The sequence below is a fragment of the Rhizobium sp. CNPSo 3670 genome (assembly GCF_057784555.1).
In genome coordinates this window covers 1-56654 of the sequence record NZ_JBXSOL010000022.1, presented here as the reverse complement: position 1 = coordinate 56654, position 56654 = coordinate 1, and the positions used below count along the sequence as shown (strand labels likewise).

The window sequence follows — 56654 nt, the reverse complement described above, 5'->3', positions numbered from 1 at the left end:
TGGCCGACCACGTGGTAGTGATGCGCGACGGCATCATCGAACAGCAGGGCGCGCCGCTTGACCTATACGACCGTCCGGCCAACCGCTTCGTCGCCGGCTTCATCGGCTCGCCGGCGATGAATTTCATTCCCGCCATCGCTGCCGAAGACGGCAAGAGCCTTGTATTGGATTTCGGAGCGGTGAAGCAGAGGCTTGCGATAGCACGCGTGGTCGAACCTGGACGTAAGCTCGTCGCCGGCATCCGGCCGGAGCATATCGAGGTGGTCGCGCCCGGGCAGGGCAGCTTCGACGTGCCGATCGCCTTTGTCGAGTCGACAGGCTCCTCGACCTTCATCGTCGCAGCGACGCAGCCGGAACTGACGATCGTCGAGACGCGGCGCGACAAGGTCAGACCAGGAGAGATGATCGGACTTTCTGTCGAGCCGGTCCAGGTCCATCTCTTTGACGCATCGACCGAGCGCCTGATATAAGACCCGTCAGGCGCGGACAGCTTCAAAAAACCCTCACCGGTCTCTGCGAAGGGAGTGGCTCCGCACGATTCACTTCGTTCATATCTGCAGCATCCGGATTTTCTTCATGGCATCCTCCCCGACATCAGCGCGCCTTTCCCCGAACGCGTCGCCCCGCCTCATCGTGCTTGCCGAAACGGTGTTGAAGGCGGGCGAGACGGCCCGAGCCTCCCTACGGCGGCGGACATCCGGGGAAATGCTGGCCAAGGCGCCCCGCGATTACCAGACCGAGATCGATGTAGCGGTCGAGCGTATCATCGTCGAGGAGCTGACGAAGGCCTTTCCCGATTATGCCATCCAGGGCGAGGAGGCTGTCGGCAACCGCACGGCCGGGCCGGAGACGCCGATCATCTACATCGACCCGATCGACGGCACGACCAATTACGCCTGGGGCCTCCCGCATTTCGGTATCACGATCTCGATCGCCGAAGGCAGCAGGCAGGTGGTCGGCGTCGTCTATGATGCCATGCAGGACGAGCTCTTCAGCGCCGAGATCGGCGGCGGCGCCTATCTCAATGGCGAGCGCATCCGTTGCGCCGATGTCGGCGACATCGAGAACGTGCTGATCGGCGCCGGCCTGCCCATCCCGGGCCAGGTCAAGGCGGTGGCGGAAGACACCTATTTCGAAGCCATCAAGCGCCTTATGGCGAATACGGCAGGCGTGCGTCGCCTGGGCTCGGCAGCGCTGTCGATCGCCTATGTCGCCTGCGGCCGGCTGGACGGCTTCTTCGAGGACGGCCTCTCGATCCATGATTTCGGCGCTTCGGCGCTGATGGTCGAAGAGGCCGGCGGCATAGTCACGCGTTTTTCCGGCGCGACAGTCGACGGCGCTGGAGACATCCTAGCCGCCAGCAGGGCGCTGCATCCCTGGCTCAGGGAGGGTTTCCGGATTAGGACATAGCCGCCGCCTGCAGATTTCCATCTTATGGAAATCGGCGACGTGAGACACTATCTCATGGCAAACAAGGAGACCTCCAATGACCGAAGAACGTGCAGTGCTCGCCGGCGGTTGCTTCTGGGGCATGCAGGACCTCATCCGCCGCTACAAGGGCGTGATCTCGACCCGCGTCGGTTATACCGGCGGCGATGTGCCGAATGCCACTTACCGCAACCACGGGACCCATGCCGAGGCGATCGAGATCATCTTCGACCCCGCCCGGATCAACTACCGCGAAATCCTCGAATTCTTCTTCCAGATCCACGATCCGACCACACGCAACCGCCAGGGCAACGACGTCGGGACGAGCTATCGCTCGGCGATTTTCTACACCAGTCCTGAGCAGGAGCGTGTCGCCCGCGATACGATCGCCGACGTCGATGCTTCGGGCCTGTGGCCCGGCAAGGTCGTCACCGAAATTGTGCCGGCCGGCGATTTCTGGGAGGCCGAACCCGAGCACCAGGATTATCTGGAGCGGATCCCGAACGGCTATACCTGCCACTTCGTCCGGCCCGGCTGGAAACTGCCGACCCGCCAGAAGATCGCCTGATACCGCTCATGGATGCCGGGAGGAACTCCGGCATTCTCATCAAACCGATGATCGAAGCTCACGCGAAGCAGAGTCAGTGTCATGGCGTTCGATCGTGCCGATTTTTACGATGCAGAATTGGCGCGCCATAACCGGCACCTTCGGGATGCTGCCGATGTCGGCGCGGATGACCGGGTGCTCGATATCGGCTGCGGTGCGGGGCAGACGACGCGTGAAGCCGCCCGCGCCGCGTCTCAAGGAGAAGCGGTCGGTGTGGATATTTCCGTAGAAATGCTCCAGATCGCAAGGCGACGGAGCGCTGCGGAGGGTTTGCGAAATGTGATGTTCGAGCAGGCAGACGCGCAATTCCACGCCTTTCCGGCTGCCAGTTTCGACCTCTGCATCAGCCGGTTCGGCGTGATGTTTTTTGCCGATCCGGCAGCCGCCTTTGCCAACATCGGTCGGGCTATGCGTCCGGGCGCGCGCCTTGTGTGGATGGTGTGGCAAAGCGCGGAGCGCAACGAGTGGTCCGGCGCCATCCGCCGAGCCTTGGCGGCCCCGATTGCGGTTTCTACGGATACTCCGGATCCCTTTTCGCTCAGTGATCCCGCTGTTGCTACCGACCTTATGCGCGCAGCAGGCTTTGCCTCGATTGACTTTATCGACGTGCGAGAGCCGGTCTTCTATGGACCAGATGTCAATGCGGCGTCTGATGCGCTCGCCGGCCTTTATCTTGTGAAGGACGCGCTTGCGCATACCGGTGAACCGCCTGGCAAAGCGCTGCAGCGACTGCGCGATTTGCTCGAGGCGCATATGACGCCGGAGGGGGTGTTCTTCGACTCCCGCGCCTGGATCATCACAGCTCGCCGAGCAGGCGTCGATACGTCTCAATAGCGCGGTGCGTAATCCAGGCCGCCGTCGATCCGGGCCGGGCGCCCATCCAGGAAAAGCTCGCCGATGCGCGGCGCCGAGCGGGCGACGACCTTGCCGCGGCGGATCACCGTCAGCCGGTTCGGCTTCAGTCGCAGCGCTTCCAGCGGGTCGCTCGCCTGCAGGATGACGAGGTCGGCGTTGCATCCCGTCTCCAGACCGTAACCTTCCAAGCCCATCGTCTTCGCCGAGTTGACGGTCAACGCGTCGAAGATCTTCCTCTTGTCGTCGATGCCGGCCATCTGCGCGACATGGATCGCCATGTGGCCAACCTCGAGCATGTCGCCCGATCCCATCGAATACCACGGGTCCATAACGCAATCGTGCCCGAAGGAGACGTTGAGCCCGGCATCCATCAACTCACGCACGCGGGTCATGCCGCGGCGTTTCGGATAAGTATCGTGCCGGCCCTGCAGCATGATGTTGATCAGTGGATTGGGGATGACGTTGATTTCAGCCTCCGCCATCAGCGGGATAAGCTTGGAGACATAGTAATTGTCCATCGAATGCATCGAGGTCAGATGCGAGCCGGCGACACGTCCCTGCAGGCCGAAGCGGATGGTTTCAGCCGCCAGCGTTTCGATATGGCGCGACAGCGGATCGTCGGTTTCGTCGCAATGCATGTCGACGGGCAGGCCGCGATCGGCGGCGATGCGGCAGAGCGCCTCGACCGAGGCCGTCCCTTCGCCCATCGTCCGTTCGAAGTGCGGTATGCCGCCGACGATGTCGACGCCCATGTCGAGGGCGCGGTTGAGTGCGTCGATTGCACCCGGCGAGCGGTAATAGCCGTCCTGCGGAAAGGCGACCAGTTGCAGGTCGATATAGGGCGCGACCCTTTCGCGGACCTCGATCATCGCCTCGACGGTCACCAGCCTGGGATCGCTGGTATCGACATGGCTGCGGATGAAGAGCAGGCCTTGCGTCACGGCCAGATCGCAATAGCGCAGGGCACGATCGACCAGCTCTTCCCTCGTCACGATCGGACGCAGCTCGCCCCACAGCGCGATGCCTTCGAGCAGGGTACCGGAGACGTTCATGCGCGGCAGGCCGAGCGACAGGGTAGCGTCCATATGAAAATGAGGATCGACGAAAGGCGGGCTGACCAGCCTGCCGGTGGCGTCGATTTCTTCGCCCGCCTGAGCTTTGAGATTACGCTCGACGGCAGCGATCCTGCCGCCCTGAATGCCGATGTCGATGCCGCTGCGGCCATCGGGAAGATTTGCGTTTCGGACGATCAGATCGAACATCGGAGCCTCGTTGGATGTGGTGGTTTTAGCGCTCGCCGCGGCGATAGGGCTGCATCAGCGCCTGCGGAACGCGGGCGCGGCGGGCCATCACGGCAAGCGCGGCAATGGAGAGGATATAGGGCGTCATCAGGAAGAGCTGATAAGGCACGAGCCCGCTCAGCACGGTTTGCAGCCGAAGCTGAAAGGCATCGAAGAAGGCGAAGAGCAGGGCGCCGAAAAGCGCGCGGCCCGGGCGCCAGGAGGCGAACACGACGAGCGCGATGCAGATCCATCCGCGCCCCTGCACCATGGTCGGGAAGAAACTGTTGAACGCCGACAAGGTCAGGAAGGCGCCGCCCATTCCCATCAGCGCGCTGCCGGCGATGACCGCGCCGTAACGCACCTTCATCGGATTGACGCCCTGGGCTTCCGCCGCATGCGGGTTCTCACCGGTCATGCGGATCGCAAGCCCCACGGGCGTGCGGAAGATGATATAGCCCATCAAGAGCGCGATCACGATCGCAAGATAGGTCGGCGCGGTTTGGGTGAAGAAGGCGGGGCCGATGAAGGGTAGCGTCGAGAGGCCGGGAATGGCGATCGGCTGGAACGGCGCGATGGTCGGCGGAGTGTTGGCAAGCGGCACGATCAACCGGAAGACATAATAGCTGAAACTTGACGCAAAGAGCGTGACGCCGAGGCCGGAGACATGCTGCGAGAGGCCGAGCGTCACCGTCAGCCCCGCATGCAGCAGGCCGAAGACGCCGCCGGCTATCGCGGCAATCAGCAGGCCGGTCCAGAGATCGGCGCCATGATAGACGGATAGCCAGCCGATCATCGCCCCAAAGGTCATGATGCCTTCGATGCCGAGATTGAGCACGCCGGCCCGTTCGCACAGCAAGGCGCCGAGCGTGCCGAAGATCAGCGGCGTGGCGATCCGCAGGATCGCCGCCCAGATGCCGGCGGAGGCGATAATGTCGAACAATTGCGTCATCGCCGGATCCTGTACTGGGTGAAGAACAACGCGATCAGCATCGTCAACAGCGACAGCGCCACCGTCACATCGGCGATATAGGTCGGAATGCCGAGGCCGCGGCTCATGCCGTCGGCGCCCACGAACATGGTGGCCGCAAAAATCGCGGCGAAGACGACGCCGAGCGGATTGAGGTTGGCGAGCATGGCGACGACGATGCCGGCATAGCCGAAACCGGGCGACAGATCGGTCGTCACGTAACCCTTGACGCCCATCACCTCGATCGCGCCGGCGAGCCCCGCCAGCCCGCCGGAGAGACAGGCGACCTTCACCAGCGTTCTGCCGAGCGGCACGCCTGCGAAGACCGCGCCGGCAGGATTGAGGCCCGCAGCGCGGGACTGCATGCCGAAGACGGTGCGGGACTGGACGAAATGGACGACGACGGCAAGAGCGATCGCGATCGCAAAGCCGATATGCAGGCGCGATCGGGCGAGCAGTTTCGGCAGCATGGCGTGATCGCTGACGGATTGCGATTGCGGCCATCCGAAGGCGAGCGGATCCTTGAGAACGCCGTCGATCAACATCGAGACGAAAAGCACGGCGATGAAGTTCAGGAGCAGGCTGGTGACGACCTCATCGACGGAAAAGCGCAGCCTGAGCCACAGCGGAACCAGGATCAGCACCATGCCGGCGGTGGCGCCGATCAGCAGCAGGAGCGGGATGAGGATGGGCGCGGGGAGATTGCCAAGCAGCTTCGAACTCGCCGCAGCGACGGCGATGGCGCCGAGGTAGAACTGGCCCTCGGCGCCGATATTCCATAGCCGCGCCCGAAAGGCGACGGCGGCCGCAAGCCCGGTCAACATCAGCGGCGTTGCCCGCGTCAGTGTTTCGGTCGCCGAAAGCCGCGAGCCGAAGGCGCCGGTTAGGATGCGCCGGTAGGCATCGAGAACGGGCGCGCCGGCAATCGCGATCAGGATGCCCGCCAGAGCCAGCGCTGCGATGACCGCAACGACAGGCGTGAATATCAGCAGGGAAAGCGGGCGGTGCTCGCGGCGCTCAAATCGCATGGCCGGCCCCTGGAGTTTCCTGCCATTCACCGGCCATCATCAGCCCCAGCCTGCGGGCGTCGGCGTCTTCAGCCTCGACGGGCGGCGACAGGCGGCCGCCGACGATCGCCTGTATGCGGTCTGCAAGTGCGATCACCTCGTCGAGATCCTCCGAGATCAGCAGCACGGCGGTTCCCTGCCGGCGGGCTTCGAGCAGGCGTGCGTGCACGGTGGCGACTGCACCTTCGTCGAGGCCGCGGGCAGGCTGGGCGGCGATCAGGATGCGCGGCCGCCGATAAAGGCTGCGCCCGAGAATGAGCTTTTGCATATTGCCGCCGGAAAGCAGCCGGGTGCGGATGGCCGGGCCGCCGCCGCGAACGTCGAATCCGTCAATGATCTCCCTGGCGAAGGCCATGCCGGCCTTGCGGTTGACGAGACCACGGCGCGAAAAGGCCGGCGAGGTGATCCGCTCCAGCACGGCGTTTTCCCAGATCGCCATTTCGCCGATCACACCCTCGTGGTTGCGATCCTCGGGAATGCGGCCGATGCCGGCTTCGACGATATCGGCGACACCGAGATTGCCGATGGTTTCCCCGAACAGCTTGAGCTCGCCGGCGCTGCGCGCCAGCGTACCCGACAGAACATGCGCCAACGCCGCTTGGCCATTGCCGGAAACGCCGATAATGCCGAGGACCTCTCCCTGATGCAGCCGAAAGCTGATCGATTTCAGCCGGTCGACCCCGCCCGTGCGCACCGTTACACCGTCCGCTTCGAGGACAACGGCGCCGGGTGTCGATGGTTCGCGCACGGGCCGTGTCACGCGGCGTCCGACCATCAATTCGGCAAGCTCCACCTTGCTGGTGTCCGATGCCCTGCGTTCGGCGACCATCTTGCCTCCGCGCAAGACGACGATGCGATCGGCCGCCGCCATGACCTCATCGAGCTTGTGCGAAATGAAGATCAACGACAGGCCCTGGCGGGCCATCTCCTTCAGCGTCGTGAACAGTCGCTCGGCCTCGATGTTGGTCAGCACCGCCGTCGGCTCGTCGAGGATCAGGATGCGGGCGTCGTTGTAGAGTGCCTTGAGGATTTCCACCCGCTGCTGCTCGCCGACCGACAGATCGCCAAGGCGGGCTTCCGGATCGACGGTGAGGCCGAAGCGTTCGGAAATCGCCAGGAGCTTCTTGCGCGCCGCCGATGTTGCCGACCGCCAGGACCACAGTTTTTCAGTGCCGGTCATGACATTTTCGATGACCGTCAGATTGGGGGCGAGCGAAAAATGCTGGTGCACCATGCCGACACCGGCGCGGATCGCCGCGCGTGGCTTTCCCTGCGGCACCTCCGCGCCCTCGATCAGAATTCGCCCGGTCTCCGGCATGTAATGGCCGAAAAGGATGCTCATCAGCGTCGTCTTGCCGGCACCATTCTCGCCGAGCAGGGCCACGATCTCGCCCCTCGCGAGCGTCATGGAAATATCGTCATTGGCGAGATTGTCGCCGAAGCGTTTGCTGACACTGATAATTTCCAGAACAGGCCCGGTCATGTCGCCAATCCTGCGACCGGAAAACGGTGCTGCCATCGCGCCTCGGCCTCCAGGCGTGCCGCCAGCGACAGGAGGCGTGGCTCCTGGCCCATCGACGCTATGAGTTGCACCGGCAGCGGCATGGCGTGCTCATCCTGTCCGAAAGGGAGCGTCAAAGCAGGGAAACCTGAGATATTGGCCAGACAGGCAAGCGGCGCAAATGCCGCCATGCGTTCGAGATGCCGATCAGTGTCGGCATGATCGGACGGAAAGGAGCCGATCGCAAGGGGCGCTGAGGCAAGCATCGGCATCAGGATGCAATCGATCCCGTCGAACAATGACCAGAGACGATGGCTGACCAGGACGGCATCGCTCAGCGTATTCCAGAGCATGGTGGCCGACACCGCCCGCCCGCGGGCCGCGAAGGCCTGCGTAAGAGGCTCGGCTCTGCTTTCCTCAAGACCCGCTGCCTCGATGAGTGCGGAAAGGTTGACGGAAACGATATCGGCAAAGGCGCGGCCGCTGGCGGCGACGCTCCATTCGAAATCGGCCCACGCCAAAGGAACGATGACGTGTCCGTCGCTCTCCAGCATGCGCGCCGCGTCTTCGACGGCGGCAAGCCGGCTAGCCTCGGTCGAATAGGTCGGCCCGGTATCGGTCAGCAGGCCGATCCGCAGACGGCCGTTGTCGATATCGGTGGGGGCGGGATCCGGAACGGGTCCGCGGGAATTGCCGCTCAACCGGTCGAAAATCAGCGCCGTATCCCGCACCGAGCGACAGACCGCCAGTTCGCTGGCAATACCGCCGAGGTGGTTGCCGAAGGATGGACCGCCGGGAATGGCGCCGCGGGTCGGCTTCAGTCCGACGAGGCCGCAGCAGGCGGCGGGCACACGGATCGAGCCGCCGGCGTCGGTGGCATGGGCAATTGCGACGATCCCGGCCGCAACCGCTGCCGCCGCACCGCCGGAGGAGCCGCCGGCGGTGCGGGCCGGATCGAGCGGATTGCGGCAGATAGGCCCGATCGCCGGTTCGCTGGCGAGCGAAAGACCGAATTCCGGGCTCGTCGTCAGGCCGAACAGGCAGAAACCGGCATCGCGGAACCGGGAAGCGATATCGGAATCGGCTTCGCCGCCCTTTCTTTCGAAGAGGCGGGAACCGGCCGTGACCGGCAGCCCGGCAAAGGGACCGCCAAGATCCTTCGCCAGGGTCGGCACGCCGGCAAAGGGCCGCGCAGAGAAATGATCGGGCGCGCTCCGCCGCTCCCGGTCGCACGCATGCGCTGCGGCGAGGCCCATGGCGGCATCGAGATAGGCGATCGCGCCAAGCGGCTCATGCCGCCCAGCCATAACGATGGAGGCCTGCATCGCTTCCGCAGCGCTCAGGCTGCCGCGCCTGATCGCTGCCGCCAGTTCCGTCGCGTCGCCTTGCATGGACGAACTACTTCGGCTCATCCATCATCTTCGGAACTTCGAAGGTGCCGGCCTTGATCTCCGCGCGCTTGGCTTCCATCGCGGCTTCCGCCTCGGCGGGCGCCACACCCTTGACGAAGACGATATCGCTGCCGCCTTCCTTCATCAGGCCGTAGGATGTGTAGTTCCGGCCCACCGGCTTGCCGGCGGCGACATCGGCGATCGCGGCATTCAGGATCGGACGGAAGTACCACATGGCGTTGGCGAAGACCGTATCCGGATAACGCGGCGTATAATCGATCAGCGAGCCGACCGACCTGATGCCGCGTTCCTTGGCGGCGTCGGCCGTGCCGATGCGTTCGCCGAACAGGATGTCGGCGCCGGCGTCGATCTGGGCAAGGCCAGCTTCACGGGCCTTCGGCGGATCGAAGAAAGTGCCGATGAATGCGACGAGGTGTTTTGCATCAGGGTTGACCGCCTTGACGCCGGCGGCGAAGGCGTTGATCAGCATGTTGACCTCGGGAATCGGAATGGCGCCGACTGAACCGACGATGTTCGACTTGGTCATCTTGCCCGCAAGCATGCCTGCAAGATAGGCGCCGTCGTGATTCCAGGTGCCGAAAACACCGAAATTATCGCCGGCCTGCTCGCCGCTCGAACCCAGCACGAAAGCCGTATCCGGATAATCGGCCGCCACCTGGCGGGCCTCCTTCTCCACGGCATAGGCCTCGCCGATAATCAGCTTGTTGCCCTGTTCGGCATATTCGCGCATGGCGCGGGGATAATCGGTGCCGGAGACGCCTTCGGAGAAGACATATTCGATGACGCCGTCCTTGGCCGCGTCCTGAAGGGCCTTGTGGAGACAGGAGTTCCAGGCATTTTCAACCGGCGACGCATGAATGCCGGCAACTTTCAGCGGCGCGGCAGCCTTTGCGAGCGGGGCGAAGCTGCTCACTCCGAGCGCAATGCCCGATGCGATCACTGCCCGGCGTGAAATCAACATGTCTTTGGTCATTGATTGTTCCCCTTTTTTTACCAGCTGGTTCAAAAATCATAGTAGCGCCTAAAAACGTGTCAAGCAGTGAACCGGCTCAAAAATCAGGCTAATCGGCCGCAGCAGCCTGGCTGAATGAACGAGACGTCCTAGGTCTGCATGCCCGGTGCCGCCGTGCTTCTCGAGCCGGGTCTGCAGGGCTTGGCGCGACGACTCCGGCAGGCTATGCATAGAACTATTGGGTTGGGGAAATTGAAATGGGTGAAGAAGAAGACGCCTCGCGGCGGCCGATCGCGAGCCGGTCGTCGTCCTGGGCGATCGCCCTCGTCCGTCGCCTTCTCGTGCTGTTCGTGCGGATCATGGTCGGCGCCCGAAGCGAGTGGCGGGGCTGTACGCCCGACCTTCGCCGCCGCATCTATTTCGCCAATCACAACAGCCATGTCGATACTGTTGCCGTCATGGCTGCCCTGCCGTGGCCGGTGCGACGGCTGACCCACCCGGTCGCGGCGCGCGATTACTGGGGAACGAGCGCCTTTCGGCGTTTCATTGCCGAGAAAGGACTGCGCGCCGTCCTGATAGACCGCAAGCCTCTGCCCGACAGCAACCCGCTGGAGCCGGTCGAGCGCCTGCTGGAGGAGGGGTGCTCGGTCCTGATCTTCCCGGAAGGAACGAGAAGCTCCAGCGAGGAGATCGCCCCGTTCCGCAGCGGCATCTATCGTCTTGCCTGTCGTTTCCCCGATGTCGATCTCGTGCCGATCCATCTCGACAATCTTCAGCGCATCCTGCCGAAGGGAAGCTGGCTCATCGTGCCGATCACCTGCACGGCCCGCTTCGGCAAGCCGCTGCGCGTCGAACCGGGCGAAGGGAAGGACGCATTCCTGGCCCGCGCCCGTGCAGCAGTCATCGAGTTAGCGGACGGAAAGCACATCGCATGAGCAGCTTTTTCTCCATCGTGCTTGCCGCAATCCTCGGCCTGCTGGCCGTCGCCTCCGCTATTGGTTTCATCCTTCAGCGGCGCGCGACCGAGCCCGGATCCGTCGCCACCGTGCATAACCTCAATGCCCGCATCCGCTCATGGTGGATCATGGTCGCGATATTCGGCGGTGCGATCCTGCTCGGCGACACCGCTGTGGTCGTCCTGTTCGCATTCCTGTCCTTCATGGCACTGCGCGAATTCTGGACGCTGACGCCATCGCGACGCGGCGATCACCTGGCGCTGTTCCTGTCCTTCTTCGTCGTCCTGCCGGTGCAATATGTGCTGCTCGGGACGCTATGGTACGGCCTCTTTTCGATCTTCATCCCGGTCTATGCATTCCTAATCCTGCCGGCAGTGGCGACCCTGACGGGCGACGTGAACGAATTCCTGGCGCGCACCGCCAGGGTGCAATGGGGATTGATGCTGACGGTCTATTCGATCAGCCATGCCCCCGCGCTCCTGATGCTGGAGACCGGCACGCCGCCCGCCCTGCTGCTCGTCTATCTCGTCATCGTGGTGCAGCTCAGCGACGTCTTCCAGTATGTCTGGGGAAAGCTCCTGGGGAAGCACCGCTTCTCGCCGAACATCAGCCCATCGAAGACGCTCGAAGGCCTCTTCGGTGGCGGCGCATCGGCCATCCTGGTGGGAACGCTGCTCTATCGCCTGACGCCGTTCTCGCCTCTGCAGGCCGCAGCCGTCAGCACCGTCATCGTCGTCGCGGGCTTCTTCGGCGGCTTCGTGCTCTCGGCCATCAAGCGCGATCTCAACGCCAAGGACTGGGGTTATGTGATCGAGGGCCATGGCGGGGTGCTCGATCGTCTCGACTCCATCACCTTTGCCGCGCCGCTGTTCTTCCACATCGTCCGCTACTGGTTCACGACATAGACACGAGCTGCGGCCTCGTCAAAACTGTTCGAGATCCTCAAGACATTCTAACAACCGCCGCTGGACATCGCGTTCCTGCCTGGAGATGGCGGTCATCAGCTGACTCATTGTTCCCCTGATCCCATGAAGCTGATCGACCAGATCCATGACGACATCGACGCCGGCTTCGTTGACGCCCATATTGCCCATGAGATCCAGAATTAACCGGGCGCGGGCGACATCGGCATCGCGAAACTGTCGCTTTTCGCCTGAGGTCTCCGGGATCAGCCAACCCTGTTCGACCCAGAAATCGAGCTGGACCACATCGATTTTCAAGTAAAGACGGAACTCATGATCATCCATGATCAGGCCTCCATGTTCTTCCTCGGATCGTATGGATGCGCCGCCGCCCACTCCTTCACCAGGGACGGCAGCCGTTCGTCAGGTTGGTCGGGCAACACGATCTTCAAGGTGACGTAGATGTCACCATGCCCGCCGCCGCGTTTCGGAACGCCCTTGCCCTTCAGGCGCAGGACTTTCCCCGTGTTCGAATGAGGCGGCAGCGTCAGATTGACTGGGCCGGAAGGCGTGGGGACGCGAAGCTTGCCGCCGAGCACCGCTTCGCTGAGCGAAATGGGCAGCTCGAGGCGGATGTCGTCGCCGTCGCGCGTGAAGAAACGGTGCGGGCGCACATGAATTTCGATGAGCGCATCGCCCGCCGGCCCGCCGCCGATGCCCGATTCACCCTTGCCGCGCAACCGCAAAGTCTGGCCGTCGCGCGTTCCCGGCGGGATCCCGACCTCGAGCGCGGGGCCATCGGGGAGCTTGACCTCGGTTCTGGTGCCGTTGATGGCCTCGAGAAAATCGACCTCCATGGAGAAGCGCCGGTCCTGGCCCTGGCTGCGCGCCCGACCGCCGCCGGTACGGCGCGAAAAGAAGCTCGCAAAAATGTCATCGGCATCGCCGAAGTCGGCAAAGCCGGCGCTGTTGCGATAGGGATTATCGGCGCCGCCGGCCGAGGCATAGTCGCGATAATAGTTGCGCTGCGCCCGCTCGGCGCCTGTCATATCGATCTCGCCGCGGTCAAAGCGTCCGCGCTTTTCTTCGTCGCTCAGAATCTCGTAGGCGGTCGAAATTTCCTTGAAACGTTCCTCGGCCTTCCTGTCGCCTGGGTTCAGGTCGGGGTGCAATTTTTTGGCAAGTTTACGGAACGCGCTTTGAATATCCTTTTGCGACGCATCCCGTTTCACGCCCAGAAGCTCATAGGGATCCTGGCTCATGCATGTCTCCGCTCAGGCAGCCAATTCTGCCGTTGATTTGGCTGTGATATAGGTTGTCAAGGCGCCGGCGGGGAGGGGAGGCCCTGAGACTCAGAAAACGGCTTCGTCTTCCTGCGGCTGATCGGGACGCCGATCGATGAGGACCGAGCATCCCGCGCGACGCACGACCTTTTCGACAATCGAAGAAAAGACGTAGTCGGTGATATCGGTGACATGCGATGACAGCAGGATGAGATCGGCCGATTTTTCAGCGGCGGCCGATACGAGCATGGAGGCCGCAACGCCAATGCGAACCTCGATCGTTGCCGGAACACCCAGTTCCCTGCAGAGCGATACGAGCTTCTTTTCAGCCTCGGCCATCGCCGTCGTTTCGAACTCCTCCGGAAGATCCATGAGGTGGCGGTGCGGAATGTTCTCGATGACATGCAAGACGACAATGTTGCCGCCGTGGTCCAACAGCGCCGCCGCCCGACGCAGGAGGCGGATTGCCGTTTCCCGGGAACCCATGCCGATGCCGCAGATGATCGTTCGATACATTGAAACCGATATCCCGAATGCGAATAGCCGCACCGATCATACCGGCACCGGCGACCTCCGTTTTGACCGATATCAAACACAAATGCCGCAGCATCGCAACGCAACGGCGGTCGGCTTCGGAATGGGCTCGCGGCTGATCGTTCAGTTGGCGGCATGGCCGTCGGCAATAGTTTTACCGCGATGTCGTCAACCATCGAGATTCACATGCCGGTGCCCCACAACGAGGCGCCGGCGGCTGGCATGCGGCCGGTCTAACCGCGCTTATATCCTGGCGAAGTCCTCGACCTGCGCGCGGATGGCGACCTCGGTCGGCAGCCGCTCCATCGAACTTGCGCCGTAGAAACCGTTGCATCCCTTGCAAAGGGCCAGCACGTAGGCCGCATCCGCCGGCATGGCGATCGGGCCGCCATGGCAGAGCACGATGACGTCGTCGCGTACCGACCTCGCGGCATCCGACCATGCGTTGATCTTCTCCACGCATCCGTCGAGCGTCAGCGCCGTTTCGGCGCCGATCACGCCTCCCGTGGTCAGGCCGAGGTGGCAGACGACGATATCGGCACCGGCCTTGGTCATGGCGGCGGCGTCATCGCTGCCGAAGACATAGGGTGTCGTCAGCATATCCTTAGCGTGCGCACGGGCGACGATGTCGATTTCCAGCTCAAAGCCCATGCCGGTCTCTTCGAGATTGGCGCGGAACGTTCCGTCGATCAGCCCTACCGTCGGAAAATTCTGGATGCCGGCAAAGCCCATAGCCTTCAATTCGTCGAGGAAGTGATCGGGCAGCATGAAGGGATCGGTGCCATTGACGCCGGCAAGCACCGGCGTGTGGCGCACGACCGGCAGCACCTCGCGGCCCATTTCTTTGACGATTTCGTTGGCATTGCCGTAGGCCAACAGGCCGGCCAGCGAGCCACGCCCGGCCATGCGATAACGGCCGGAATTATAGATCACGATCAGGTCGATGCCGCCGGCCTCCTCGCTCTTGGCCGAAAGGCCCGTGCCGGCGCCGCCGCCGATGATCGGCCGGCCCTCGGCGATCTTGCAGCGAAGCTTGTTCAGAATGTCGTTTCTATCAATACGGGACAAAACTCTCTCCTCAGGCAGGGATGTCGTGGAAGCTGGCGACGAGTGCTGCGGCAAATTCTGGACTGTTGATATGGGCATCTATCTCGACGAGGCGTCTGTTTGGCGCGTCGCGCCAGCCGGTCCGGATGGCGGAAAACAGCGCGGCGTCGGCTTCCGGATCGTGGAACGGCTGACCGACGGCGTCGATTGCCGAAACGCCCTGAAGCGGCAGCAGGAAGCGGACCGGGCCCTGCATGCGGTTGAGCCGTTCGACGATGAAAGCGCCGATCCTGCCGTTTTCCTCCGGCGTGGTGCGCATCAGGGTCACCTGCGCATTATGAACGTGAAGCCTGCGGTCGCGGAAAGCCGCCGGCACCGTTTCCCGCGCGCCGAAATTCACCATGTCGACGGCGCCGACCGAGCCGACATAGGGCAGGCCGGTGCGGATGATTGCGCCGAAGCGATCCTCGGTCGCGGGAAAGACGCCGCCGACAAGGAGATCGGGAACCTCGGTCGTCGTCACGTCGATCACGCCCTGCAGCAGACCTGATTCGGCGAGCTTCTCCATCGATTGGCCACCGACGCCGGTCGCATGGAAGACGTAGACTTCATGGGTCTTGCCGAGCATCTCGCGGACCTGGGTCACGCAAGGCGTGGTGACGCCGAACATGGTCATGCCGATGCCCGGCCGATCATCCGTGGAGGCGGGAACGGGGTTGCGGGCCATGCCGGCCGCGGCATTGGCCGCATTCCCGATCACTCTGCGTGAAATCGCATTCAGACCGGCGATGTCGACGACCGAATACATCATGGTCAGATCATTCGGGCCGACATAGGGCGCCACATTGCCTGAGGCCACCGTCGAGACCATCAGTTTCGGCAGGCCGATCGGAAGCGCCCGCATCGCCTCGGTCACCAGCGCAGTATTGCCGGTACCGCCGAGGCCGAGCACAGCGCCGATATCGTTGCGTGATTTCAGGAAACCCGTCAGCGCCTTGGCCATGGCCGAAACCGCCGTTCCCCGGTCAGTCTGCCCGAGCACGGCCGCAGCACCATCCGGATGAAATGCCGCGACGTCGCGCGCTGGAATATCGGCGCCCGCACCCTCACCAAGCGTGCCGACATCAATCAGAACGGCCTCGGTTCCGGCTGAAAGAACCACCTCCCTGGCGTAGTTCAGTTCAGCGCCCTTGGTGTCTGAGGTGCCGACGATATAGACCTTTCCCATTGGTTTTCCTCCCCTTTTTGGTCCAGCTCCCGCTGATTTTCCAACAAAATTCCCGGTTTTGTATTTTCCATATTGTATATTCTTTCGTATATTGCATACTTAAATCGCGAATACCAGACGGAAGTGGAGACCATGAACGCACCGCGCCACCTGACCCTTCGAGAGCGGATCTACGAGGAAATCGTTCGGCTGATCGTTTCCGGCGAACTGCCGAGCGGCGTCTCGATCGACGAAAAGGAACTGACGGAACGCCTGCAGGTCAGCCGCACGCCATTCCGCGAAGCGATCGGCACGCTTGCCAAGGAAGGGCTGATCGAGATCAAGCCTTATCGCGGCTTCTTCGTACGCAGCTTCACGCCCAAGGAGATCGACGACCTCTACGAGCTGCGCAAGACGCTCGAGTGTTTCGCCGTCGAGCTCGCCGTTCCGCAGATGAGCGACCGGCATATCGCCGGTTTCGAACGTATTCTGGATGAGGCAGTGGCGGCGCTGCGCCGCGGCGACATGGCGACCTACGGCATCCGCGACAAGGAATTCCACGAGACGATTGCCGAGCTTTCGGGAAGCGCCCCGTTGGTCGAAACGTTGGCACGGCTCGCGCTGCAAATCCAGATCTGCCGCTCGATCGCCAATGAGAGCCGCGATCTCGCCGAGCGGGCAGCCGAGGAGCGCGATCAGATCCTGCAGGCTTTCCGGTCGCGCGATATAACCCGCGCCAAGGCACTGATGCACGCGCATATCAGCGACGTCCAGCAGGCCGTCATGGCACGCTTTCAGAAGGAAAAACGGCGATTTGACGGATGAATGAAGGAGAGGGAGGTCTCCTCTCAACAAGCGAAAAACGTGGCCGAGGAGCGGCCCGGAGGAGGGAACAATGCTGAAATTTCTTGCCCGCGGAACGGCACTGGCAGCGATGATCGCCGCAAGTTCGCCGGCGCATTCCGAGACCCTGAAGATGTGGGGTCCGGAACAGATCACCGAACCACTGGTCGCCCAGTTGTGGAACGGCATCAAGGCCGATTTCGAAAAGGCCAATCCCGGTGTAGCCGTCGAATTCATGCCGCCGACCGGGACGATCAGCAACGGCGCGGTGCAGGCGGCGATCCAGTCGGATGCCGGCCCCGACGTCATCCTCACCAATTCGGGCATCGGCCGCATCAGCGTCGTCAAGAACGCCAAGCAGGTCATGCCGCTCACCGAACAATATGAAAAGCGCGGCTGGAAGGACGAGATCTATCCGTGGCTGTACACCGAACTGAAGGGCCAGTTCGGCGGCGAAATCTACGAAGTTCCCGATGGGCTCGACGCTCTCGGCATCTGGTACCACAAGGATCTTTTCGAGCAGGCGGGCTGGAAGATCCCGGCGACCTGGGCCGAGTTCGAAACGCTAATGAAGTCGATCGAGCAAAGCGGCCTGCAGCCGATCGCCATCGGTCCGCGCACGCCGGGCAGCGCCGGCCATCTCTTCGGCAATCTGCTGCAATCGGCGAGCGGCAAGGACGTGATCGGCAAGGCGCTGCGCCGCGAGATCGCCTTCGATGATCCTTCGGTCGCCGCCGGCGCCGTCCGGCTGCAGAAGCTGGTCGAGGCGGGCTACATCAAAAAGGAAATGGCGGGTCTCGACCTCGACGGCGCCTCGCGCCTCTGGTTCAACAAGCGCGCCGCCATGTTCGTTGCCGGCCCCTGGTTCACCGCCAATGCCCGTAAGGCCGGCTATGACCTCGCCAACGCCGGTTATGCGCCCATGCCTTCCGACGTCAAGGGGGCGGCGATACCGACCGGCGGCGTCGGCTGGAGCTGGCTGGTGCCTGTTAACTCAAAACAGCCGGAGCTTGCGATGAAGTGGATCGACTTCATGCTGTCGGATGCTGTGATGAAGAAACGGGCGCAGGATCCGGCAAGCACGATGATCTATCCGCGCGAAATCCCAGGCGTAGAACCACCGACCCCTGTTCTCAAAGACATCTTCGCGGCTGCCGCCGGTGGTGTCGGCTACAATCCGAGCGTCTATCTGCCCGGCCCCGTACTCGACACCTACTTCCAGGTCATCCAGGGTCTCATCTCCGGCCAGATCGGCGGTGAGGACGGCATGAAGCAGATCCAGACGAAGATGACAGAGGCGAAATAGTGGCCATTCCAGAAACGCCGGGAAGCAAGGCCGTGGCTCCTCTCAGCACTGCACCTGCCATGGCGGGGCATACGGGCGGCAATCCCGCCCGTATGTCCATACGCCGGACGGCAGGCTCGGCTTGGCCCGATGGCGATACCGGCACCGCATTCTGGCTGATGGCGCCGGCGCTCGCTCTCTATGCTGTCTTCACGCTGCTGCCGATCGCTGCCACCTTCTGGCTGAGCTTCAACAGCTCCGCCGGCTTCAACACGTCCGCGAGCTTCGTCGGTGTCGACAACTACGCCAAGGCGGCGCAGGATCCGATCGTCTGGAAGAGCCTCGGCCATACCTTCATCTGGCTGGCCTACCACGTGGTGATGGCAGGCGGGCTCGGCCTTCTGCTGGCGCTTGCGGTCAGCAGGCTCAAGGTCACGCAGGTCTTCTTCCGCACCGCTTTCTTCCTGCCGCATCTGGTCTCGCTTGCCGTCGTCGGCGTCATCTGGGCGAATATCTACGATCCGTTTTTCGGCCTGCTGAATACGGCGCTGACGCGGATCGGGCTCGGCGCCTTCACGCAGGGCTGGCTTTCCGATCCCGCGCTCGTGCTGTTCTCCGTCAATGTCGCAAGCTCGTGGCAGGGTTTTGGCCTTTACATGCTGCTCTTCATCGCCGGCCTGCAGAATATCGACCACTCGCTTTACGACGCGGCCGAAGTGGACGGCGCCAACGCGTTCCAGAAGCTGATCTATGTGACGCTGCCGGGGCTTCGCGAGGTGACGACCTTCGTGGTCTCGCTGGCAATGATCAACGGCCTGAAGGGTTTCGCCACGGTCTTCGTCATGACCAATGGCGGGCCATTCTATCAGAGCGAGCTGATCACGACCTATATCTACCGGCTTGCCTTCCAGTCCCAGGATCACGGGCTTGCGGCAGTGCTTTGCATCCTGCTCAGCCTGCTTGCGATTGCCATTACCATCGTCTTCAACCGCTGGCGCGCGAGGCTTTCCCAATGAGTGTGCGCAATCGCGAATGGCCGGTGGCGCTGGCGCTCACCCCGGTCTTGATCCTGATCCTCGCCCCCTTCGTCTGGCTGCTGATATCGAGCTTCAAGACCGAGGCCGAGATCGGCCAGGCCGATCCCTTTGCCTGGCCCGCCGACCTGATGTGGCGGAATTATCTCGACGCCTGGCAGATTGGCGGCTTCGGCGAGCTCGTCGGCAACAGCCTTATCAACGTCGTCGGCGTCGTCCTTCTGTCGCTCGTCACCTGCGCGCCGGCCGGCTATGCGCTTGCCAAGATCCGATTCCCCGGCCGGGAATGGCTGTTCTACGCCTTCATCCTCGGGCTGACCGTGCCGGTCCAGGCGATCGTCATCCCGCTGTACCAGGTGCTCTTCGGGCTGAACCTCGTCAACACGCTTGCTGGTATCGTACTGGTGCAGGTCAGCAACGGCATTCCCTTCGGCATTTTCCTGATGCGCAGCTTCTTCATCGGCGTGCCGGACGATCTGATCGAAGCCGCCAAGATCGATGGCGCCTCGCATTTTCAGATCCTCACCAAGGTCTTTCTGCCGATCTCGACGCCGGCGGTCCAAGCGCTCGTCATCATCAGCGCTCTCTCCACCTGGAACGATTTCTTCCTCCCGCTGATCGTGCTGATCAGCCGCGAAGTGCAGACGCTGCCGCTCGGGCTGGTGCGTTTCGCCAGCACCTATGCTTCCGACTACCGCCTGGTCTTTTCGGGAACGGTCATTTCGTTCCTGCCGATCATTCTTCTCTACATCCTGATGCAGCGCCGTTTCACCGAGGGGCTGACGCAGGGAGCAATCAAGGGCTGACTATGTCGCACCACGTCCAGCGGGAAATCCGCTACAATTTCGAATTCGATCACCGCATCAAAGCCTGCTTCATCGGCGCCGGCGGCCATGCCTACCGCAATGTCTATCCGGCGTTGCGCTATGCGCCCGTGGACCTCGCCGGCATCTGCGATCTCGATATCGGCCGCGCCGAGAAATTCGCTAAACTCTTCGGCGCCGGCAAAGCCTATACCGACCATCGCGAGATGCTCATGCGGGAAAAGCCGGACCTGGTCTTCCTCGTCACCGCCTATCATCCCGACGGCCGGGTGCAGGCGACCGACCTTGCGCTCGACGCACTTGCGTCGGGCGCCCACGTCTGGATGGAAAAGCCGACAGCGGCGAGTCTCGAGGATATCGAAAGGCTGCAGGCGGCAAGTGCGGCGGCCGGGCGCATGGTGATGACCGGTCTCAAGAAGACCTTTTTCCCCACGATCGAGAAGCTCAAGGACCTGATCGGCTCGCCCGGATTCGGCAGGCTGACCTCGATCAACGTCCGTTATCCCCAGAGCCTGCCGAGACCGGAAGACCGCGCCGATCTCGTCAAGATGCAGAGTTTCCTCGACCATATCTACCATCCGGGCGCGATCCTCAATTTCCTCGGCGGCGAGATCGAGCGCGCGGGCTATGAATGGGAGCCGTTGACGGGCGCGAGCGTCACCAGCCTGCGCTTCCGCTCCGGCGCGATCGGCACGCTGCATTTTGCCGCCGGCCAATCGGGCGGCAGCATTTTTGAACGGGTCGAGATCGTCGGGGAAGGCGCCAACGCCATTGTCGAGAACGGCAGCCGATTGACTTATTTCCGCAAGGCGGACCTGCCGTCCTATGGCCGCGCCGCAAGCTTCATCCAGCCGGACGAGAATGCGGCGCTGTTCTATGAGCCCGAACATTCGCTCGGACAGCTCTATAACAACAACCTCTTCTATCTCGGCTATGTGCCCGAAATCCTGCACCTGACCGACGCGATCCTTGCCGGCGCGCAGATATCAAGGGGCACGCTCGAAATCGCTCGCGAGATCATGAAGCTCTTCGAATTCTACAGACGCACGGATGCCGGCGTCACTTCCTATCTTTGACCGGAGGCGCAGTATTGAACGAGACCGACATCATTTTCAGGAAAGCCGGCGGCGAATTCATGCCGACCTCCTGGGGCGAACTCAACTGGAAGATCACCGGCGACGGCACACCCGGCGCCGAGATGACCTTCGGCACCTGCCGCATCAATCCCGGCGAGCGCAACCAGCTGCACTCGCATCCCGATTGCGAGGAGATTCTCTACGTCGTCTCCGGCAGCTGCGAACACAAGCTTGGCGACGCCCTTTATCGGCTCGAAGCCGGCGATGCGATCCGCATTCCCCGCAATGTCAGGCACTGGGCGCGCGCGCTCGGCAGCGAACCGCTCTTCGCCCTGATCATGTTCTCCTCCGGCACCAGGACGGCAGTCAACCATGAAGGCGAGGGGGCGGCCTGAACCGGTCGTTTTCCGCAACTTTGCCAAGCTCTGACGTTTGCGTGAAACCATTCCGATAGCTGTGACAAACCCTCATCACCTCTGCTATGTCAGGAAAAATGCGGCGACCCAACAGGCGTCGCGCTCTGTCCGATCAATGCCAGGAGTTTGAAAGATGAGCGGTACCTCCGACTATATCCCCCCGAAAGTCTGGACCTGGAACAAGGCGAATGGCGGCCAATTCGCCAATATCAATCGCCCGATAGCGGGACCGACACATGAGAAGGAGCTTCCGATCGGCCGCCACCCGCTGCAGCTCTATTCGCTCGGCACGCCGAACGGCCAGAAGGTCACGATCATGCTCGAGGAGCTGTTGGCGCTCGGCCATAGCGGCGCGGAGTATGACGCCTGGCTGATCAAGATCGGCGAGGGAGACCAGTTCGGCAGCGGCTTTGTCGCCGTCAATCCCAACTCCAAGATTCCGGCTTTGATGGACCGCAGTGGTCCGAAGCCGATCCGCGTCTTCGAATCCGGCGCCATCCTCACCTATCTCGCCGAGAAATTCGGCGCTTTCCTGCCGACCGAGCCGGGTGAGCGCGCCGAATGCCTGTCATGGCTATTCTGGCAGATGGGAAGCGCGCCCTATCTCGGCGGCGGCTTCGGCCATTTCTACGCCTATGCGCCTGTCAAGATCGAGTATGCGATCGATCGTTTCGCCATGGAAGTGAAGCGTCAGCTCGACGTGCTCGATCGCCGCCTTGCCGAAAGCGAATATGTGGCAGGCAGCCAATATACGATCGCCGATATTGCCATCTGGCCATGGTACGGCGGCCTGGTGAAGGGCTGGAGCTACGGGGCGGCCGAATTCCTGCAGGTCGAGGACTATAAGAACGTGTTGCGCTGGGCCGACACTATCTACAGCCGGCCCGCCGTGCAGCGCGGCCGCATGGTCAACCGCCTCTCCGGCGACCCGTCGAGCCAGTTGCACGAGCGCCACGACGCCAGCGACTTCGAAACCAGAACGCAGGACAAGCTCGCGGCTGCCGAGTAAGCAAGCCGATCATTCACTTGTCACGGCAATGAGCGAGGCTCCGCCGCCGTTAAGGCGGCGGAGCCTTTGCATGCTGCACGAACTCAGTTCTTGACCGTGTCTTCCAGAAAGAAGCGGCCGAGCGGGTTCTGGTGGAAGTTCTCGATATTCTTGCGCGAGACGTTGATGTAAGGGCTATAATAGAGGTCAATCCAGTTGACGTCGTCCTTGGCCATTTTCTGCAGATCGACATACATCGCTTCGCGCTTCTTCGGATCGAGCTCGAGACGCGCCTTGGCGACCAGTTCCTTCACTGCCTCGTTCTTAAAATTGGTCAAATAGTTGTTGTTGGAATCGTGGCCGAGGACGAAGGTGGTCTTCTGGTCCGGGTCGAGAATATCGTTGGTCCAGTAGTTGACCGAGATGTCATAGTCGCCGGCAACGAGCATATCCCATTCCTGGCTCGGGTCGACCTTCTGCAGATTGGCGGTGATGCCGGCCTTCTGCAGCTGCTGCTGGACCAAGACGGCCGTCTGCTCGTCGACTTCGTCGCCGGCCCGCACCACGTAATTCAGCGTCAGGTCGGAGGCTCCGGCAGCTGCCAGCAGCTCCTTCGCCTTTGCGGGATCATAGGGCCGCTGCAGGTTGTCGGCGTAGTAATAAAGCGCACCCTTCGGAATGTAGGAATTGGCGACGGTGCCCTGGCCGAAAGTGACGGTGTCGACGATTGCCTTCTTGTCAATGGCAAGGTCCAAGGCCTGGCGAACTTCCTTCTTGCCGAGCGCGCCATGCGCGTGATTGATCAGCAGATGGTCCTCGCGTGTCGATGCGTCGATGTCGACATTCAGATTGGCATCCTTCTTCAGCTCTTCCACGCGGGAGAAGGGCACGAAAATCGCAGCATCGAGCTCGCCGGCCTGAACGTTCAGCATGCGGGTGTTGTCATCGGGCACCGAAATCCACTCGACGCCGTCGAGCTTGACGCGGTCGGCTTCCCAGAAATTCGGGTTTTTCTTGAGGATGACGCGGTCGCCGCGCCGCCATTCGTCGACCACGAAGGCACCGGATGCGATCGGCTTCTCGCCATACGCATCGGGCCCTAGCGATTCCATGCCCTTCTTGGAAATAACCGAGGCGTTGGGCAGTGCCAGCGTCGAGAGGAACGGCGCGGACGGATTCTTGAGCTTGATCGTCAGCGTATGCGCGTCGGTCGCAACCGCCGTGTCGATCACCTTGTAGGAATCGCTCCAGAGCGAGGTAGGGTCGTCGCGGATGCGCAGCAGGCTGTAGGCCGCGTCTTCCGCCGTCAGCGGCGAACCGTCGGAGAATTTCGTGTCGCGGATCTTGAGCGTATAGGTCAGCCCGTCATCCGAGGCGGTCCAGCTTTCGGCCAGCCCCGGCTCCAGCTTCGTGCCTGTCTTGTCGACGCGGATCAGCACATCGTAGACATTCGAGAACACCCAATTGTCGATGTTCTGCGCGGTCTTGATCGGATCGAATGTCGTCGAATCCTCGCGGCGGCCGATGGTGAGCACACCGGCGGCCTCGGCATAGCTTGCACTCAGCGTCAGGCCAGTGAGCATGGCGGCGAGCCCGATTGATTTCCACCTGTTTGTCATCAGTTCGTTCCCTTCTTTGTTATGGCATGCGTTTGATGGATATGGATTGCGGCTCTTCCCTGCGGCCGGTGCCTTGCAGCAGCGGCTTGTCGGGATCGATGTCGGGAATGGCAGCCATCAGCGCCGCGGTGTAGGCATGCTTCGGCCGCGCGAAGACCTCGTCGGAGCGGCCCTCCTCGACGATCTCGCCGCGATACATCACCACGACGCGTTGGCAGAGATTGCGCACGATCGCCAGATCATGGGCGATGAAGACCAATGTGAGGTTCATTTTCGCCGTGAGCTCGCGGAAGAGCTCGATGATCTGCGCCTGGATGGTGACGTCGAGGGCTGCCACGCATTCGTCGGCGATAATCAGCTTCGGCTCGACGGCAAGGGCGCGGGCGATGCCGGCCCGCTGACACTGGCCGCCGCTCATGCTGCGCGGTTTGCGGCGGGCGAATTCGCGTTCGAGACCGACGAGATCGAGCAGCGCGTCGATCCGCGCAGGAATATCGGCCTTCGCCAGCTTGCCCTGCACCTTCAGCACCTCGGCCAGCATCTGCCCGATCGTCAGCCGTGGATTGAGCGCATTATAGGGGTCCTGGAACACCATCGCCGTTTCGCGCCTGAGCTTTGCCAAGCCCGCGCTTTTCTGCAGCGTAAGATCGACGCCGTCGAAGGTCACGTGACCCGAGGAAAGCGGTGTGAGGCCGAGTATTGCGCGGGCAAGCGTGCTCTTGCCGCTGCCGGATTCGCCGACGATGCCGACCGTCTCGCCCGGCATGATCTGCAGACTGACGCCGGCAACGGCACTGATCGTCTTGGCACTGCCCTTGAACAGGCTGCCGCCGGCTCTGAAGCGCACGTGCAGATCGTCGATTTCCAGCAAGGGTCTCGCCGGCCGCCTGACCTCGGCAAGCTCGAGCGTCGGTGCGGCTATCCCGACCGGCAGGGAAGGATGGCTGTTGATCAGGTTGATCGTATAGGGATGCTGCGGCCGCGCCAGGATTGCCCGCTTCGGCCCCTCTTCGATGAGCTTGCCGCCGCGCAGCACGGCGATGCGGTCGCAGGTCTGGGCGACGATGCCGAGATCGTGTGTGATCAGAATGATCGACAGGCCGCGCTGGTCGCGAATGTCGATCAGCAGCCGCAGGATCTGCGCCTGGATAGTGACGTCGAGCGCGGTCGTCGGTTCGTCGGCGATCAGGATCTTCGGGTTGCAGGACAGGGCGACACCGATCATCGCCCGCTGGCGCATGCCGCCGGAAAATTCATGCGGATAGCTGTCATACTGGCGGCCGGGGTCGGGAAAGCCGACCTGCGCGAGAATTTCCACCGCCGCGGCGCGAGCCTCGCGGGCGCCGAGGCCCTGATGGTAGCGGATGCCCTCGGCGATCTGGTCACCGATCCGCATGACCGGATCGAGATGGCTGGTCGGGTTCTGGAAGATCATGCCGATCTCGCCGCCGCGCACCTTCAGCATCTCGCGATCGTCGACCGGCGTCAGGTCGCGCCCTTCGAGCAGCACGCTCCCGCTTTCGATCTTCAGCAGCGAGGAGGGCAGCAGGCGCACCAGCGAGCGGCAGAGCAAGCTCTTGCCCGAGCCGCTCTCGCCGACGAGGCCGAGAATTTCACCGCGGCCGAGGTCGAGCGAGACCGCATCGATGAGCGTTCGCGGGCCGGAATCGAGATGCGCCCTGACGGTGAGATCGCGGACTGACAGTACGGAGCCGCTCATTCATGTACTCCCAGCAATTCGCCGAGCGCGTCGCCAAGCATACTGAAGCCAAAGGCGAGGCAGACGATGGAGAGGCCGGGAAACAGGGTGATCCACCAGGCTGTGGTGATGAAGCTCTGCCCTTCGGCGACCATGACACCCCATTCGGCGATCGGCGGCTGGACGCCGAGGCCGAGATAGCTGACGGCCGCACCGCTCAGCAGCACCAATGTCGCATCGGACATGGAAAAGACGATCGAGCCGGCGATCGCGTTCGGCAGCAAATGGCGGAACATGATACGCGGGCGGCTGAAGCCGAGGCTGACGGCAGCAACGGCATAGTCGCTGCTTTTCAGCACCAGCATCTGCGCCCGGATGAGCCGCGCATAGGAAACCCAGCCGACCAGCGCCATGGCGATATAGAAGCTGCCGAGGCCCGGGCCGAGGATCGCGATGATCGACAGCATCAGCACGAGAAAGGGAAAGGCAAGAATGATATCGACCAGACGCATGAACAGCGCGTCGACGACGCCGCCGAAAAAACCGGCGATCGTGCCGACCGTCGTGCCGATCAGAAAGGGGAAGAGGACGCCGATCAGCGCCATCTGCAGATCGATGCGCGCACCCCAGATGACGCGGGAAAGGATGTCACGGCCGAAATTGTCGGTGCCGAAGGGGTGAAGCAGCGAAGGCGCCTGCAGGCGCACCTCGGCATTCTGCATGATCGGGTCATAGGGCGCGATAAGAGGCGCGCCAAGCGCCAGCAGGATGAAGAACAGCAGCACGCCGGCGCTAACGGCAAACATCGGCCGCCGGCCGAGAAGGCGGCGCCAGCCAGGGGACGCGGGTGCTGTCGCCTCGATGCTCATAGCTTCACCCTCGGATCGACGGCAACGGTGACGATGTCGGCGATGAAGTTGATCAGCACGGTGGCGCAGGCAAAGACCATGGCGACGCCCTGCACCACCATATAGTCACGCGAAAAGATCGCCCTGACGAGGAGCTGCCCCATGCCGGGCAGCGCAAAGACGCTCTCGACCACAACCGTGCCGCCGATCAGCCAGCCAATGTTGACGGCGAGCAGGTTGATCGTCGGCACCAGCGAATTCGGCAGCACGTGCCGCCAGAAGACGATGCCTTCGGGCATGCCGCGGGCGCGCGCCGCCGTCGCGACATCCGATTTCAGTGCGTCGATCATTGCCGCCCGCAGGCTGCGCGTCAGGACGGTCGACAGCGCCAGCGCCACCGTCAGGCTCGGCAGCACCAGATGCGAAAGCTTGTCACCGATGGTTGCGCCATAGCCTGAAACCGGCAGCAGGCCGAACTCCACGCTGAATAGGATGATCAGCATCAGTCCCAGCCAGAAAGGCGGAAAACCGATACCGAAGGTCGAGACGATGCGCACCGCATGGTCGGCCGCACCGCCCGCATTGCGCGCGGCGATCGCCGCCATCGGTACCGCGATCAGCACCGAAAGGACGACGCTTGCGGCAACGAGCGCCAGCGTCGGCTCGATGCGTGTCCCGATCAGTTTCAGCACGTCGATCTTGTAGAGGATCGATTTGCCCATCTCGTCATTGGCAAGGTTCTTGAGAAAATAGACATATTGCAGCCACATCGGCTGGTCGAGGCCGTATTGGGCACGGATATTGGCAAGTGCCTCCGGCGTCGCCCGCGTGCCGAGGATATTGCGTGCGGGATCGCCAGGGATCAGCCGAACCAGAATGAAGGTGATGACGCTGATGCCGAAAATGACCGGCAGGAACTGCAGCGGTCGGGTCAGAACGAATTTATAGCGATGCATGACGGCGCTCGCCCCTCTGTCTTCGTCCGGTTTGAGCCGCTTTCATTTGCATCAGGCTGCCTTGTGCCGGTCGAGGAAATCGAGAAGCGCCGGATAATAGTCCGCTGGGTTCTCGTAGAAGGGCATGTGGCTGGCATTGGCGAACACCCGTAGCTCGGCATTCGGCAGCGCCAGCTTCATCCTGAGCGCGCAGGCCGGCGTCAGCTCATCATGCTCTCCCGTGGTGATCAGCACGGGCAGCGTCAGCCGCGGCAGATCCGGGATGCGGTTCCAGTTCTTGAGGTTGCCGATGTAAAGAAACTCGTTCGGGCCCTGCATCGTCGCATAAGGCGCCATGTTCCAGTCGTCGAGCGATCGGCGTATCGGCGCCGGCCATTCGGCCAGGCGGCAGACATGGCGGTAGTTGAGGATAGTGATGGCGGCGAGATATTCGGGATGATCGTACGTGCCCTGCGCCTCGTGCTTCTGCATCATCGACACTGTTTCGGGTCCGAGCGCTGCGCGCAATCGTTCCAATTCCGAGATTAGATGCGGCATGTCGGCGACGGTATCCTCGAGGATCAGCGTCTTGAGGTTTTCGGGATAGGTCAGCGCATAGTCGATCCCCAGCCACCCGCCCCAGGAATGGCCGAGCATGTGGACCTTTCCGAGCCCGAGCGCCTTGCGCACCGTTTCGGTCTCCTCGACATAGCGGCCGATCGTCCAGAGCGACAGATCGTCCGGCCGGTCGGAGGCGCCGGTGCCGAGCTGGTCGAAGGCGACGACGCGGTAGCCTTTGTCGATCAGGCAGGAATGCGCCTCGCGCAGGTAATCACAGGGCAGACCCGGACCGCCGTTCAGGCAGAACACCGTCTCGTCCCCGGTCCCGAAGCTGTAGGCAACCACGCGATAGCCACCGACATCGATCTCAAATCGCGCGTCTGGCTGTATTTCACGCCACATTGATTGCTCCAGCAGAAAATACCCCTTGCTCAATATTTGGGCGTGGTTAATTTTTAGCGTAAATCGCGTTCGGTGCCAGCTATAAGAAGTGATAGGGTAGGGCGCCACGCCGAAACCGGGAGCAGCCCATGCTTGACGACATCGGAACGATCAGACGGCAGTTTACAGCGCATGAAACGCTGGACGGCCGGATCGACCAGGCCTTCGAGGCGATGAAGCAGTTGGGCTTCGAGGCTCTGATCTACGACTATACGCCGGTGCCCTACGACGTCGACGGTGCGATCATGATCCCGTCGCTGCTGAAGCTCCGCAACATCGCCGACGACATGCACGACTACTGGTTCGATCGCGGTTATTTCCGCATCGACCCGGTCCAGCAGGTGGCGCTGCGCAGCAGCGCGCCGTTCTTCTGGAATTACGACACGAATGCCGACACGCTGATCAACCGCTTCATGAGCGACGACACAGCACCGGTGACGCGCTATCTCCGCGAACGCGACATGTCGACCGGTGTCACCGTGCCGGTGCATATGCCGGGAGGCGATTATGCGACGGTCACCGGCATTCGTTTCCGCGGCGACCGCGATTTCGAACGGCATACGTTGCGTGCTATCGCTGACTTCAACCTGCTTGCCCACGTCTTCCATGAGACCGCCTATTCGCTTTTCGACACCAAGGCTCGAAGCGTCGGCAGCATCCGCCTGACCGAGCGGGAGCGCGAATGCCTGCGCCATTCGGCGGAAGGCTATTCCGCCAAGGAAATCTCGCGCATCATCGGCCGTTCCGTCCCGACCGTGGTCATGCATCTCAACGCCGCGGCCAAAAAACTCGGCGCCCGCAATCGTACGCAGGCCGTCGTACGCGCCACCCATTACCGCCTGCTCGACGAGCATGGCCGATCATTGCCATCCTATAACTTGTGATAGCTGCCTTCGCCGCTGCCGCCGCGTTATGGTTTCCAAACTTCCGAGGAATGGAGATGTCGGTGGCCGAAGTCGCAACAAGTGAAGCCTATCTGCCCTTTCGCGATTATCGCACCTGGTACCGCGTCACCGGTTCGCTGGAAGGCGACAAGCTGCCTCTCGTCGTTGCGCACGGAGGGCCCGGCTGCACGCATGACTACGTCGATTCCTTCAAGGAAATCAGCGCCCTCGACGGCCGCCCGGTCATCCATTACGACCAGCTCGGCAACGGCAATTCCACCCGCCTTCCGGACCAAGGGCCGGATTTCTGGACGGTCGGCCTCTTCCTCGAAGAGCTCGACGCGCTGCTTGCCCATCTCGGCATCCAGCATCGTTACGCTTTCCTGGGCCAGTCCTGGGGCGGCATGCTCGGCGCCGAACATGCGGTGCGCCGGCCGCAGGGCCTGAAGGCGCTTGTCATCGCCAACTCGCCGGCCAACATGCACACTTGGGTTGCCGAAGCCAATCGGCTGCGGCAGGAATTGCCGAACGAAGTGCAGGACACGCTGCTGAAGCACGAACGGGCGGGAAGCCTTGCCGATCCGGACTATATCGCCGCCTCCCGCGTCTTCTATGATCGCCATGTCTGCCGCGTGGCGCCATGGCCGCCCGAAGTGGCGCGGACCTTCGCCATCATGGACGAAGACAACACCGTCTATCGCAACATGAACGGCCCGACCGAATTCCACGTCATCGGAACGATGAAGGATTGGACGATCGAAGACAGGCTCGACCGCATCGAGGCACCGACGCTGCTGATCTCGGGCAAATATGACGAGGCGACGCCCCTTGTCGTGAGGCCTTATCTCGAACGCGTCCCCGGCTGCGAATGGGTGCTCTTCGAGAATTCCAGCCACATGCCGCATGTCGAGGAAAAGCAGCTTTGCCTGGCGACCGTTTCCCGTTTCCTCTCGCAGCACGACTGACGCATATGCCGGTCCGTCACGGTTGGCGAACCAGCCATTTCTTGGCGACCCGGCAGGCCATCGTATAGGCCGGATCGAAGACGTTGCCGACGTCGTAACGCACCACCTGACCCAGCAGATGGCTGGCCGCCGTCCTATTGAGCCCGTAATCCGAGGCCAGCCAGTTCAACATTTCGCTCGTCGCGTGCTGAAGCGCCTGATCGAGGGGCCGGGCATTGCCGATGGTGAAGATGTCTTCAGCGGTTTCTCCGCGTGGCCAGACCAGCCCGGCCTTCTTTTCCACCGTCAGCCGCACGGTGACTTCGAAAGTGGTCTCGACGCCGGTGCCGACGATCTCGCCATCTCCCTGCACGGCATGGCAGTCGCCCAAAAAGAAAAGGGCGCCCGGCGCCGATACGGGCAATCGAACGGTCGTGCCCGGACCGAACAGGCGATAATCCATGTTGCCGCCATATTCACCGCTGGTCGCCGTCGAGATTGCCTGGCCGAGGCTGGGCGCAACGCCGAAACAGCCGATCATCGGCGCAAGAGGCAGAACGAAATTATCGAGGCCGGAGACCGGCTCGGACAATCGGACCGTCAATGCTTCGCGGTCGATCGCCCAGATCGCCATATCGCGCGGCGGCAGGTCGCGAACCGTCTCGGGATCGATGACATTGGCCGCGACGATGCTGCGGGTAAAACCAGTGTTCCTTGTCGGGATCATGCTGATGATCTCGACCTTCAGCGCATCTCCGGGCTCCGCGCCTTCCACGAAGATCGGGCCGTTCATCGGGTTGGGACCGGACGTCCGCCGGATGCCGTCCTTGTCATAGCCGATGGCGTCGACCGTCTCCGTGACCACGGTATCGCCGTCAGCGACACGCAAGGCGGGCGGAAGAGAGCCGATGACATTGTGAAAAGTCGCCGGAATGAAGCGGTGAGTGGTCATGAGAATACGGCTCTCGCTTGTTTCGAATACCATCAGCTCGTGGCTGGGCTGCCCGGCTGAGAAGCGAGACTAGATCAGAGATGATGTGGAAAGCCAATATCCCGACATCGCTCGTGTAACCCCGCATCGATTCGTGATCGTGACCTGACGTCTCCTCCCGCGACACGGTCGGCTGATCTTGCCTTTCATTCTCCGAATGAGGTGGATTATGAGCGTGACACGTCTTTCCAGCCGCGAACTAAATCACGACGTGAGCAGGGCAAAGAAGGCGGCCCAAAATGGTCCGGTCATCATCACGGATCGCGGGAAGCCATCCCACGTGTTGATGCCCTATGACGAATTCGAGCGGCTAACCGGCAAGCCTCGCAGTCTCGTCGATGCTCTCTCCATGCCGGGCCTCTCGAATATCGATTTCGACCTGCCTCGTGTTGAGATCGCCCCCCGAGGAATCAATCTATCTTGAAATATCTGCTGGACACCAATGTTGTTTCCGAACTTCGCAAGGTCGGAGACGGCAAGGCCGATGCCAATGTGGCCGCATGGGCTGGAGCGCAAGATGCAACAGGCCTATGCATCTCCGCCATGACGATCCTGGAATTGGAACGTGGAATACTCGGCGTACAGCACCGCGATGCAGCGCAAGGCGCTCGTCTGCGTGCGTGGCTGGAAAATCTGGTTCGACCAGCATTCGCCGACCGTATCCTATCGATCGACGATGCGGTCGCGACCCGCTGCGCGCATCTGCATGTTCCAGACCGGCGCAATGAAGCCGATGCCTTGGTTGCCGCGACCGCCCTGGTTCACGGCCTGACCGTCGTTACCCGCAATGTCCGGGATTTCGAAGGCATGGGCATTATCGTGCTGGATCCGTGGCAAGATTGATCTCCCTGCCGAAACGCAGAAGTGGCGCCCGTTTCTTTGCGCCGTGTCACGGCAGTTGATGTATGGTCACGTTCGGAACGACGTCTCGCGCGATTTCGCAGAGATGCCAATGGTGGGTAAGGTAGATAACCTGTCCGACCTTTGCCATTTCGCCGAGCAGGCGGAAAACCTCTTCGGAGCGGGGATTGTCGAAGCTCTCCATGATGTCGTCAGCGACGAAGGGTACCGGCCGGCGAAACGCTGCGAATTCCTCGTAACCTGCCAGCCGCAGCGCGAGGTAGAGCTGGAACTGAGTGCCGGTCGACATCGCGTCCGCAAGCTTCGAACCACCGTCGCGCGACACGCCGATCAATATCTCCTTATCCCGATCGGGCTGGGTCGTCAGGCCGGAATAATTGCCGCCGGTGATCAGGCGAAAGGCCTCCGATGCGCGGTTCATCATCGAGCTGCGATGTTTTTCGCGATAGATATGCAGTGCCTGTTCGGCCGCGAGCATGCCGGCGCGCAGCGCCAGATGCCGCACGGCCAGTTCCTCGATTTCAAGGAAAATGGTTCGGCGCTTGGCCTCGATCCGGGCCACGGCGTCGTCTCCGCCGACGGCCTCGAGCTTCTGCCGCGCCAGCGACACGTCGGAATAGAGAAGCTTCGCACGCTCGGTGAGATCCTCGATCCGGGCGCCAAGCTCCATGGCGTCGCGCTCGACCGCAGCGGCGTCGACACCGTCAAGGCGCCGTTCGGCTTCGGAAAAACTCGCAGCGCGCAATGCCTCGGTGATCTGGCGGCGTAAGGTGGCGACCCGCTCTTCCAGCCGGTCCCGCTCTCGGGACTGGTTCAGCAATACTTCCACCGAAGCAAGCGAGTCTGCGGCGAAATAGCCGGTCAATTCGTCCTTGCGGGCATTGTGAACGGCCAGTTCCTCCTCCAGCGCACGCCGTTTTTCCAATTGTCTTTCGAGATCCGCCTGCCGGTCTGCCCGAAGCTGAGCCGCATGCCGTGCCGCCTCATGACGTTCCACAAGCGCGTTTGCGGACGCGAGCGTATCCACGGCCGGCTGGCTGAGACCGCAGTCTCTGAGAAGACCGGCGATATGCTCGCGAAATTGCTGCTGGTCGCGCTCCATCGCGGCAACACGAGTTGCGAGGTCATCTCTTTCCTTCAGGATGGAGGGCAGTGCAGCGAGCGCATTCAGCATTGCTCGGACGGCCGCCATCGAACCGGCTTTGTCGGCAAACCAGGATCGCGACAGCGCCTCCGCCCATTCCCGCTCCCAGGCCGCCATGGCGGCTTCCGCCTCCTGCTGGTCGCGCTGTCGTTCCCTGAGATCGTGGCTGAGGTCACCGACCGCCTTTTCGTGCGCCTGCCGCGCCGCCCGCTCGGCTCTGCTGGCGGCGAGTATATCATTTGCAGCCTGCATCAGCTCGGCGACCGGTCGCTGGTCTGCGTCATCAAGACCGGCTTCTGCAAGGCTCTCCGCAAGCGTTGCGGCATGCCTATCCAGTTCGATGCGAAGCGCGTGCATCGTGTCTTCTGCGTGCTGCAGATCGTCCCAGGCGGCCAGCGCCGCGGCTCGCTTGGTGCTCCAAGTGTCGAGTGCAGCCACGCGCGCCGCGGCTTCGGCGTCATATTCGATGTTTTCAGGCAGCAGATCACCGATGCGCTCGGCAAGCGCATCATGTTCGGCGCGCGCTTCGCCAAGCAGTTCCCTTTGCCGCTCGATCATTGCTGCCGTTGCCGCTTCCGCCTGGCGGAGTTGGCGCAGCTCGGCCAGTTCCTGCGCCCGCGACAGCCGGCCGGCGGATACCGCGTCGTCCTGCCGCATCCGCTCCTCGAAAATCCGAGCCGTGGCGGCATTCAGACTGGTGAGATGCGCCTGCCAGGCGGCATCGCGTTCATCGCGCAGCCGCGCGGCCTCGGTATCGTCGATCGAACCGCCGGCGACGAAGGCCGCGATTCGGGCTTTGGTCAGCGCCTGTTCGGTGCCGAGATCGCGCAGCCTTCCCTCGTGATCGCCAATCCGCTTGTCGATAGCAGTCGCTTGGCCACGCCAGGCTTCGATCTGTCGAGGCTCTGCCGCGGCCGTCCGCTGCAGAGCGACGGCGTTGCCGCTCCAGGGTCCGAGCTGTTCAAACTGGTTCTCCTGCGTTCGCTTCGCCTGGACAAGTGTCCGTTCTTCCATGGTAAGCCGCAAGGGGAGATCAGATCCCGCCAGCCGGCTCAGGGCGATCTCGATGCGGCCGAAACGCGCAGGATCAAGGAGCCCAGATCCATGCCGCGAGCCGCCTTCCCTGTTCAGCCTTTCGAGATTCTCCCGCGCTCGCAACAGTTCCCGATCAGCGGCTGCCAGTTTCGCCTCGACGCCGGAACGCCGTTCGATAAGATCGCGGATGATGCCGATCAGCGAAGCGGGAAGCAGCAGCGCCTCGGGTTTCGCATGGCCCGGCTTTTCGAGATCGGCCAGCAGTCGGACCAACTCACCCTCCTGTTCGGCCAGCGCCAGCCGGCGCTTCGGCAGATCGCTCTCTGCCGCAAGATAGCGCGCCCGACCCTGATCCAGCAGGTCCATATGCGCGGTGACTGCCAGCGCCTTGTCGTCGATCGCGATCGCCTCGATCTCATCCGCAAGCTGGCGCAGCGTGCGGTCGGCGGTCTCGACAAGCGCCTGCAGCCGCGTCTCGTCGCGCGAAAGCTGCGGCAGGAGCGCGAACCATTCGGACGGCGGCCGCGGCAGATCGCTCATGGCGGCTACATCTGCATCCAGCCGCCGGAGCTCGAGGGCCGCGGGTAGGGCGCCGAGAAGGCGCGTCAGCTCCTGATGCCGGGTCTTGGCCTCGGCCAGTTCCCGCGTGGTTTTGCCATAGGCAGCGTCGGCCTGCTCATAAGTCGATTTCAGGGCCGAATAGGTGGAGGCAAGCGTGTCGATGGCATTGCGCTCGGCCTTGAGCGCTTCGAGCGAACGCTTGAGTTCCGCGAGCCTGGTGCTCGACGACCGCTTCTTGTAGATCGCGTTGGCTTCGTCGGCTGCGGTCACCAGCGAACGGCTCAGGCCTGCCAGGCCTGAGCTGGCCGAGAACAGCAATTCGCCGAGTTCGCCCTTGCTTTGTATGATGGCGTTGCCGCCTTCCTTGAGCGACTGATCGTCGAGCGAGAACATGGTGCGATAGGCCTCGCGACCGACGCCGCCAAGCGCGCCGGCCAGGAGCGCCTCGTTCACAGCTTGTCCCCGATCATCGACGAGGCTGCCGGTCCGCAGCTTGAGCCGGGCGAGCTCGTATTCCGAACCACCAAATTCCAGCCGCGCACCGACCTTCATCGTATTGTAGGGATGCAGGAAATTATAGGTGCTGCGCTCACCAATGCCGTAGAGCAGATCAAGATAGGCGGCGAAGGTGGTCGACTTGCCCGCTTCGTTCAGGCCATAAACGATGTGCAAGTCCGGCGAACCTTGAGGGGCCGCGCCGAAATCGATGGAGTGATCGGTGAACTTGCCATAGCGGGTGAGGTCGAGGCGGCGCAGACGCATCAGCTGTCTCCCCGATCCACCGCCTTCATCCGGGCGGCGATATCCTCGGCGCCATCGGCGAGAAGGCTGTCGATGAAGCGTTCAAAACCCGCCTCGTTCTGGCCGGCAAATGCCCGGCTCTCGGGCGGCAGGTCGGCAAGCAGGTCCCGGACCATCTCCCTGACCTCGTCGCGAAATCCGCTGCGGGTGATGACCTCGTCCCGCATCAGCGCCCCGAGTTCGACGACGGGATCGGCGGCGGACGCGTCTGCGGGGATCGAGGGCGCTTCGAAGGCGAGTTCCAGCTTCTCGATCCAGGTGCGGCCGATCGCGTCGGTGCGCCGCTCGGCTTCGGCCTGCATGAGGTCGACATCGCGCCGCAGCTGCCAGGAGAGCGGCGTGAGGCCGGAAAGCCTGAGGCGTGCGACAAGATGCAGCGAAGCCGTGCGGTCGCGCTGCGCCATCAGGGCCGTCTCGACCATCATGGCTGCCTCACGCCAATCATCGACACCCGTGAGGTCGACATTGACGCGCTCGAACTGCGCGATGCTGGTACGCCGCTCCTCGACCGTCACGGTCCGGTCGTCGGCCACGGTCACCAGCGACACGGTCTTGACGCCCGCTTCATTGATGTCGCGGCCCTGCGGCATGCCGGGCATGATGACCGTCGCCGTGCCGGGATAATGGCTGCGCTGGTGGAGATGCCCGAGCGCCCAGTAGTCGAAACCCGAGCCATGCAGGTCGAGCACGTTGCAGGGCGCATAGACATCATGTCCGGCCGATCCGGCCAGGCTCGTATGCATGATGCCGATATTGACGGCATCCGCTACCGGCGGCTTGAATTTCGGCAGCAGCGGGTCCGGGGCTTGCGGCTTGGCGAAGCTCAGACCGTGGATTGCGACCGACAAGCTGCCCTTGGTGGTCTCGACGGTCTCGGCATGGCCGCCGAAGATCTTCACCGTATCAGGCATCACCAGTTCCCGAGCGATCTTCGACATGGCATCGTGATTGCCGCGGATCTTGAAGACGAAAATGCCCGCCCGGTGCAGCCGCTCCAGCTGACTCGCCAGGAAGCGCGCCGTCTTCATCGACGTCTGCTCCCCGTCATAGAGATCGCCGGCGATGACAAGCGCGTCGACCTGCTCCTCAAGGCAAAGATCGACGATCGCGACCAGCGTCTGCCGGCTGGCGTCACTGACAAGCTCGGCCAGCTCTGCGTTGCGAAGTGCGAGAGAGCGCAAGGGAGAGTCGAGATGGAGATCGGCAGTGTGGACGAAACGAAAGGCCATGAATGCAAGGTGTTGCGATAGAGTGATCCAGCAGGCGCGGTCTAACAAATAAACGTTATCGCCGTCAGCAAAACATGAGACCATGCCACGAATATTCAGAGCATGGACGGCAGCGTCCTGGCGAGTGAAATGGGCCGGCGGAGCTGGCCCATCCACAATCAATGCTGCTCTATCGGACTGGCCGCCGACTCAAAAGGTACGGATGGGAACGCGTGAGGGTCGGCTTGACATCAGGGCCGCAGCGGTCTTTGATGCAGGGCATTCACCAGGGGTGTCCCGGCAAGGGGCTGAGATTCTGCTGAACAATACGGCTTTGCCTGTTGTGGCGCAGTGACCCGTTGAACCTGATCCAGTTCATACTGGCGTAGGGACGGTGCAGACGCTGCGGCTGTCGGGCGGATTTCGCTTTGTCGCATGAGGCGTCTTTCCATCATTCCAACACTGGAACTGGGTCTCCAAACGTCAAACCTTGGAGCCTCACCCATGAATATCGTCGCACCCAAGCTTACTCCGGTCGTCACCACCGGCCCGCTTCCGGCCTCGACCAAGATCGCCAAGCCCGGAACGCTATATCCTGATCTGCGCGTGCCGATGCGCGAAATCAGCCTTCACCCGACCTCCGGTGAACCGCCGGTAACGGTCTATGATTCCTCCGGTCCCTATACCGACCCGGCACATACGGTCTCGATCGACGCCGGGCTGCCGCGTCTGCGCGAGAACTGGATCAGAGCGCGCGGCGATGTCGAAGCCTATGTAGGCCGGGTGGTGAAGCCTGAAGATAATGGTTTTGTCACCGGCGAGCGGCTGACGCCGGAATTCCCTATTCGCAACACGCCGCTGAAGGCAAAAGCGGGCCGCGCCGTAACCCAGCTCGCCTATGCGCGTGCCGGCATCATCACGCCGGAAATGGAGTTCATCGCCATCCGCGAAAACCTCGGCCGGCAGGCCGCGAAGGAGGCGCTCGGGCGCGACGGCGAGAGCTTTGGCGCTGATATTCCCGATTTCGTGACGGCCGAATTCGTGCGGCGGGAGGTCGCGGCGGGCCGCGCGATCATTCCGGCCAACATCAACCACCCGGAAACCGAACCGATGATCATCGGCCGGAATTTCCTGGTGAAGATCAACGCCAATATCGGCAACTCGGCCGTCACCTCGTCGATGGCGGAAGAAGTGGAAAAGATGGTCTGGGCGATCCGCTGGGGCGCCGACACGGTGATGGACCTCTCCACCGGCCGCAACATTCACAACATCCGCGAATGGATCATTCGCAATTCGCCGGTTCCGATCGGAACGGTGCCTCTCTACCAGGCGCTTGAAAAGGTGAACGGCATTGCAGAGGATCTCACCTGGGAAGTCTATCGCGATACGCTGATCGAACAGGCCGAGCAGGGCGTCGATTATTTCACCATCCATGCGGGCGTGCGGCTTGCCTATATCCCGCTCACCGTCAATCGTGTCACCGGGATCGTCTCACGCGGCGGCTCGATCATGGCCAAGTGGTGTCTGCATCACCACAAGGAGAGCTTCCTCTACGAGCATTTCGAGGAAATCTGCGACATCTGCCGTGCCTATGACGTCTCCTTCTCGCTTGGAGACGGCCTTCGCCCCGGCTCGATCGCCGATGCCAATGACGCTGCGCAATTTGCCGAGCTCGAAACCCTCGGCGAACTGACCAAGATTGCCTGGGCCAGGGATTGCCAGGTGATGATCGAAGGTCCTGGCCACGTGCCGATGCACAAGATCAAGGAGAATATGGACAAGCAGCTCAGGGTCTGCGGCGAGGCTCCCTTCTATACGCTCGGACCGCTGACCACCGACATTGCGCCGGGCTATGATCACATCACCTCCGGCATCGGAGCCGCGATGATCGGCTGGTTCGGCACGGCCATGCTCTGCTACGTCACGCCGAAGGAGCATCTGGGCCTGCCCGACCGCACCGACGTCAAGACCGGTGTCATCACCTACAAGATTGCCGCGCATGCCGCCGACCTCGCCAAGGGCCATCCGGCTGCCCGCATCCGTGACGATGCGCTGTCGCGGGCGCGGTTCGAATTCCGCTGGGAAGACCAGTTCAACCTCTCCCTCGACCCGGATACGGCGCGTTCCTTCCATGACGAGACCCTGCCGAAGGAGGCCCACAAGGTGGCGCATTTCTGTTCGATGTGCGGCCCGAAATTCTGTTCCATGCGCATTTCCCACGATATTCGCGCCGAGGCGCAGAAAGAAGGACTGGAAGCCATGGCCGCCAGGTATCGCGATGGCGGCGACCTCTACATGCCGGTCGCCGACGCTGCGAAAACGCTTGCCGGAGAATGACGATGCATGTTCTCGTCAAGGGGGCCGGCGTTGCCGGCCTCACCGTTGCCTGGCAGCTCCATCGGCACGGTTTCCGGGTCAGCGTCGCTGAGCAAGCCGACCAGGTCGGCGCCGGTGCTTCCGGCTTTGCCGGCGGCATGCTGGCTCCATGGTGCGAAAGGGAAAGCGCAGACGAGCCGGTCCTGGCGCTCGGCCGTCTTGCCGCCGATTGGTGGGAGGCAGCGCTGCCCGGCCATGTCAATCGCCGGGGGACGCTTGTGGTGGCGGCCGGGCGAGATGCCGGCGAACTCGACCGCTTTTGCCGCCGGACAAGCGGATGGGAATGGCTGGACGAGCCGGCGATCGCGACGCTTGAACCGGATCTCGCCGGCCGCTTCCGCAGGGCATTGTTCTTCCGGCAGGAAGCGCATCTCGATCCGCGCCAGGCGCTCTCGGGGCTCGCCGCCGGACTTGAGGAAGCCCGCATGCGCCTCACATTCGGCGTCAGGGGCGATGCCGACCTTGCCCCCTACGATCGCGTGATCGACTGCACCGGGGCTGCCCAGATCGGCCGTCTGCCCGGATTGCGCGGCGTTCGCGGAGAGATGCTTTGCGTCGAAACGAACGAGATCTCTCTCTCCCGTCCCGTTCGCCTGCTGCATCCGCGCCACCCGATCTATATCGTGCCGCGCCAGCGAAATCGCTTCATGATCGGGGCGACAATGATCGAAAGCAACGACATCGGCCCGATTACCGCGCGTTCGCTGATGGAGTTGCTGAATGCCGCCTATACCCTCAATCCTGCCTTCGGCGAGGCACGGGTTACGGAAACCGGGGCAGGCGTGCGCCCGGCTTATCCCGACAATCTGCCGCGGGTGACGCAGGAGGGGCGCACCTTCCATGTCAATGGCCTCTACCGTCATGGCTTTTTGCTGGCGCCGGCCATGGCAGGGGAGGTGGCGCGGCTTCTTCTTGGAAAAGACAACCACTCGGAAAGGAAGGCATCATGACCTTCATCATCAACGGCGAGGAACAAGAGGTCGCAGCCGCGACGCTCGCGGATCTTCTTCTCGCTCTCGACTACGAAGGCGAATGGCTGGCGACCGCAGTGAACGGCGAGCTGGTGCACCGTGAGGACCGCGGCGATTTCAGGCTCGGCGAACGCGACCGCATCGAAATTCTCTCCCCCATGCAAGGAGGCTGAGATGCTGAAACTTTATGATGTTGAAGTCCGCTCCCGACTGCTGCTCGGCACCGCCCGTTATCCGTCTCCAGCTGTTCTTGCCGAGGCGGTCAAGCGCTCGAAGACCGAGATCGTCACCGTTTCGCTTCGCCGCGAAGCCATCGGCGGCAAAGCGGGCGGCGCCTTCTTCGACCTGATCCGCGAGCTTGGCGTGCGCGTGCTGCCGAATACGGCCGGATGTCACAGCGTGCAGGAGGCCGTGCTGACGGCGAAGATGGCGCGAGACGTCTTCCGCACCGACTGGATCAAGCTCGAAGTTATCGGACATCACGATACGCTGCAGCCTGACGTCTTCGGCCTTGTCGAGGCGGCCCGCATCCTGACCGGCGAGGGCTTTCAGGTCTTCCCCTATACGACCGATGACCTTGTCGTCGCCGAAAGGCTGCTGGAAGCCGGCTGCCGCGTCCTGATGCCCTGGTGCGCGCCGATCGGTTCCGCGCAGGGGCCGCTGAACCCGATGGCACTACGATCGTTCCGGGCGCACTTTCCGGATGTGCCGCTGATCATCGATGCCGGCATCGGCCGCCCGTCTCACGCCGCCACCGTCATGGAGTACGGTTATGATGCCGTTCTCCTCAACACCGCCGTTGCCGGCGCAGGCGATCCCGCCACCATCGCGGAGGCCTTCGCGCTTGCCATCGATGCCGGCCGCCTGGCGTATGCCGCCGTACCGCTGGAGCCACGCGATATCGCCGTCCCATCCACTCCCGTCATCGGCAAGGCAGTCTTCTCATGAACTTAGACCCCTTCTATCTCATCGTCGACAGCGCCGAATGGGTCGAGCGTCTCGTGCCACTCGGCGTCAAACTCGTCCAGCTGCGCATCAAGGATTGCCCGGCCTCCGTGCTTCGCGAGCAGATCCGGCGATCGAAGGCTGCCTGCGCGGCAGCGGCTTGCCAATTGGTCGTCAACGACTACTGGAAACTTGCCATCGATGAAGGATGCGATTTCGTTCATCTCGGGCAGGAAGACCTGATGGCCGCCGACAGGAATGCCATTCGCCGCGCCGGCCTGAGGCTCGGCCTATCCACCCACGACATATCGGAGCTGGAGACGGCGCTGGCCGCCGAGCCGGATTATGTCGCGCTCGGGCCGGTCTGGCCCACGATCCTCAAACAGATGAAATGGGCGCCGCAAGGCGTTGAACGTCTTTCCGACTGGCGCCAGCGCGTCGGCGCGATACCGCTCGTCGCCATCGGCGGGATCACCGCCGAACGCGCGCCGCTGGTATTGGAAAAAGGCGCCGACAGTGCTGCCGTGGTCACCGATATCACCCGCAACGCGGATCCCGAGGCCCGCGCGCGACAGTGGCTGGCCGCGACCGCGCCGTGGCGGCGCGCGAATGAGGTATCACCGGTGGCCTCTTGATACTGAAGCCGCAAAAACGCGTGGAGACGGAAGCGGATCGACGGCACAGTCAGGCACGAGGCCGTTGCCGGCCGAGCCTTTCGATCACACCTGAGTCGCCACTAACATACCCTTGATAGCAGCGAAGAGCACTTTGCTACGCCTCGTTTGTAAGCGACATAAATTATTCAGAGAGCGACGGCCGAACTATTTAAAGTTAATCCTAAATTAGCGACTCGCGCGAATTCTTCGGGTTATCTGAGCTGTATAGCCCGCCCTAGAGTACTGGAGAATTGTATGAAACGCCCCACCGTCAAACAGACCCTTATTGCCGTTTTGTCTGTTATCTGTGCCTTCCTGATTGCCCTATCGTATAATTCCCTCAGCACAATCTCGACACTGAATGACAGCGCTCAGCAGATTGGCGGCTTCTGGATGAAGCGGATGATCACTGCCAGAGATATCAAAGGCAACTTCTCTGATCTGAAGCTCGCCTATGCGCGCTACCTGTTGGAGGCGTCGCCGGAGAAGCGGGCCGCCGAGGCGAAGCTGATCGACGAGACGAAAGCCGCAGTCGAGCGGGCAATCCAAGAGTATGTGGCGGGCGTCCGAACGGAGAAAGGTCGCGAGCTGATCAATGACGTCAAGTCAGGGCTCAAGAAATATAGTGAGCTCGCCGCGCAAATGGTCCAACTGCAGGACAACGGCAAGACCGCCGAGGCGGGCAGTCTCTTTCGGCAGAACATGGAGGCACAATCTGATCTGGTGAGCCAGGAGATTGCGGACTTGGTGGCCTTCATTCTCGGACAGACCGAAACATATGTGACCACAAGCAATGCAACCGCGGGCAACGCGTTCACGACCACGGCATTGATTGCCACCCTTTCTATTCTGGTCACCTCTGCCGGAGCGCTCTTTGCCGTCTTCGGCATCGCCAATCCGATCCGCCGAATTGCCTCTGCCATGACGATCCTCTCCGACGGAGATCTGCAAAGCGAAATTCCCTACGCTGGGCGTGGCGACGAGATCGGGGCAATGGCGGGAGCAGTGGAGGTGTTTCGACAGAACGCCATCAATGTTCTTCGACTGGAGCAGGAAGCAATGGCATCGCGAAGCCAGTCGGAGGCGACGCGCGCTGCCGCACAGGAGCGCGCCGAACGGGAAGCGCAGCAGTTGCGCTTTGCGACAACGACGCTTGGCGATGGATTGAGACGCCTTGCGGGCGGTGACGTTTCTTTCCAGTTGGCGGAGCCGTTCGCTCCGGAATACGAGGCGCTGCGTGGGGATTTCAATGCTTCGCTTCGACAACTCGGCACAACCATTGGTGCTGTACTGCAGACGGTGCACAGCATCGACAACGGAACATGCGAAATCGCGTCCGGTGCGCAAGATCTCTCCAAGCGGACCGAACAGCAGGCAGCTTCCCTGGAGGAAACTGCGGCAGCCCTCGATGAGATTACCGCCAATGTGACGACTGCCTCGAAGAGAACCGAGGAGGCTCGCACTGTCGCCCAGGTGGCTAATGTCAGTGCAGAACGTTCTGCTGCCGTTGTGTCTCACGCCGAACAGGCGATGCGGCGGATAGAGGAAAGCTCGGAGCGGATATCAAGCATCATCGGCGTCATTGACGACATTGCTTTCCAAACCAACCTCCTGGCGCTGAATGCTGGCGTCGAGGCAGCACGGGCAGGCGAAGCCGGCAAAGGTTTTGCGGTTGTTGCCCAGGAGGTTCGCGAGCTTGCCCAGCGCGCAGCGACGGCGGCGAAGGAAATCAAGGGCCTTATCCAAAAGTCCTCCGCCGAAGTCGGCACCGGCGTAAGACTGGTTCTCGAGACTGGCCAGTCGTTGAACGAAATCAGCGAGCAAGTGTCTCAAATCAATCAGTTGATGGACGCAATTGCTACGTCTGCGCGTGAACAGTCCACCGGACTTGCCGAAATCAATACGGCCGTCAATCAGATGGACCAGTCCACTCAGCAGAATGCCGCGATGGTTGAGCAATCCACCGCAGCGGCCGCTTCCTTGTCGGCAGAGGCGAGCAGACTGCGCGAATTGGTCAATCAGTTCACTCTCGACCGTCAACCCGCTCGGGCCGTTGAGCCTAGACACAACGTCCGCACCATGGCGGCGTGATCACGATCAGGTGCTTGTCCTGATGTAGCCGGGTACGAGAACCAACAGCGCCTTGCTCTCTCCGCAGGCAACTCTTTAAGGGGTGGATCAAGAAGGATGCAAGGTGTTCTCGGCTCGCGATTTCACGACCCTTCTTTCAAAGCATGCTTGACGTGGAGAATGGTGATCGCAACGGTTCCCACAACCATCGGAACAGCAACAAGCATGATCGCTGGATCGACATGGAACCCAGGTCGCATTGTCAAACGAGTTGCAGTCTCCTACGTCACTTTCGCTCATTGGCAAGAAACTGCCGAAACCGCTCGGATCGCGGACGGCTGAAGAGTTCACCAGGCGTGCCCGTTTCTTCCACAACACCTTTGTGAAGAAACACCACTTTGCTGGACACGTCGCGCGCGAAAGCCATTTCGTGCGTCACGACAAGCATCGTCCTACCTTCCTCGGCAAGGGAGCGCATAACCTTGAGCACTTCGCCGACGAGTTCGGGATCGAGTGCGGAAGTCGGCTCGTCAAATAGCATTACCTTTGGGCGCTGTGCCAGTGCGCGAGCGATTGCCGCGCGTTGTTGCTGCCCGCCGGAGAGGTGCGCTGGATAGAAGTTTCGCTTGTCGGCGATACCAACCCTTTCGAGTAGAGCTTCGGCTTCGGCAACGCATTCCGCGCGGTTTCGCTTCTGTACGTGCACCGGCGCTTCTATCACATTCTCCAGGATGGTCATATGCGACCAGAGATTGAAGCTTTGAAATACCATGCCGATGTGTTCGCGCATGCGATCGACTTGCCTGCGATCAGCAGGCTCCGTTCGATGTCCGACTTTCTTCAGAGAATATATTTCGCCGCCGATGCTGATTTCTCCGCTGTCGGGGACTTCAAGCATATTAAGACATCTGAGCATCGTCGACTTTCCGGAGCCGGATGAACCGAGAATGGAAATCACATCTCCCTCATGCGCTTCCAGCGAAACCCCCTTCAGGACTTCCAATGGGCCGAAGCATTTGCGAAGGTCCTTGACCGAAACGGCAGCGCTCCCGTTTTTGTTGTCGCTTGCCAGAACTGTTCCCCTGTCAGACATAGTCACTCCCGTCTAAGATTGCAGCCGTATGCGCATGTGCGGCGAAAGCCAAAAGTCGATCACCATGAGCATTCGGGTGACGATGAAGTTGATCGCGAGATAGATCGCGCCTGCGACAATGAAGATCTCGAAAGCGCGGAAGCTGTCGGCGATTAGTTTTCCAGCAAGGCCGGTGACTTCCATGATCGTAATGACAGACGCGAGTGCTGTTGCCTTGATCATCAGGATGATCTCGTTGCCATAGGCGGGCAGCGCATGCCTGATGGCGATTGGCATGATGATTCGTCTGAACAGGAGAACGCTCGACATGCCGCAAGCGCGTGCCGCCTCGATCTCCTGGCTGGAGACGGCCCTGAGGCCACCGCGGAAAATTTCGCTGCAGTAGGCGGCCGTGTTCAGAGTAAGCGCCAGCACCGCACACCAATAGGGCTCGCGAAAGAACCACCAGAGCCCGAGGTCTTGCAATCCGTGCCGAAACTGGCCGAGACCATAATAGATCAGGAACATTTGGACGAGCAGAGGCGAACCTCTGAAGACGAAGACGTAGGCACCGGCTATGTTTTGTCCAATTGCACCGCCGGTCACCGCCAGCAGCGAGATCGCAAGCGCCAGGATGCTGCCTGCCAGAATGGAAGTGACCGCAAGCTCGAGGGTTAGCGGCACACCGGTCAGAAGCGTGAGAAACGTATCCCACATGAAGCCGATATCCGTCATAGCGCTCTCCTCACGCCTTGGGTCGTTCGAGCTTCCATTCGTTTGAACACAATCGAGGAGAACCAGGTTACGACGAGGTAGAGAATGACCGCCGACAGGTAGAACTCGAATGGCCGGCGAGTGGAGCCTGCGGCGATCTGCGACTGGCGCAGCAGTTCGACGAGGCCCGTGACGGAGATCAATGCCGATTCCTTCAGCACGAGTTGCCAGGTGTTTCCAAGGCCGGGAATGGCGTAACGAAGGACGAGCGGCGCGACGATACGCCTGAATTTGGGCCACGGCCGCATGCCGACGGCGGTGGCGGCTTCGATTTCGCCGCGTGCAACCGATCTGTAGGCTCCGCGAAATACTTCGGCCTGATAGGCCGCCGAAACGACGCCAAGCGCCAGCGTCCCGGTCAAAAATGCCGGCATTCCGATAAAACCTTGATACCCGAAAAGGCCGCCGACAGTCCCTAGGAATGCGCTGCCGCCGAAATAGAAGAGATAGATGACCAGAAGGTCAGGCACGCCGCGAAGGATCGTGGTGTAGCAGTCGGCAAGCCAGCGGAGTCCCATGTGGCGGGACAGCTGCATGAAGGTGACGACCGAGCCGATCACCGTTCCAGCCAGAAAGCCGCAGACGGACACACCGATTGTCATGGCCGCCGCGGTCAGAAGCAGCCATCCCCAACCGGTCGGTCCGAAACCGATGAGAGTCAGGTAACTACCGATAAATGCCATGCGTGGACCTCTTGATGACAGATCAGGGTTGCTTCACTCGGCAGCGCGCCGGTGCGCCCAAATGCGCTGAAGCTTCGACATGTTCTTGAGCGAGCTTTGCACATGCGCCCGAGCTGCGATCGCGGCAGCCTCCTTGTCGCGTGCACAGATGGCGTCCGCGATTGCCCGATGCTCGTCGAGATCGGTGTGCTCCAGGTCAACCCAGAGCACTTCGAGCCAAAGCGCTAGGCGAAGCTGCTGGTAAATTTGATCCGTCGCCCTCACGAGGGCCTCGTTTCGGGTCGATTCGACGATCACGCGATGGATGTGCAATCCGAGATCGAGGTTGCGCGCGGCATCCGATGGCGCCTCGTTGGTCGTTTCCTTGAGGTCCACCATCTGGATGATGACGTCGCGAAGCCGATCGAGGTCTTCCTCGGTCGCCATCTCGCAGGCGAGCTGTGCCGCGCAAACATCGAGCGCTTCGCGAACGACTAGGAGATTGCAGAATTTGGTGACGTCGAGATCGGTCACCGTGTAACCGAAATTCCGCTGCCCGACGACAAGCCCTTCCTCTTCGAGCTTCATCAGCGCTTCGCGCAGCGGCGTTCGGCTGACGCCGAAGCGTTTGGCAAGCGTAACTTCAGAAAGGCGCTCCGAGGGGCGAAGTTGGCCGCTGAGGATCAAGTCCTTCAATTGCGCATAGGTGCTTTCGCGCAACGATCCCCGCTGTTCCGTTTTCGGTGCCAATCAATTCCCCTTCCATTACTGGTGCATTTACCGGGTCCCGGCGATTTCACCATAACGTTTTTCCTCTTGCCCGATCAAGAAGAATACGATTATGTATACAATGTTGGCGACAACAAGCAATGGCCCTAGTTTGCTTCTTGATCGCAGCCTGATGGGGCGGAACATATGGAGGTCCGATGTCGGAGATTCTCAGCCTGGACGAATTGCGGAAGCGCTACTTGAATTCTTCGGGCGGTGAAATGTTCGATGAGGAGTTTCGAAAAGTCGCCGAACTGGTCTTTGGTGACGGCGATAGCCGTCAGGCGCCCTATTGTGGCCTTCCGACATTATTGAAGGCCCCGTATCGTCCCGATGCCGCACCCAATTTCACGGATATGGACATCGCGCTTTTCGGAATTCCCATGGATCTCGGGGTGACGAACCGATCGGGTGCGCGGTTCGGACCGAGGGCCGTACGCAACGTCGATCGCGTTGGGCCCTACAATCATGTTCTGCGAGCCGTCCCGACTGCAAATGCACGCGTTGCCGACGTGGGCGATGTCCCGTTCAAAAGCCGTTTTGATCTTGCTGCGTCCCACCAGGATATTGAGCAATTTGTCCACCGCTTGATAAGGGCTGGAGTCGTGCCCCTAGGGGTCGGCGGCGACCATTCGGTCAGCCTTCCCATTCTAAGGGCCATCGGCAGGCAACGGCCGGTGGGGATGATCCACATCGATGCGCATTGCGATACGGGCGGGTCATTTGAGGGCTGCAAATTCCATCATGGCGGGCCATTCCGCCAGGCGGTTCTCGACGGTGTTCTTGACCCCAGACGGACGATCCAGATCGGAATTCGAGGAAATTCCGAGTATCTGTGGGAGTTCTCCTATGCATCGGGCATGACCGTCATCCATGCGGAGGAAGTCGCCGATCTCGGCGCCAGGGGCGTGATCGCAAAGGCGAGAGAAATCGCCGGATCAGCCCCGACCTACGTCAGCTTCGATGTCGATTCTCTTGATCCGGCCTTTGCGCCCGGCACAGGGACGCCGGAGGTCGGTGGGCTGACATCCGCCCAGGCGCTTGGAATTCTGCGCGGTCTTTCAGGTTTGAACATCGTCGGCGGCGACGTCGTGGAGATCGCTCCGCAATACGACCCTACCTCGAACACGGCGCAAATTGCCGCTCAAGTCTTATTCGAGCTCCTCTGCCTTGCGGCCGAGGCAATCAAGGTTCGCGCGTCCTAGCAAATCGCCGGACGCGCGGAGTCTGCAACAGCCTTGCCTTGGGAAAAGGGCAGGGTGCAACAAAAGGGGAATGCCAATATGCAATTATCAAAACTTTTGCTGACATCCGCTCTGCTTGGCGTGCTGTCGGTTGGCGTCGCCGCCGCGGAGACAAAACCGACGGAGATCACCATTGCAACCGAGGGCGCATACGAGCCCTGGAATTTTACCGGCCCCGACGGCAAGCTCGCAGGATTCGAGATCGATCTTGCCAACGACCTCTGCGCTCGCATGAAGATCAAGTGCACCATCGTCGCCCAGGATTGGGACGGGCTGATTCCATCGCTCACTGCTAAGAAGTTCGACGCCATCATGGCGTCGATGATCGTTACCGAGAAGCGTCTTGCCGTCATATCGTTCAGCAAGCCCTATGCTTCGACGGCGGCCGCCTTCATGGTCGATAAGACCGGCCCTCTCGCAAATCTGCCGGGAACCGGAACGACGGTCGACCTCGCTGGCGACAAAGCGAAGGTCGAGCAGGAATTGCAGCCGCTTCGAGACGCCCTGAAGGGCAAGGCCGTAGGCGCCCAGGTGTCGACGGCCAACGCAGCCTTTCTCGATGCCTATTTCAAGGGTGTCGTCGATCCCAGGGAATACAAGACCGTCGAACAGCATGACCTCGACCTTCAGGCCGGTCGTATCGACGCCGTCGTTGCCCAGAAGACGTCACTGAATGCAACGCTCGGCAAGGAAGACTTCAAAGACTACAAGATCGCCGGCCCCACCTTCAAAGGCGGGGTCTTCGGCCAAGGCATCGCGGCAGGCCTTCGCAAGGACGACACCGTCCTGAAGTCGATGTTCGATGCGGCGATCGAAGCTGCCGAAGCGGACGGCACGATCAACAAACTCGCCCAGAAGTGGATGAAGACGACGCTTGATTGATCAAGCGGCAGCGCTCGCATTTCGGCAGCGATTGGCAGCCGGCGCACCGAGAGGTCGCGCCGGCTGACCGGCCCAGCGTCGCCATCGAAACACACGATCATTTTGGAGACCACTGTGACCATCCTTCTCAACTCCCTCGAGTCCCGCGACGCCGCCTTCGTTCTTCATCCCTACACCAACGCTTCGCAGCATTTGAAGGACGGCCCGCTGGTGATTGCCAAGGGGGAGGGGATCCACATCATCGACAGCGACGGCAATAAATACATAGAGGGGCTTGGTGGGCTGTTTTGTGCCTCGCTGGGTTTCAGCGAACAGCGGCTGGTAGACGCGGCAACCCGCCAGATGAAGGAATTGCCCTTCTATCACAGCTTCGGCGGCAAGACGCACGAGACCGCGGTCGAGCTTGCCGACCGGCTCATCCAGCTTTCACCGGTGCCGATGTCGAAGGTGTTCTTTGCCAATTCGGGTTCCGAGGCCAACGACACGGCCATGAAGCTTGTCTGGTATTATCACAATTCCATCGGCAAGCCGGAAAAGAAGAAAATCATCTCGCGGATGCGAGCCTACCACGGTGTGACGATCGCTTCGGCCAGCCTGACGGGACTTCCTAACAACCATCGCGATTTCGATCTGCCTATCGATCGGGTCCTGCATACGGATTGTCCGGAATTTTATCGTTACGGCCGCCCGGGCGAAACGGCAGAGGAGTTTGCGACGCGCTGTGCAGATTCGCTCGAACAGATGATTCTCGCCGAGGGGCCTGAAACCATCGGTGCATTTTTCGCCGAGCCGTTGATGGCATCAGGCGGCTGCATCGTCCCGCCGCCGACCTATTACGAGAAGATCCAGGCAATCCTCAAGAAATACGACGTGCTGCTGATCGCAGATGAGGTCATCTGCGGCTTCGGCAGGCTCGGCACTATGTTCGGCTCCGAAAGCTTCGGGCTTCAGCCCGATATGATCGTCATGGCAAAGCAGCTTTCGGCCGCCTATCAGCCGATATCCGCACTGATGATCAATGAAAAGGTCCATTCCGCAGTCGTTGCCGAGAGCGAGAAAATCGGAACATTCGGACATGGTTTCACCTATAGCGGCCATCCCGTTGCAACCGCTGTCGCTTTGGAAACCTTGAAAATCTATGAGGAGCGCGACATTGTCGGTCATGTCAGGGATGTCGCCCCGGTATTCCAGAGGCGGTTGAAGGAGCTTGGCGACCATCCGCTCGTTGGGAACGCCCGCGGCCGCGGCCTCATCGGGACTCTCGAACTGGTTCGTAACAAGGAAACCAAAGAGCCGTTCAAGCCGACGGACGGCATTGCCATTCACGCAGGCAAGCAGGCCCAGGTCCACGGCGTCATCACGCGCGCACTTGGCGACAACTACTCGCTTTGCCCTCCGCTCATCATTACCGAAGCACAGATCAACGAATTGTTCGACCGCTCTGCCCGTGCGTTGGATGACACTTACACATGGGCCCGGGCGACCGGCCTCTACTGAGCAAGGGAATCGAAGATATGCGAAATTTCGAAATGCCGGGAAGATCGATAGCTGTCGGCCGCAATGGGATGGCAGCAACATCGCATCCTATGGCGACTTTGACCGCGATCGATATCCTCAAGGCCGGCGGCAAGGCGATCGACGCTGCGGTGGGTGCCTGTGCCGTGCAATGCGTGGTCGAGGCCGGATCCACCGGCATCGGCGGTGATTGTTTTGCGCTCCTCGCATCCAATGGCAATGATGATGTCATTGCCTATAACGGCTCCGGCCGCACGCCGGCCGCCGCGCATTTCGAGTGGTATCGGGACAATGGCATCACCTCGATCGAGCGATCGTCGCCGCATGCGGTGACGGTTCCCGGCGCGGTGGATGCATGGGCGCGTCTGGTCGCAGATCACGGAAGGATGCCGCTCTCCGAAATTCTCGCTCCCGCGATAGCGTTGGCGCGCGACGGCTACGGGATCACTCCGCGAGTTGCCGCCGACATCTCCAATCAACGCGAATTGTTGCTGCGCGATTCTTCGATGCGCCGCATTTTCCTGGCCGATGACCAAGTGCCGCCTGTGGGATCGGTTCAACGACAGTCGGAATTGGCGCAAACGCTGGAGACGATAGCAGCCCTGGGGCGTGACGGCTTCTATCGCGGCCCCGTGGCGGAAGACATGGTGGCGCGGCTGAATTCGCTTGGCGGGCTCCATACGCTTGAGGATTTTGCATCTGCCGCCGGCGAATATGTGAAGCCGATCAGCGCGACCTACCGAGGCTGGACGGTGCATGAATGCCCGCCGAACGGGCAGGGTATCATCGCTCTGATGATATTGAGGATCCTTGAGCGTTTTGAACGCACGGGCGATCCGCTTGACGCTGATAATCTGCACATCGAAATCGAAGCCACTCGACTGGCCTACGCAGCCCGCGATCGGTGGATAGCCGACACCTCGGTATCGGATGTTCCGGTCGATTTCCTGTTGTCCGATGAACTCGCAGATAGTCTTGCGGCCAAGATCAATATGAACGAAGTTGCCGACGCCACGGCGGCTCTCGACGGTGTCGCGCATGCCGACACAGTCTATATTTCGGTTGTCGACAAGGACCGAAATGTTGCGAGCTTCATCAACTCCATCTTCCATTCCTATGGAAGCGGTCTGATGGCGCCAAACTCCGGCGTGTTGTTCCACAATCGCGGGCAGAGCTTCAGCTTGAAACAGGGCCATCCAAACGCGATAGGACCGCGCAAGAGGCCTATGCACACGATCATCCCCGGATTGGTGACACGCCACGGCAAAACCGTTTTGTCATTCGGCGTGATGGGCGGGCACTATCAGGCAATGGGCCACGCCCACTTCCTCTCCAAGCTGTTCGACTTCGGTCTGGATATCCAGAGCGCGATCGATCTGCCTCGGCTCTTTCCGCTCCCCGGCACGGCGACGGTCGAGGCCGAAGCGCGTCTTCGAACCTCCATTGGTGACAATCTCGAAGCGCGCGGTTTCAAGGTTGTCGCGCCGAATTGGGCGATCGGCGGCGCCCAGGCAATCTGGATTGACGATCAACACAATGTTCTGCTGGGCGGTTCCGATCATCGAAAAGATGGTTGCGCGCTCGGCTACTGACGGCAATGGAGCGCGAAATGGCAGCTTATCCGGATACCCAGCTTTACATTGATGGCTTCTGGAGGGACGGTTCGAACGCCCGCCTTTCCATCGTTAATCCCGCCACCGGTGAGGTCATCGGCCGCGTTTCAAATGCCGGCAGGAATGACCTCGACCAAGCGCTGTCCGCCGCCGCCGCAGGGTTCGAGCAATGGCGGCAAGTCAGTGCGTTCGAGAGGGCAAAGCTGATGCGGCGAGCGGCCGAGATCCTGCGCGGCCGTTCGGCGGAAATCTCGCGACTGATGACCTTGGAGCAGGGCAAGCCGCTGGCAGAGTCCAAGGCTGAAACGGCGGGCGCCGCCGACATTATCGATTGGTTTGCCGAAGAGGCTCGGCGTAGCTACGGCCGCCTGATCCCTCCGAGGGCGACCAATGTCAGGCAAATGGTGATCAGGGAGCCTGTCGGCCCGGTGGCGGCCTTCAGCCCCTGGAACTTCCCGCTGAACCAGGCCGTGCGGAAAGTCTCGGCGGCCCTTGCGGCCGGCTGCTCCATTATTTTGAAGGGGCCGGAGGAGACGCCGGCAAGCTGCGCCGAACTTGTTCGCGCCTTCGCCGACGCCGGCCTGCCGGCGGGCGTCCTCAATCTGGTTTTCGGAATTCCGGTCGATATTTCAAATCACCTCATCCCGCATCCCGTCATCCGCAAGATCTCCTTTACCGGATCGACGCCGGTCGGAAAGCAGTTGGCTTCGCTCGCCGGCGCCCACATGAAGCGCGTCACGATGGAACTCGGCGGCCATGCGCCGGCTCTGGTTTTCGATGATGCGGATATCGATCTTGCGGTCAGGATCTTGGCCGGCGCGAAGTTCCGAAATGGCGGCCAGGTCTGCGTGGCCCCAACGCGCTTCCTCATCCAGGAACGGGTCTTTGAAAAATTCCTCGACGGCTTCGTCAAGGCGGCCGAGGCAGTCAATGTCGGCGATGGAATGCGCGACAGCGTAACCATGGGGCCACTTGCCAACGCGCGAAGGGTCGAAGCAATGGAAGCACTGACGGCCGACGCCGTCATGCGCGGCGCGCGGATTGCAACCGGCGGCAAAAGGATCGGCAATCTCGGCAATTTCTTCCAGCCGACGGTTCTGACGGATGTTCCACAAGACGCGCGCGTGATGAACGAAGAACCTTTCGGTCCGATGGCGATCGTCAGCGCATTTTCGGATTACGGTTCTGCCGTTGCGGAAGCCAACCGCTTGCCATACGGGCTGGCTGCATATGCCTACACGACTTCGGCCAAGACGAGCGCCGAGCTTGCGCGCGACATCGAAAGCGGCATGCTTTCTATCAACCACCACGGACTAGCGCTTCCCGAGCTGCCATTCGGCGGCATCAAAGATTCCGGTTATGGTTCAGAAGGCGGGGCCGAGGCAATGGAAAGCTACTTCCATACAAAGCTAGTGACCGAAGCGACATAATTCGATTTTTGACCTCAGGAGGCCCGAAAATTTCAAAAGACCTACCTGAAGGGGTGGAGAATGTTACAAAAAAAATCCAAGACTGGTGTGCTCGGCGCCGAACTGGAAACTGCTTCTGTCCCGGTGTCATGTGACAAAGCGCAACAAATTGCGTGCGACCATTATGGCCTTGCTGGTCGCGCAACATGGCTGTGGGGCGAGAAGGACAGTAATTTTCACCTGATGCTCGAGGATGGTACGGCCTATCTTTTAAAAATCCTCAATCCTGCAGAGGATCCTCTCGTCACCTCTATGCACAGCTTAGCGCTCTTACATGTGGAGGAAGTGGATCCGGGAATTCCCACCCAGCGTGTCATTCGCACGCGTGACGGAGCTGCGGATTTTCGCTTTGTGACGGACGACGGCAGCGAACGCGGCGTACGCATGGTCACCTTCGCGCCGGGCGTTGCTCAACGGACCGCGCCACAGTCTCCCCTGCAGCGCCGGCGGGTTGGCACAATGCTAGGACGTTTGCAAAAGGCCTTGAAGAGCTTTTCACATGAGGCCGCATCACATCGCATCAGCTGGGATTTGAAACATGCGGTAGGGATGCGCGAAGTCCTGCCGACATTTGCCGATCTACATCAGCGAACACGCCTCGAAAATGCGATCGACGAGTTCGAGACGGCGATTGTGCCGATCATGAATGCGTTGGATGCTCAGGTCATCCACAACGACTTCAACATGGAAAACATCCTTGTCGATACGACAATGCCGGATACGATCACTGGCATCATCGATTTTGGCGACATGGTGCACGCCCCGACGCTTTTCGACGTGGGGGTCGCTGCTGCCTATCAGATCGGGGATGAATCTGATCCGATAGGGGCGATGTGCGACCTTATCGGGGGATATCGTAGCGAATGCTCCCTGTCCGACGCCGAAATCCCCCTCATCTACAAGGCAGCGGTCATGCGATTGGTAATGCGGCTTTGTATTCCGAGATGGCGCGCACGGCTGTTCCCCGAGCACGCTCAGCGCTTGACCACCCAAAGTGCGGGCGTTTGGGCGCAATTGGCGCGCCTTGACGCAGTTCCAAGAACCGTCGCTATCGAAAGACTGCGCGAAGCCAATCGGTGATCACAAGCATGAAAAAAACCGTTTCCCCCAAACCGAGCGCACCAATGGTCAATGGTTTCGACTCGGCACGGCTCGGCAGCCTGCCGGAGCGAGAGCGCAAGATGATCGAGCGCCGACAGATGTTACTCGGACCGTCGTATCGGCTCTTTTATGAAAACCCGGTCCATGTCACGAAGGCCAAGGGCGTATGGCTGTATGGACCGGACGGAGAAGCCTATCTCGACGCCTATAATAACGTGCCGTCGGTCGGTCATTGCCACCCGCACGTTGTGGAGGCAATAAGTTACCAGGCGTCGCAACTCAATACGCATACACGTTATCTGAACGAGCAAATCCTCTCCTACTCAGAAAGGCTTTTGGCGACATTTCCGGCCGAACTCGACCGCGTCATGTACACCTGCACCGGAAGCGAGGCGGTCGATCTGGCCCTCCGGTTGGCACGCCATTACACAGGTGGCTCCGGCTTCATTACTACGGAGAACGCCTATCATGGCGTGACGGCCTCGGCGGCGGAAATCTCGCCGTTGCTTGGCGACAGCGTACCCCTTGGCCAGCATGTGCTGACAGTGCCGGCGCCCGACACTTATCGCGCCAATGGTCGCGACGTCGGCGCGGCATTGGCGGACGACGTCGCCAAAGCGATCGGCCACATGCGCCGCCGGGGTATCACGCCAGCCGCCTTTATCGCCGACAGCATCTTTTCCTCGGACGGCGTTTTTGCCGATCCGCCCGGTTTCCTCAAACCCGTCGTCGATGTGCTGAAAAAAGCCGGCGTGCTTTATATCGCTGACGAGGTGCAGCCCGGCTTTGGGCGAATGGGCACAAACATGTGGGGTTTCGCGCGTCACGAAGTCATCCCGGACATTGCAGTGACAGGCAAGCCGATGGGTAACGGAATGCCAATCGCAGCGGTCATTATGAAGTCGGACATCCAGGAGTGTTTCGGCCGGGATATACGTTACTTCAACACATTTGGGGCCAACAACGTTTCCTTGGCTGCTGCCTCGGCTGTACTTGACGTTATCGAGAGCGAAAATCTCATGCAAAATGCGCGCAAGACAGGGGACTACCTGCGCGCAGGAATGAAGAGCCTGAAAGAGACGTTCGGTTCGATTGGAGATGTCCGGGGCAGCGGTCTGTTTCTCGGATTGGAGTTTGTACGCAATCAGGACAGCCGCGAGCCAGATAGCGCCGTCGCGTTGAAAGTTGTGAGCGAGCTACGCGAACGGCGTGTGTTGATAAGTGCTTCAGGACTGAATGGTAATGTTCTCAAAATTCGGCCGCCGCTCCCTTTCTCTCGCGAAAATGCCGATATGCTGCTCAACGCAATTGAGGATGCCCTTGTCGAAATAGAACGCGAGGGCTGAGTACGGCGGCTCACCGCTTTGTGCCACAGAACGCTCACCTCCAGCTTTGGAGGTCGCCACTTGTGCCGCTGTTCCATAATTCAGCTTATGCCAGATTCGCCTGTGGCGGGGTACATTCTATTTCCAAGTGCGACATGCCAATGATTTCAATGGCTTCACTTTGGAGATTTTGGCATGTCCCGATGCTATAT

General features: G+C 61.4%; 53 protein-coding genes and 1 riboswitch (1 of these 54 running past the window's edge). Of the genes, 30 read left to right on the top strand and 23 right to left on the bottom strand.

Going from position 1 to position 56654, the window contains the following annotated elements; translation table 11 throughout:
- The 4 genes from AC13QO_RS21650 to AC13QO_RS21635 all read left to right on the top strand — a co-directional run.
- Positions 1–470: the 3' portion of an ABC transporter ATP-binding protein gene (locus tag AC13QO_RS21650; RefSeq protein ID WP_285192440.1), read on the top strand. It extends 607 nt beyond the left edge of the window; 470 of the gene's 1077 nt are visible here — the last part of the coding sequence; the start codon falls outside the window, past its left edge; the stop codon is at positions 468–470.
- A gap of 106 nt (positions 471–576) precedes the next feature.
- Positions 577–1410: an inositol monophosphatase family protein gene (locus AC13QO_RS21645; RefSeq protein WP_285192439.1), complete on the top strand. Its 834-nt coding sequence runs from the start codon at positions 577–579 to the stop codon at positions 1408–1410.
- Between the two features lie 76 nt (positions 1411–1486).
- Positions 1487–1996 (top strand): peptide-methionine (S)-S-oxide reductase MsrA, encoded by a 510-nt coding sequence (gene msrA / locus AC13QO_RS21640; RefSeq protein ID WP_285192438.1) that lies wholly within the window; start codon positions 1487–1489, stop codon positions 1994–1996.
- Positions 1997–2077: 81 nt separating this feature from the next.
- Positions 2078–2869 (top strand): class I SAM-dependent methyltransferase, encoded by a 792-nt coding sequence (locus AC13QO_RS21635; protein WP_488541769.1) that lies wholly within the window; start codon positions 2078–2080, stop codon positions 2867–2869.
- Here the strand turns inward: AC13QO_RS21635 and AC13QO_RS21630 are convergent.
- Genes AC13QO_RS21630 through AC13QO_RS21605 form a run of 6 tightly spaced genes read right to left on the bottom strand, consistent with a single transcriptional unit; the run spans position 2863 to position 10093 of the window.
- Positions 2863–4152 carry an amidohydrolase family protein gene (locus AC13QO_RS21630; protein WP_488541768.1) on the bottom strand — a complete coding sequence of 430 codons (1290 nt, stop codon included), beginning with the start codon at positions 4150–4152 and terminating at the stop codon, positions 2863–2865. The two genes, AC13QO_RS21635 and AC13QO_RS21630, sit on opposite strands and share 7 nt — an antisense overlap.
- Positions 4153–4177: 25 nt before the next feature.
- Entirely contained in the window at positions 4178–5122 is a 945-nt protein-coding gene (locus tag AC13QO_RS21625; protein WP_285192436.1) for an ABC transporter permease, read from the bottom strand.
- Positions 5119–6168 carry an ABC transporter permease gene (locus tag AC13QO_RS21620; protein WP_488541767.1) on the bottom strand — a complete coding sequence of 350 codons (1050 nt, stop codon included), beginning with the start codon at positions 6166–6168 and terminating at the stop codon, positions 5119–5121. The genes AC13QO_RS21625 and AC13QO_RS21620 overlap by 4 nt, the downstream gene beginning before the upstream one ends.
- Positions 6158–7690, bottom strand: coding sequence for an ABC transporter ATP-binding protein (locus AC13QO_RS21615; RefSeq protein ID WP_488541766.1), 1533 nt, complete (start codon positions 7688–7690; stop codon positions 6158–6160). Before AC13QO_RS21615 ends, AC13QO_RS21620 begins: the two co-directional genes overlap by 11 nt.
- The gene (locus AC13QO_RS21610) at positions 7687–9099 is read right to left on the bottom strand and encodes an amidase (protein ID WP_488541794.1); all 1413 of its coding nucleotides are present in this window, start codon (positions 9097–9099) and stop codon (positions 7687–7689) included. The genes AC13QO_RS21615 and AC13QO_RS21610 overlap by 4 nt, the downstream gene beginning before the upstream one ends.
- Before the next feature lie 7 nt (positions 9100–9106).
- A complete protein-coding gene (locus AC13QO_RS21605) occupies positions 9107–10093 on the bottom strand; it encodes a BMP family protein (RefSeq protein ID WP_285192433.1) in 987 nt (328 codons plus the stop codon).
- Between the two features lie 236 nt (positions 10094–10329).
- On the opposite strand from AC13QO_RS21605, the gene AC13QO_RS21600 reads away from it, so the two are divergent.
- Positions 10330–11007: a lysophospholipid acyltransferase family protein gene (locus tag AC13QO_RS21600; protein WP_245362255.1), complete on the top strand. Its 678-nt coding sequence runs from the start codon at positions 10330–10332 to the stop codon at positions 11005–11007.
- The gene (locus AC13QO_RS21595; RefSeq protein ID WP_430957490.1) at positions 11004–11933 is read left to right on the top strand and encodes a phosphatidate cytidylyltransferase; all 930 of its coding nucleotides are present in this window, start codon (positions 11004–11006) and stop codon (positions 11931–11933) included. Before AC13QO_RS21600 ends, AC13QO_RS21595 begins: the two co-directional genes overlap by 4 nt.
- Positions 11934–11951: 18 nt before the next feature.
- Here the strand turns inward: AC13QO_RS21595 and AC13QO_RS21590 are convergent, their stop codons facing one another.
- The 5 genes from AC13QO_RS21590 to AC13QO_RS21570 all read right to left on the bottom strand — a co-directional run bounded on the left by AC13QO_RS21590 (position 11952) and on the right by AC13QO_RS21570 (position 16022).
- Positions 11952–12275: a chaperone modulator CbpM gene (locus AC13QO_RS21590; protein WP_085781530.1), complete on the bottom strand. Its 324-nt coding sequence runs from the start codon at positions 12273–12275 to the stop codon at positions 11952–11954.
- 2 nt (positions 12276–12277) lie between these two features.
- A complete protein-coding gene (locus AC13QO_RS21585) occupies positions 12278–13192 on the bottom strand; it encodes a DnaJ C-terminal domain-containing protein (protein ID WP_488541765.1) in 915 nt (304 codons plus the stop codon).
- A 90-nt stretch (positions 13193–13282) separates the two neighbouring features.
- On the bottom strand, positions 13283–13729 hold the full coding sequence (locus AC13QO_RS21580; RefSeq protein WP_488541764.1) for a universal stress protein: 447 nt from the start codon (positions 13727–13729) through the stop codon (positions 13283–13285).
- Between the two features lie 261 nt (positions 13730–13990).
- On the bottom strand, positions 13991–14815 hold the full coding sequence (locus AC13QO_RS21575; protein ID WP_488541763.1) for a phosphoenolpyruvate hydrolase family protein: 825 nt from the start codon (positions 14813–14815) through the stop codon (positions 13991–13993).
- A gap of 10 nt (positions 14816–14825) precedes the next feature.
- The gene (locus AC13QO_RS21570; RefSeq protein WP_488541762.1) at positions 14826–16022 is read right to left on the bottom strand and encodes a Tm-1-like ATP-binding domain-containing protein; all 1197 of its coding nucleotides are present in this window, start codon (positions 16020–16022) and stop codon (positions 14826–14828) included.
- A 132-nt stretch (positions 16023–16154) separates the two neighbouring features.
- Between AC13QO_RS21570 and AC13QO_RS21565 the strand changes: the two genes are divergently transcribed.
- The 7 genes from AC13QO_RS21565 to yghU all read left to right on the top strand — a co-directional run bounded on the left by AC13QO_RS21565 (position 16155) and on the right by yghU (position 22488).
- A complete protein-coding gene (locus AC13QO_RS21565; RefSeq protein WP_183698255.1) occupies positions 16155–16826 on the top strand; it encodes a GntR family transcriptional regulator in 672 nt (223 codons plus the stop codon).
- 70 nt (positions 16827–16896) lie between these two features.
- Positions 16897–18150 (top strand): ABC transporter substrate-binding protein, encoded by a 1254-nt coding sequence (locus tag AC13QO_RS21560; RefSeq protein WP_488541761.1) that lies wholly within the window; start codon positions 16897–16899, stop codon positions 18148–18150.
- A 59-nt stretch (positions 18151–18209) separates the two neighbouring features.
- Positions 18210–19145 (top strand): carbohydrate ABC transporter permease, encoded by a 936-nt coding sequence (locus AC13QO_RS21555; protein WP_488541793.1) that lies wholly within the window; start codon positions 18210–18212, stop codon positions 19143–19145.
- The gene (locus AC13QO_RS21550; protein WP_285192428.1) at positions 19142–19969 is read left to right on the top strand and encodes a carbohydrate ABC transporter permease; all 828 of its coding nucleotides are present in this window, start codon (positions 19142–19144) and stop codon (positions 19967–19969) included. The genes AC13QO_RS21555 and AC13QO_RS21550 overlap by 4 nt, the downstream gene beginning before the upstream one ends.
- A 2-nt stretch (positions 19970–19971) precedes the next feature.
- Positions 19972–21063, top strand: a complete 1092-nt coding sequence (locus AC13QO_RS21545; protein WP_488541760.1) for a Gfo/Idh/MocA family protein — start codon at positions 19972–19974, stop codon at positions 21061–21063.
- Positions 21064–21077: 14 nt separating this feature from the next.
- Complete coding sequence (locus tag AC13QO_RS21540) at positions 21078–21458, top strand: cupin domain-containing protein (RefSeq protein WP_221112699.1); 381 nt, start codon at positions 21078–21080, stop codon at positions 21456–21458.
- A gap of 154 nt (positions 21459–21612) precedes the next feature.
- Positions 21613–22488: a glutathione-dependent disulfide-bond oxidoreductase gene (gene yghU, locus AC13QO_RS21535; protein ID WP_097599648.1), complete on the top strand. Its 876-nt coding sequence runs from the start codon at positions 21613–21615 to the stop codon at positions 22486–22488.
- A gap of 83 nt (positions 22489–22571) precedes the next feature.
- On the opposite strand, the gene AC13QO_RS21530 is transcribed toward yghU, so the two are convergent.
- Genes AC13QO_RS21530 through AC13QO_RS21510 form a run of 5 tightly spaced genes read right to left on the bottom strand, consistent with a single transcriptional unit; the run spans position 22572 to position 28531 of the window.
- The gene (locus tag AC13QO_RS21530; RefSeq protein ID WP_488541759.1) at positions 22572–24086 is read right to left on the bottom strand and encodes an ABC transporter substrate-binding protein; all 1515 of its coding nucleotides are present in this window, start codon (positions 24084–24086) and stop codon (positions 22572–22574) included.
- A gap of 19 nt (positions 24087–24105) precedes the next feature.
- Entirely contained in the window at positions 24106–25806 is a 1701-nt protein-coding gene (locus tag AC13QO_RS21525) for a dipeptide ABC transporter ATP-binding protein (protein WP_488541758.1), read from the bottom strand.
- Positions 25803–26654, bottom strand: coding sequence for an ABC transporter permease (locus AC13QO_RS21520; RefSeq protein ID WP_285192422.1), 852 nt, complete (start codon positions 26652–26654; stop codon positions 25803–25805). Before AC13QO_RS21520 ends, AC13QO_RS21525 begins: the two co-directional genes overlap by 4 nt.
- Complete coding sequence (locus AC13QO_RS21515; RefSeq protein ID WP_488541757.1) at positions 26651–27589, bottom strand: ABC transporter permease; 939 nt, start codon at positions 27587–27589, stop codon at positions 26651–26653. The genes AC13QO_RS21520 and AC13QO_RS21515 overlap by 4 nt, the downstream gene beginning before the upstream one ends.
- Positions 27590–27640: 51 nt before the next feature.
- Entirely contained in the window at positions 27641–28531 is an 891-nt protein-coding gene (locus tag AC13QO_RS21510; RefSeq protein ID WP_488541756.1) for a proline iminopeptidase-family hydrolase, read from the bottom strand.
- Positions 28532–28659: 128 nt separating this feature from the next.
- Between AC13QO_RS21510 and AC13QO_RS21505 the strand changes: the two genes are divergently transcribed.
- Positions 28660–29454 (top strand): helix-turn-helix transcriptional regulator, encoded by a 795-nt coding sequence (locus AC13QO_RS21505; RefSeq protein WP_488541755.1) that lies wholly within the window; start codon positions 28660–28662, stop codon positions 29452–29454.
- 62 nt (positions 29455–29516) lie between these two features.
- Positions 29517–30419, top strand: a complete 903-nt coding sequence (locus AC13QO_RS21500) for a proline iminopeptidase-family hydrolase (protein WP_488541754.1) — start codon at positions 29517–29519, stop codon at positions 30417–30419.
- A 16-nt stretch (positions 30420–30435) separates the two neighbouring features.
- On the opposite strand, the gene AC13QO_RS21495 is transcribed toward AC13QO_RS21500, so the two are convergent.
- The gene (locus tag AC13QO_RS21495) at positions 30436–31350 is read right to left on the bottom strand and encodes an acetamidase/formamidase family protein (RefSeq protein ID WP_488541792.1); all 915 of its coding nucleotides are present in this window, start codon (positions 31348–31350) and stop codon (positions 30436–30438) included.
- Positions 31351–31558: 208 nt separating this feature from the next.
- Here AC13QO_RS21495 and AC13QO_RS21490 point away from each other — a divergent pair, with 208 nt between their 5' ends.
- On the top strand, positions 31559–31813 hold the full coding sequence (locus AC13QO_RS21490; RefSeq protein WP_488541753.1) for a type II toxin-antitoxin system Phd/YefM family antitoxin: 255 nt from the start codon (positions 31559–31561) through the stop codon (positions 31811–31813).
- Complete coding sequence (locus tag AC13QO_RS21485; protein ID WP_488541752.1) at positions 31810–32232, top strand: PIN domain-containing protein; 423 nt, start codon at positions 31810–31812, stop codon at positions 32230–32232. Before AC13QO_RS21490 ends, AC13QO_RS21485 begins: the two co-directional genes overlap by 4 nt.
- 46 nt (positions 32233–32278) lie before the next feature.
- Here the strand turns inward: AC13QO_RS21485 and AC13QO_RS21480 are convergent, their stop codons facing one another.
- Both AC13QO_RS21480 and AC13QO_RS21475 read right to left on the bottom strand, forming a co-directional pair.
- Entirely contained in the window at positions 32279–35752 is a 3474-nt protein-coding gene (locus AC13QO_RS21480) for an AAA family ATPase (protein ID WP_488541751.1), read from the bottom strand.
- A complete protein-coding gene (locus AC13QO_RS21475; RefSeq protein WP_488541750.1) occupies positions 35752–37020 on the bottom strand; it encodes a metallophosphoesterase family protein in 1269 nt (422 codons plus the stop codon). The genes AC13QO_RS21480 and AC13QO_RS21475 overlap by 1 nt, the downstream gene beginning before the upstream one ends.
- Positions 37021–37277: 257 nt before the next feature.
- Positions 37278–37409: riboswitch (TPP riboswitch) on the top strand.
- 94 nt (positions 37410–37503) lie between these two features.
- On the opposite strand from AC13QO_RS21475, the gene thiC reads away from it, so the two are divergent.
- From thiC to AC13QO_RS21445, 6 genes are all read left to right on the top strand, one after another.
- On the top strand, positions 37504–39336 hold the full coding sequence (gene thiC, locus AC13QO_RS21470; RefSeq protein WP_285192413.1) for a phosphomethylpyrimidine synthase ThiC: 1833 nt from the start codon (positions 37504–37506) through the stop codon (positions 39334–39336).
- A 2-nt stretch (positions 39337–39338) separates the two neighbouring features.
- Positions 39339–40325 carry a glycine oxidase ThiO gene (gene thiO, locus AC13QO_RS21465; protein WP_488541749.1) on the top strand — a complete coding sequence of 329 codons (987 nt, stop codon included), beginning with the start codon at positions 39339–39341 and terminating at the stop codon, positions 40323–40325.
- Complete coding sequence (gene thiS, locus AC13QO_RS21460) at positions 40322–40519, top strand: sulfur carrier protein ThiS (RefSeq protein WP_085781504.1); 198 nt, start codon at positions 40322–40324, stop codon at positions 40517–40519. The genes thiO and thiS overlap by 4 nt, the downstream gene beginning before the upstream one ends.
- Before the next feature lies 1 nt (position 40520).
- Complete coding sequence (locus AC13QO_RS21455; protein WP_488541748.1) at positions 40521–41294, top strand: thiazole synthase; 774 nt, start codon at positions 40521–40523, stop codon at positions 41292–41294.
- Entirely contained in the window at positions 41291–41926 is a 636-nt protein-coding gene (locus AC13QO_RS21450; RefSeq protein WP_488541747.1) for a thiamine phosphate synthase, read from the top strand. Before AC13QO_RS21455 ends, AC13QO_RS21450 begins: the two co-directional genes overlap by 4 nt.
- 276 nt (positions 41927–42202) lie before the next feature.
- Complete coding sequence (locus tag AC13QO_RS21445; RefSeq protein ID WP_488541746.1) at positions 42203–44038, top strand: HAMP domain-containing methyl-accepting chemotaxis protein; 1836 nt, start codon at positions 42203–42205, stop codon at positions 44036–44038.
- A gap of 265 nt (positions 44039–44303) precedes the next feature.
- Here AC13QO_RS21445 and AC13QO_RS21440 read toward each other — a convergent pair whose 3' ends face one another.
- From AC13QO_RS21440 to AC13QO_RS21425, 4 genes are read right to left on the bottom strand one after another with little or no spacing between them, the layout of a single operon-like run.
- Complete coding sequence (locus tag AC13QO_RS21440; protein ID WP_488541745.1) at positions 44304–45110, bottom strand: ABC transporter ATP-binding protein; 807 nt, start codon at positions 45108–45110, stop codon at positions 44304–44306.
- A 12-nt stretch (positions 45111–45122) separates the two neighbouring features.
- A complete protein-coding gene (locus tag AC13QO_RS21435; RefSeq protein ID WP_285192407.1) occupies positions 45123–45824 on the bottom strand; it encodes an ABC transporter permease in 702 nt (233 codons plus the stop codon).
- The gene (locus AC13QO_RS21430) at positions 45821–46546 is read right to left on the bottom strand and encodes an ABC transporter permease (RefSeq protein WP_488541744.1); all 726 of its coding nucleotides are present in this window, start codon (positions 46544–46546) and stop codon (positions 45821–45823) included. The genes AC13QO_RS21435 and AC13QO_RS21430 overlap by 4 nt, the downstream gene beginning before the upstream one ends.
- Positions 46547–46579: 33 nt before the next feature.
- Positions 46580–47275 carry a GntR family transcriptional regulator gene (locus tag AC13QO_RS21425; protein WP_488541743.1) on the bottom strand — a complete coding sequence of 232 codons (696 nt, stop codon included), beginning with the start codon at positions 47273–47275 and terminating at the stop codon, positions 46580–46582.
- Between the two features lie 176 nt (positions 47276–47451).
- Between AC13QO_RS21425 and speB the strand changes: the two genes are divergently transcribed.
- The 7 genes from speB to AC13QO_RS21390 all read left to right on the top strand — a co-directional run bounded on the left by speB (position 47452) and on the right by AC13QO_RS21390 (position 56463).
- Complete coding sequence (gene speB / locus AC13QO_RS21420) at positions 47452–48498, top strand: agmatinase (RefSeq protein ID WP_488541742.1); 1047 nt, start codon at positions 47452–47454, stop codon at positions 48496–48498.
- 78 nt (positions 48499–48576) lie between these two features.
- Complete coding sequence (locus tag AC13QO_RS21415) at positions 48577–49419, top strand: lysine/arginine/ornithine ABC transporter substrate-binding protein (RefSeq protein WP_488541741.1); 843 nt, start codon at positions 48577–48579, stop codon at positions 49417–49419.
- 114 nt (positions 49420–49533) lie between these two features.
- A complete protein-coding gene (locus AC13QO_RS21410; protein ID WP_488541740.1) occupies positions 49534–50916 on the top strand; it encodes an aspartate aminotransferase family protein in 1383 nt (460 codons plus the stop codon).
- Between the two features lie 17 nt (positions 50917–50933).
- Entirely contained in the window at positions 50934–52526 is a 1593-nt protein-coding gene (gene ggt, locus AC13QO_RS21405) for a gamma-glutamyltransferase (RefSeq protein WP_488541739.1), read from the top strand.
- A gap of 17 nt (positions 52527–52543) precedes the next feature.
- The gene (locus AC13QO_RS21400) at positions 52544–53977 is read left to right on the top strand and encodes an NAD-dependent succinate-semialdehyde dehydrogenase (protein WP_488541738.1); all 1434 of its coding nucleotides are present in this window, start codon (positions 52544–52546) and stop codon (positions 53975–53977) included.
- A gap of 60 nt (positions 53978–54037) precedes the next feature.
- Positions 54038–55096, top strand: a complete 1059-nt coding sequence (locus tag AC13QO_RS21395; protein ID WP_488541737.1) for a phosphotransferase — start codon at positions 54038–54040, stop codon at positions 55094–55096.
- A 44-nt stretch (positions 55097–55140) separates the two neighbouring features.
- A complete protein-coding gene (locus tag AC13QO_RS21390) occupies positions 55141–56463 on the top strand; it encodes an aspartate aminotransferase family protein (RefSeq protein WP_488541791.1) in 1323 nt (440 codons plus the stop codon).
- Positions 56464–56654 lie beyond the last annotated feature (191 nt).

What these genes read in the sequence shown, in the direction of transcription:
- AC13QO_RS21490 (WP_488541753.1), top strand. Translation starts at nt 31,559, where the DNA reads ATGAGCGTGACACGTCTTTCCAGCCGCGAACTAAATCACGACGTGAGC.
- ggt (WP_488541739.1), top strand. Translation starts at nt 50,934, where the DNA reads ATGCGAAATTTCGAAATGCCGGGAAGATCGATAGCTGTCGGCCGCAAT.
- AC13QO_RS21480 (WP_488541751.1), bottom strand. Translation starts at nt 35,752, where the DNA reads ATGCGTCTGCGCCGCCTCGACCTCACCCGCTATGGCAAGTTCACCGAT.
- thiO (WP_488541749.1), top strand. Translation starts at nt 39,339, where the DNA reads ATGCATGTTCTCGTCAAGGGGGCCGGCGTTGCCGGCCTCACCGTTGCC.
- AC13QO_RS21520 (WP_285192422.1), bottom strand. Translation starts at nt 26,654, where the DNA reads ATGAGCATCGAGGCGACAGCACCCGCGTCCCCTGGCTGGCGCCGCCTT.
- yghU (WP_097599648.1), top strand. Translation starts at nt 21,613, where the DNA reads ATGAGCGGTACCTCCGACTATATCCCCCCGAAAGTCTGGACCTGGAAC.
- AC13QO_RS21570 (WP_488541762.1), bottom strand. Translation starts at nt 16,022, where the DNA reads ATGGGAAAGGTCTATATCGTCGGCACCTCAGACACCAAGGGCGCTGAA.
- AC13QO_RS21615 (WP_488541766.1), bottom strand. Translation starts at nt 7,690, where the DNA reads ATGACCGGGCCTGTTCTGGAAATTATCAGTGTCAGCAAACGCTTCGGC.
- AC13QO_RS21445 (WP_488541746.1), top strand. Translation starts at nt 42,203, where the DNA reads ATGAAACGCCCCACCGTCAAACAGACCCTTATTGCCGTTTTGTCTGTT.
- AC13QO_RS21590 (WP_085781530.1), bottom strand. Translation starts at nt 12,275, where the DNA reads ATGGATGATCATGAGTTCCGTCTTTACTTGAAAATCGATGTGGTCCAG.
- AC13QO_RS21580 (WP_488541764.1), bottom strand. Translation starts at nt 13,729, where the DNA reads ATGTATCGAACGATCATCTGCGGCATCGGCATGGGTTCCCGGGAAACG.
- AC13QO_RS21450 (WP_488541747.1), top strand. Translation starts at nt 41,291, where the DNA reads ATGAACTTAGACCCCTTCTATCTCATCGTCGACAGCGCCGAATGGGTC.
- AC13QO_RS21560 (WP_488541761.1), top strand. Translation starts at nt 16,897, where the DNA reads ATGCTGAAATTTCTTGCCCGCGGAACGGCACTGGCAGCGATGATCGCC.
- thiS (WP_085781504.1), top strand. Translation starts at nt 40,322, where the DNA reads ATGACCTTCATCATCAACGGCGAGGAACAAGAGGTCGCAGCCGCGACG.
- AC13QO_RS21545 (WP_488541760.1), top strand. Translation starts at nt 19,972, where the DNA reads ATGTCGCACCACGTCCAGCGGGAAATCCGCTACAATTTCGAATTCGAT.
- AC13QO_RS21455 (WP_488541748.1), top strand. Translation starts at nt 40,521, where the DNA reads ATGCTGAAACTTTATGATGTTGAAGTCCGCTCCCGACTGCTGCTCGGC.
- AC13QO_RS21515 (WP_488541757.1), bottom strand. Translation starts at nt 27,589, where the DNA reads ATGCATCGCTATAAATTCGTTCTGACCCGACCGCTGCAGTTCCTGCCG.
- AC13QO_RS21430 (WP_488541744.1), bottom strand. Translation starts at nt 46,546, where the DNA reads ATGGCATTTATCGGTAGTTACCTGACTCTCATCGGTTTCGGACCGACC.
- AC13QO_RS21645 (WP_285192439.1), top strand. Translation starts at nt 577, where the DNA reads ATGGCATCCTCCCCGACATCAGCGCGCCTTTCCCCGAACGCGTCGCCC.
- AC13QO_RS21440 (WP_488541745.1), bottom strand. Translation starts at nt 45,110, where the DNA reads ATGTCTGACAGGGGAACAGTTCTGGCAAGCGACAACAAAAACGGGAGC.
- AC13QO_RS21595 (WP_430957490.1), top strand. Translation starts at nt 11,004, where the DNA reads ATGAGCAGCTTTTTCTCCATCGTGCTTGCCGCAATCCTCGGCCTGCTG.
- AC13QO_RS21415 (WP_488541741.1), top strand. Translation starts at nt 48,577, where the DNA reads ATGCAATTATCAAAACTTTTGCTGACATCCGCTCTGCTTGGCGTGCTG.
- AC13QO_RS21435 (WP_285192407.1), bottom strand. Translation starts at nt 45,824, where the DNA reads ATGACGGATATCGGCTTCATGTGGGATACGTTTCTCACGCTTCTGACC.
- AC13QO_RS21530 (WP_488541759.1), bottom strand. Translation starts at nt 24,086, where the DNA reads ATGACAAACAGGTGGAAATCAATCGGGCTCGCCGCCATGCTCACTGGC.
- AC13QO_RS21390 (WP_488541791.1), top strand. Translation starts at nt 55,141, where the DNA reads ATGGTCAATGGTTTCGACTCGGCACGGCTCGGCAGCCTGCCGGAGCGA.
- AC13QO_RS21585 (WP_488541765.1), bottom strand. Translation starts at nt 13,192, where the DNA reads ATGAGCCAGGATCCCTATGAGCTTCTGGGCGTGAAACGGGATGCGTCG.
- AC13QO_RS21610 (WP_488541794.1), bottom strand. Translation starts at nt 9,099, where the DNA reads ATGCAAGGCGACGCGACGGAACTGGCGGCAGCGATCAGGCGCGGCAGC.
- AC13QO_RS21475 (WP_488541750.1), bottom strand. Translation starts at nt 37,020, where the DNA reads ATGGCCTTTCGTTTCGTCCACACTGCCGATCTCCATCTCGACTCTCCC.
- AC13QO_RS21630 (WP_488541768.1), bottom strand. Translation starts at nt 4,152, where the DNA reads ATGTTCGATCTGATCGTCCGAAACGCAAATCTTCCCGATGGCCGCAGC.
- speB (WP_488541742.1), top strand. Translation starts at nt 47,452, where the DNA reads ATGTCGGAGATTCTCAGCCTGGACGAATTGCGGAAGCGCTACTTGAAT.
- AC13QO_RS21600 (WP_245362255.1), top strand. Translation starts at nt 10,330, where the DNA reads ATGGGTGAAGAAGAAGACGCCTCGCGGCGGCCGATCGCGAGCCGGTCG.
- AC13QO_RS21495 (WP_488541792.1), bottom strand. Translation starts at nt 31,350, where the DNA reads ATGACCACTCACCGCTTCATTCCGGCGACTTTTCACAATGTCATCGGC.
- AC13QO_RS21565 (WP_183698255.1), top strand. Translation starts at nt 16,155, where the DNA reads ATGAACGCACCGCGCCACCTGACCCTTCGAGAGCGGATCTACGAGGAA.
- AC13QO_RS21605 (WP_285192433.1), bottom strand. Translation starts at nt 10,093, where the DNA reads ATGACCAAAGACATGTTGATTTCACGCCGGGCAGTGATCGCATCGGGC.
- msrA (WP_285192438.1), top strand. Translation starts at nt 1,487, where the DNA reads ATGACCGAAGAACGTGCAGTGCTCGCCGGCGGTTGCTTCTGGGGCATG.
- thiC (WP_285192413.1), top strand. Translation starts at nt 37,504, where the DNA reads ATGAATATCGTCGCACCCAAGCTTACTCCGGTCGTCACCACCGGCCCG.
- AC13QO_RS21510 (WP_488541756.1), bottom strand. Translation starts at nt 28,531, where the DNA reads ATGTGGCGTGAAATACAGCCAGACGCGCGATTTGAGATCGATGTCGGT.
- AC13QO_RS21635 (WP_488541769.1), top strand. Translation starts at nt 2,078, where the DNA reads ATGGCGTTCGATCGTGCCGATTTTTACGATGCAGAATTGGCGCGCCAT.
- AC13QO_RS21400 (WP_488541738.1), top strand. Translation starts at nt 52,544, where the DNA reads ATGGCAGCTTATCCGGATACCCAGCTTTACATTGATGGCTTCTGGAGG.
- AC13QO_RS21555 (WP_488541793.1), top strand. Translation starts at nt 18,210, where the DNA reads ATGGCGGGGCATACGGGCGGCAATCCCGCCCGTATGTCCATACGCCGG.
- AC13QO_RS21505 (WP_488541755.1), top strand. Translation starts at nt 28,660, where the DNA reads ATGCTTGACGACATCGGAACGATCAGACGGCAGTTTACAGCGCATGAA.
- AC13QO_RS21550 (WP_285192428.1), top strand. Translation starts at nt 19,142, where the DNA reads ATGAGTGTGCGCAATCGCGAATGGCCGGTGGCGCTGGCGCTCACCCCG.
- AC13QO_RS21395 (WP_488541737.1), top strand. Translation starts at nt 54,038, where the DNA reads ATGTTACAAAAAAAATCCAAGACTGGTGTGCTCGGCGCCGAACTGGAA.
- AC13QO_RS21525 (WP_488541758.1), bottom strand. Translation starts at nt 25,806, where the DNA reads ATGAGCGGCTCCGTACTGTCAGTCCGCGATCTCACCGTCAGGGCGCAT.
- AC13QO_RS21625 (WP_285192436.1), bottom strand. Translation starts at nt 5,122, where the DNA reads ATGACGCAATTGTTCGACATTATCGCCTCCGCCGGCATCTGGGCGGCG.
- AC13QO_RS21620 (WP_488541767.1), bottom strand. Translation starts at nt 6,168, where the DNA reads ATGCGATTTGAGCGCCGCGAGCACCGCCCGCTTTCCCTGCTGATATTC.